At 68.2% G+C, this 47097-nt stretch carries 39 protein-coding genes and 2 pseudogenes; 25 read left to right on the top strand and 16 right to left on the bottom strand.

What is annotated here, in order from left to right:
* Positions 1-172 precede the first annotated feature (172 nt).
* Entirely contained in the window at positions 173-775 is a 603-nt protein-coding gene (locus JYK17_RS27330) for a flavodoxin family protein (RefSeq protein ID WP_181362565.1), read from the bottom strand.
* Between the two features lie 468 nt (positions 776-1243).
* On the opposite strand from JYK17_RS27330, the gene JYK17_RS27335 reads away from it, so the two are divergent.
* The 3 genes from JYK17_RS27335 to qcrB all read left to right on the top strand — a co-directional run bounded on the left by JYK17_RS27335 (position 1244) and on the right by qcrB (position 5205).
* Entirely contained in the window at positions 1244-2440 is a 1197-nt protein-coding gene (locus JYK17_RS27335; protein ID WP_222811377.1) for an ANTAR domain-containing protein, read from the top strand.
* 114 nt (positions 2441-2554) lie between these two features.
* Complete coding sequence (locus tag JYK17_RS27340) at positions 2555-3472, top strand: hypothetical protein (RefSeq protein WP_222811378.1); 918 nt, start codon at positions 2555-2557, stop codon at positions 3470-3472.
* A 194-nt stretch (positions 3473-3666) separates the two neighbouring features.
* Complete coding sequence (gene qcrB, locus JYK17_RS27345; protein WP_222811379.1) at positions 3667-5205, top strand: cytochrome bc1 complex cytochrome b subunit; 1539 nt, start codon at positions 3667-3669, stop codon at positions 5203-5205.
* On the opposite strand, the gene ctaF is transcribed toward qcrB, so the two are convergent.
* Together ctaF and ctaD are read right to left on the bottom strand one after the other, a co-directional pair.
* Complete coding sequence (gene ctaF, locus JYK17_RS27350) at positions 5135-5524, bottom strand: aa3-type cytochrome oxidase subunit IV (protein WP_108014155.1); 390 nt, start codon at positions 5522-5524, stop codon at positions 5135-5137. The two genes, qcrB and ctaF, sit on opposite strands and share 71 nt — an antisense overlap.
* The gene (gene ctaD / locus JYK17_RS27355) at positions 5521-7194 is read right to left on the bottom strand and encodes an aa3-type cytochrome oxidase subunit I (protein WP_108014154.1); all 1674 of its coding nucleotides are present in this window, start codon (positions 7192-7194) and stop codon (positions 5521-5523) included. Before ctaD ends, ctaF begins: the two co-directional genes overlap by 4 nt.
* A gap of 292 nt (positions 7195-7486) precedes the next feature.
* Between ctaD and JYK17_RS27360 the strand changes: the two genes are divergently transcribed.
* Positions 7487-7846, top strand: coding sequence for a DUF6479 family protein (locus tag JYK17_RS27360; protein ID WP_222811380.1), 360 nt, complete (start codon positions 7487-7489; stop codon positions 7844-7846).
* A gap of 151 nt (positions 7847-7997) precedes the next feature.
* Here the strand turns inward: JYK17_RS27360 and JYK17_RS27365 are convergent, their stop codons facing one another.
* A complete protein-coding gene (locus JYK17_RS27365) occupies positions 7998-9950 on the bottom strand; it encodes a LamG-like jellyroll fold domain-containing protein (RefSeq protein ID WP_222811381.1) in 1953 nt (650 codons plus the stop codon).
* A gap of 299 nt (positions 9951-10249) precedes the next feature.
* Here JYK17_RS27365 and JYK17_RS27370 point away from each other — a divergent pair, with 299 nt between their 5' ends.
* From JYK17_RS27370 to JYK17_RS27385, 4 genes are all read left to right on the top strand, one after another.
* Entirely contained in the window at positions 10250-10819 is a 570-nt protein-coding gene (locus tag JYK17_RS27370; RefSeq protein WP_222811382.1) for a dihydrofolate reductase family protein, read from the top strand.
* Positions 10820-10821: 2 nt separating this feature from the next.
* Positions 10822-11328 (top strand): GNAT family N-acetyltransferase, encoded by a 507-nt coding sequence (locus JYK17_RS27375; protein WP_222811383.1) that lies wholly within the window; start codon positions 10822-10824, stop codon positions 11326-11328.
* A gap of 102 nt (positions 11329-11430) precedes the next feature.
* Positions 11431-11883 (top strand): GNAT family N-acetyltransferase, encoded by a 453-nt coding sequence (locus tag JYK17_RS27380; protein ID WP_222811384.1) that lies wholly within the window; start codon positions 11431-11433, stop codon positions 11881-11883.
* Positions 11880-12578 (top strand): N-acyl homoserine lactonase family protein, encoded by a 699-nt coding sequence (locus tag JYK17_RS27385; protein ID WP_222811385.1) that lies wholly within the window; start codon positions 11880-11882, stop codon positions 12576-12578. Before JYK17_RS27380 ends, JYK17_RS27385 begins: the two co-directional genes overlap by 4 nt.
* Before the next feature lie 5 nt (positions 12579-12583).
* On the opposite strand, the gene JYK17_RS27390 is transcribed toward JYK17_RS27385, so the two are convergent.
* Entirely contained in the window at positions 12584-13120 is a 537-nt protein-coding gene (locus JYK17_RS27390) for a DEAD/DEAH box helicase family protein (protein WP_146191740.1), read from the bottom strand.
* Between the two features lie 88 nt (positions 13121-13208).
* A complete protein-coding gene (locus JYK17_RS27395; RefSeq protein ID WP_222811386.1) occupies positions 13209-14567 on the bottom strand; it encodes an FG-GAP-like repeat-containing protein in 1359 nt (452 codons plus the stop codon).
* A 253-nt stretch (positions 14568-14820) separates the two neighbouring features.
* Between JYK17_RS27395 and JYK17_RS27400 the strand changes: the two genes are divergently transcribed.
* The 4 genes from JYK17_RS27400 to JYK17_RS27415 all read left to right on the top strand — a co-directional run bounded on the left by JYK17_RS27400 (position 14821) and on the right by JYK17_RS27415 (position 20766).
* The gene (locus JYK17_RS27400; protein WP_222811387.1) at positions 14821-17802 is read left to right on the top strand and encodes an FG-GAP-like repeat-containing protein; all 2982 of its coding nucleotides are present in this window, start codon (positions 14821-14823) and stop codon (positions 17800-17802) included.
* 177 nt (positions 17803-17979) lie between these two features.
* A complete protein-coding gene (locus JYK17_RS27405) occupies positions 17980-18897 on the top strand; it encodes an oxygenase MpaB family protein (RefSeq protein ID WP_222811388.1) in 918 nt (305 codons plus the stop codon).
* 114 nt (positions 18898-19011) lie between these two features.
* Positions 19012-19929 (top strand): endo-beta-N-acetylglucosaminidase H, encoded by a 918-nt coding sequence (locus JYK17_RS27410; RefSeq protein WP_108014144.1) that lies wholly within the window; start codon positions 19012-19014, stop codon positions 19927-19929.
* A gap of 309 nt (positions 19930-20238) precedes the next feature.
* Positions 20239-20766 (top strand): hypothetical protein, encoded by a 528-nt coding sequence (locus tag JYK17_RS27415; protein ID WP_108014143.1) that lies wholly within the window; start codon positions 20239-20241, stop codon positions 20764-20766.
* Positions 20767-20873: 107 nt separating this feature from the next.
* On the opposite strand, the gene sigJ is transcribed toward JYK17_RS27415, so the two are convergent.
* The gene (gene sigJ / locus JYK17_RS27420) at positions 20874-21761 is read right to left on the bottom strand and encodes an RNA polymerase sigma factor SigJ (protein ID WP_222811389.1); all 888 of its coding nucleotides are present in this window, start codon (positions 21759-21761) and stop codon (positions 20874-20876) included.
* A gap of 191 nt (positions 21762-21952) precedes the next feature.
* Between sigJ and JYK17_RS27425 the strand changes: the two genes are divergently transcribed.
* The 4 genes from JYK17_RS27425 (at position 21953) to JYK17_RS27440 (ending at position 26855) form a co-directional block, all read left to right on the top strand.
* A complete protein-coding gene (locus JYK17_RS27425) occupies positions 21953-24727 on the top strand; it encodes a helix-turn-helix transcriptional regulator (protein ID WP_108014141.1) in 2775 nt (924 codons plus the stop codon).
* A 187-nt stretch (positions 24728-24914) separates the two neighbouring features.
* Entirely contained in the window at positions 24915-25385 is a 471-nt protein-coding gene (locus tag JYK17_RS27430; RefSeq protein WP_372465304.1) for a cupin domain-containing protein, read from the top strand.
* A gap of 18 nt (positions 25386-25403) precedes the next feature.
* Positions 25404-26036 carry a DUF5134 domain-containing protein gene (locus JYK17_RS27435; protein WP_108014139.1) on the top strand — a complete coding sequence of 211 codons (633 nt, stop codon included), beginning with the start codon at positions 25404-25406 and terminating at the stop codon, positions 26034-26036.
* Positions 26037-26063: 27 nt separating this feature from the next.
* Positions 26064-26855, top strand: coding sequence for a DUF427 domain-containing protein (locus JYK17_RS27440; protein ID WP_108014138.1), 792 nt, complete (start codon positions 26064-26066; stop codon positions 26853-26855).
* A gap of 487 nt (positions 26856-27342) precedes the next feature.
* On the opposite strand, the pseudogene JYK17_RS27445 reads toward JYK17_RS27440, so the two are convergent.
* Positions 27343-27558, bottom strand: a pseudogene (locus JYK17_RS27445) (cupin domain-containing protein); the annotation flags it as partial.
* Positions 27559-27658: 100 nt separating this feature from the next.
* On the opposite strand from JYK17_RS27445, the gene JYK17_RS27450 reads away from it, so the two are divergent.
* Complete coding sequence (locus JYK17_RS27450) at positions 27659-28609, top strand: alpha/beta hydrolase (RefSeq protein ID WP_108014137.1); 951 nt, start codon at positions 27659-27661, stop codon at positions 28607-28609.
* Between the two features lie 249 nt (positions 28610-28858).
* Here JYK17_RS27450 and JYK17_RS27455 read toward each other — a convergent pair whose 3' ends face one another.
* The 7 genes from JYK17_RS27455 to JYK17_RS27485 form a co-directional block, all read right to left on the bottom strand.
* Entirely contained in the window at positions 28859-29836 is a 978-nt protein-coding gene (locus tag JYK17_RS27455) for an MBL fold metallo-hydrolase (protein WP_222811390.1), read from the bottom strand.
* Positions 29837-29886: 50 nt separating this feature from the next.
* On the bottom strand, positions 29887-30759 hold the full coding sequence (locus tag JYK17_RS27460) for a cupin domain-containing protein (RefSeq protein ID WP_222811391.1): 873 nt from the start codon (positions 30757-30759) through the stop codon (positions 29887-29889).
* Between the two features lie 85 nt (positions 30760-30844).
* Entirely contained in the window at positions 30845-33835 is a 2991-nt protein-coding gene (locus tag JYK17_RS27465) for an AfsR/SARP family transcriptional regulator (protein ID WP_308011714.1), read from the bottom strand.
* Positions 33836-34039: 204 nt separating this feature from the next.
* Positions 34040-34546 carry a VOC family protein gene (locus JYK17_RS27470; RefSeq protein WP_108014133.1) on the bottom strand — a complete coding sequence of 169 codons (507 nt, stop codon included), beginning with the start codon at positions 34544-34546 and terminating at the stop codon, positions 34040-34042.
* A 98-nt stretch (positions 34547-34644) separates the two neighbouring features.
* Positions 34645-35502: a formyltetrahydrofolate deformylase gene (gene purU, locus JYK17_RS27475; protein ID WP_108014132.1), complete on the bottom strand. Its 858-nt coding sequence runs from the start codon at positions 35500-35502 to the stop codon at positions 34645-34647.
* Between the two features lie 59 nt (positions 35503-35561).
* The gene (locus JYK17_RS27480; protein ID WP_108014131.1) at positions 35562-36908 is read right to left on the bottom strand and encodes a glycine cleavage system protein T; all 1347 of its coding nucleotides are present in this window, start codon (positions 36906-36908) and stop codon (positions 35562-35564) included.
* A 3-nt stretch (positions 36909-36911) separates the two neighbouring features.
* On the bottom strand, positions 36912-37763 hold the full coding sequence (locus JYK17_RS27485; RefSeq protein ID WP_222811392.1) for a methylenetetrahydrofolate reductase: 852 nt from the start codon (positions 37761-37763) through the stop codon (positions 36912-36914).
* Between the two features lie 221 nt (positions 37764-37984).
* Between JYK17_RS27485 and JYK17_RS27490 the strand changes: the two genes are divergently transcribed.
* From JYK17_RS27490 to JYK17_RS27520, 8 genes and pseudogenes are all read left to right on the top strand, one after another.
* On the top strand, positions 37985-38791 hold the full coding sequence (locus JYK17_RS27490) for an SDR family NAD(P)-dependent oxidoreductase (protein WP_108014129.1): 807 nt from the start codon (positions 37985-37987) through the stop codon (positions 38789-38791).
* Positions 38792-38813: 22 nt separating this feature from the next.
* A complete protein-coding gene (locus JYK17_RS27495; protein ID WP_108014128.1) occupies positions 38814-39677 on the top strand; it encodes an NAD(P)-dependent oxidoreductase in 864 nt (287 codons plus the stop codon).
* 171 nt (positions 39678-39848) lie between these two features.
* A pseudogene (locus JYK17_RS40710) lies at positions 39849-40076 on the top strand (carboxymuconolactone decarboxylase family protein); the annotation flags it as partial.
* Between the two features lie 234 nt (positions 40077-40310).
* Entirely contained in the window at positions 40311-40769 is a 459-nt protein-coding gene (locus JYK17_RS40715; protein ID WP_234548535.1) for a VOC family protein, read from the top strand.
* Between the two features lie 12 nt (positions 40770-40781).
* The gene (locus tag JYK17_RS27505; RefSeq protein ID WP_222811394.1) at positions 40782-42968 is read left to right on the top strand and encodes an alpha-ketoacid dehydrogenase subunit alpha/beta; all 2187 of its coding nucleotides are present in this window, start codon (positions 40782-40784) and stop codon (positions 42966-42968) included.
* Positions 42961-44163, top strand: coding sequence for a dihydrolipoamide acetyltransferase family protein (locus JYK17_RS27510; protein ID WP_222811395.1), 1203 nt, complete (start codon positions 42961-42963; stop codon positions 44161-44163). Before JYK17_RS27505 ends, JYK17_RS27510 begins: the two co-directional genes overlap by 8 nt.
* A gap of 114 nt (positions 44164-44277) precedes the next feature.
* On the top strand, positions 44278-45654 hold the full coding sequence (locus tag JYK17_RS27515; RefSeq protein ID WP_108014124.1) for a M24 family metallopeptidase: 1377 nt from the start codon (positions 44278-44280) through the stop codon (positions 45652-45654).
* 174 nt (positions 45655-45828) lie between these two features.
* Positions 45829-46218 (top strand): DUF3099 domain-containing protein, encoded by a 390-nt coding sequence (locus JYK17_RS27520; protein WP_308011715.1) that lies wholly within the window; start codon positions 45829-45831, stop codon positions 46216-46218.
* Here the strand turns inward: JYK17_RS27520 and JYK17_RS27525 are convergent.
* Positions 46203-46886, bottom strand: coding sequence for a sigma factor (locus JYK17_RS27525; protein ID WP_222811396.1), 684 nt, complete (start codon positions 46884-46886; stop codon positions 46203-46205). The genes JYK17_RS27520 and JYK17_RS27525 overlap by 16 nt on opposite strands.
* Positions 46887-47097: the final 211 nt, after the last annotated feature.

The following is a 47097-nucleotide window of genomic DNA, read 5'->3' on the forward strand; positions in this document are numbered from 1 at the left end:
ACTACGTACAGACGGAACTCGGACTCATCTCCGCAGCCGGCCGGCCCGCCGTCCATTCCATCGGTACGCAGCTGACCGAGGTGGACGCGACACCGATGTCCGCCGTCTGAGCGGGCTCGCGTCCGCCATGTGAGACATCTGGGGCAGCGGCAGTGACGGCGCGGCGCCCGGGTCAGCCCGGTGCCTTCAGCGGCGTGGCTGCCAGGGCCTGGGCGACGTCGTAGAGGTTGTCGGCCATGGCGCGTGCCGTGCTGTGTGCCCAGTCGCGGCCGCGCTCCTCCTCCAGGTAGTCCGGACCCGGCCCGGGGCCGAGGTGCCAGTACGTCCAGGCCTGGCCGGGGATCGTGTAGCCGATGTCCGCCAGCGCCCCGGAGATCTCGCTGATGACGTGGTGGGCGCCGTCCTCGTTGCCGGTGACGACGACGCCGGCCACGCGGTTGTAGGCCACGGGACGGTCCTGGTCATCCGTTTCGGACAGCATCGCGTCCATGCGTTCCAGGACGCGCTGTGCCACTGAGGAGGGCCGGCCCAGCCAGGTGGGGGAGGCGACGATCAAGATCTCCGCTTCCAGGAGCTGCTCGTGGACACGGGGCCATTCGTCGCCGTCTCCCGCATCGGTCACGACGCCGGGCGCGATGTCGAGGTCGACGGCCCTGACGAACGCCGTCTCCACGGCATGTTCGGCCAGCCGGCTGGCGACGACCGCGGCCAGTGCCTCGGTGTTGGAGGGCTCGGGCGATTTCTTGAGCGTGCAGTTGACAATGAGCGCTTTCACGTGGGCTCCGATGTCCGGGGAAGCGCCAACCATCACGAGTCGGCAGCTGTCCACAAGTACCCCGTGGCAGCGGCCGTAACGACGTGTCGGCTCGTCGTCGAACATCCCGCTGACCAGGGCGGTAGCAGCCAAAGACGTAGCGCGGCTCCCCAGGCACACGGTCAGAACCCGGGGAACCTGGCCGGGCCGACCCCCTAGGGAAACATGGCCAACCCTGCTTGCACTCCGAGTCCCCCACCCTCGCGCCCCCATGCCCGCGTCCGGACCCTGCCCGTCTACGGCCGGAGCAGGGCCAAAACCGTGGGCGCCGCCCCGGACCGCTCGCGATCGGCGCCACCTTGCCCTCCAAGGCGCTCAGAGGGAAGCTGTTCAGGCGGTCAGGCGGCGGCCACGCCGGTTCGGCGTTTCCGCCACCGGCGCCCCTCTCGTACGACGCATGCGTGGGACCGGACCGTAGAGCGAGGCACGATGACGAGCTCATCCACCGTGTCGGTGCTGTCGACCACCGACCAGGTGATCGTGGGTTGCCTGTCAGGTGAGCTGGACGGAGACTCCTGCGGCCGTCTCGCGCAGGAGCTGAAGCCGCACCTGGACCAGGCCGTCCAACGCGGTCGGCGGCTGGTGCTCGATCTGAGCGGCGTCGAGAGGCTCAGTTCCGCGGCGTGTCGCACCCTCCAACAGGTCACCGGCCATCTCGCCCAGGAGCCGGTACCGGTGGTCGCGGCGACGCCCGCGGTGCGCCGAGCGCTCGACGAGGCGCAACTTGCGGGGATCCGGACGCACGACACCCTCGCCGACGCACTGGCCAGCTTGCCCGCGTCCGATACGACCCCGGACGAGGGCCTGCGGGGCGAGGTGTTCGGTCTGCGGTCCAAGGCACGCACCAGCGGCCTGATCGGCACGGCGCAGGGCATGCTCATGGCACGCTACGACCTGCGTACGCCCGCTGCCGCGTTCGCGCTGCTCCGCGAGGGTTCCCAGCACCTCAACGTGCCGCTGCGCGTGCTGTCCTCCGCGGTGGTCACGGCCCCACCGCCCACGACGGCCGCGGTGTGGTTTCCAGGACGCGGTACGCATCCCGCGCCGCCCATGACCGCGTTCCTGCATGCGTCCGACGGTGACGTCACGGACCGTAGGCAGGTCCTTGCCGCTGTCCTGGCCGAGGCGCTCGCGTTGTCTGACGCGGAGGCCGCCGAAGTACACCTCACCGATCCGGCGCAGGACGATGCGCTCTTCCTCGAGAAGCACCACGGCCTGAGCGCCGCGTACTGGGACCACATAGCCCTGGTCACGGAGCCGCCCGTCGTGTGCGCCCGAGCTCAGCTACGGCGCGAACCCGTCACCGTCCCCGACATCGCCGAGGACCTCGAACTCGGCGCCCACCCCGCCGGACAGGCCCTCCTGAGCGCGGGAAGCCATGCAGTCCACAGCCAACCGATGATCACAGCCGACGGACACTGCAACGGCACCCTGACCCTGCACTGGACCGAGCCGGGTTCCTGGCTGACGAGCGAGCAGCAGAAGGCGCTGAGTGTCTTGGCGGACGAGGTCGCGGCCTGGCGCTCCTGGTATCGGCGGACCGTACTCCTGGACGCGCTGGAATACCTCCATCAGCACCACGAGTCCCTTTCCCAGCAGCACCAGTCCCACTCCCGGCACGGTTAGTGCCCTCTCCCGGCATCACTCGTCCCTCCAGCCGCACCACCAGCCGTACAAACCCGGCGTAAGGGCGGAAATCCGCGAAACTGGGACTGGTGACGTTGAGCCTGGAGGGACGCGGTGGACCTGGACACTGTCGCGGACGAGCTGTACGGACTGCGGCCGGAGGACTTCACCCCCGCTCGTGACGCGCGGGTGGCCGAGGCCCGGGCGGCGGGCGATCGTACGCTGGCCGGGAAGATCGGCAAGCTGCGCAAGCCAAGTCTGTCGGCATGGGCGAGCAACCTGCTGGTCCGTGAGCAGCCCGAGGAGACCGCGTCGGTGCTGCGGCTCGGTGAGGGGCTGCGGCAGGCGCACCGTGATCTGGACGGGGCGCAGTTGCGCGAGCTCAGCCGGCAGCAGCACGTCGTGATCAACGAGCTGTCCAGACAGGCTCGCAGGTTGGCGGACCGGGCCGGGCATCCGATCAGCGACACCGCCCAGCACGAGGTGGAAACCATCCTGCACGCCGTCCTCGCCGACACCGGCGCCGCCGAGGAGTGGGCCACCGGGCGCCTCGTGAAGGCCTTCGACTCGGTCGCGGGGTTCCCGACGGCCGCCGAAGGGGCGCGTCCCCGGCCCGCCCGGACCACACCACGGAAAGAGAAGGCCCCACCCGCGAAACGCGAGGCGGCCACAACCAAAGCCGACCAGGAACACCACCGCCGACTCGAACAGGCCCGGCAGAAGGCCGAGGACGCCGAGCGCGAGCTGAAGGCGCGCCAGGACGAGGCCGCGCAGGCCGACCAGCAGGCGGCCGACGCACAGACCCAGGCGGCCACACTCCAGCAGCGCGTCACCGAGCTGACCGAGGAACTGAGGCGTCTGGAGAAGGAGCAGCAGCAAGCCGAAACTGCCGTACGCAAGGCCCGCGATCGGGCCGGATCCGCCGACCGCGCGGTGCGTGCGGCCCAACGGCGCTTCGAGACCGCCACCGAGCGGCTCACCCGCCTCACGGGCGAGAGCCGCCGTACAGGTACGAGGAGCAGAACCCCCTGACGTGCCCCTGCTTGCGCAGAGCCCGCCCTCGTCGGCCGATCGGGTGCGGGGTGCCTGCGGCAGGAGTGTTTCGCGGTCGTGGGGTACTCGCCGCGTGCTGTCCCGGCTAGGGATACCTGCAGTGCGTGGCGGAAGGAGCGGCTGATGCGGGTGCGGTGCGAGGCCGATGACGGCGGTCACGTCGTGGGTACGCGGTGACGGCGCCCGGGCCGGGCGGCCGGCCACGCAGGGGTGAGCGGCTGGCGGACGCGGTGGACGCGCGGCTGCCCGTGCACGACGGGGGCGGTCAGCTGCTGCGCAAGGCGTTTCCCGACCACTGGTCGTTCCTGCTCGGTGAGTTGGCCCTCTACAGCCTGGTCCTTCTGGTGCTGACCGGGGTGTGGCTGACCCTGTTCTTCCACCCCGAGATGCGAGAGGTCGTCTACGACGGACGCTATGTGCCCCTGCGTGGCGTGCGTATGTCGGAGGCCTTCGACTCGACGCTCCACATCAGCTTCGACATCCGCGGGGGCCTGCTCGTCCGGCAGATGCACCACTGGGCGGCCCTCGTCTTCATCGCCGCGATCGGTCTGCACCTGCTACGAGTCTTCTTCACCGGCGCCTTCCGCCGTCCCCGTGAGGTCAACTGGGTCATCGGCCTCACGCTGTTCGTGCTCGCGCTGGCCGAGGGCTTCGCGGGCTACTCGCTCCCCGACGACCTGCTGTCCGGTACCGGGCTGCGCATCGCGCAGGGCATCATGCTGTCGATCCCGGTCGTGGGCACGTACGTGAGCATGTTCGTCTTCGGGTCGCAGTTCCCCGGCCACGACATCGTCCCCCGGCTGTACGGCATGCACATCCTGCTGCTGCCCGGCGCGCTGATCGGCCTGCTCACCGCGCACCTGATTCTCGTGTTCTACCTGAAGCACACCCACTGGCGGGGTCCGGGCAGGACGAACCGGAAAGCTGTCGGCAAGCCGATGTTCCCGCAGTTCGCGGCCTCCTCCGGCGGCCTGTTCTTCATGGTCCTCGGCGTGCTCGCGCTCCTGTCCGGCATCGCCCAGATCAATCCGGTGTGGGTGTACGGCCCCTACCGCCCGGACCAGGCGTCGACGGGATCCCAGCCCGACTGGTACGTGGGCTTCCTCGAGGGAGCCCTCCGGCTCGTGCCGCCGTGGGAGACGAGCTTCGCCGGGCACACGCTCATGTGGAACGTGCTGCTTCCGGCGGTCGTCCTGCCCGCGCTGCTCTTCCTGGTCCTGTACCTGTACCCGTTCGTGGAGCAGCGGTTGACCGGCGAAGGGCGCCAGGAGCAGCACCTGTGCGACCGGCCCCGGGAGCGTCCCGTGCGCACCGGTCTCGGCGTCGCCGGAATCACCTTCTTCGGGGTGCTGCTGCTGGCCGGCGGCAACGACGTGATGGCGCAGACGTTCCGCATCTCGCTCAACGCGCTGACCTGGGTGCTGCGGATCTCCCTCGTCGTCGCCCCCGTCCTCGCCTTCGTGATCACTCGCCAGCTCTGCCGCGCCCTGCTGGAGGCGGAGCAGAAACAGCTGGTCGAGGGAGAGGAGACCGGCGAGGTACGGCAGAGCGTCCAGGGCGGCTACGAGAGCGGACACCGTCCCGTCGACACCTTCCGGCCCGGCGCGCCGCGGACCCCGATCGAACCCGACGACGAGAGCGTCAGTCCTGACGGCGGGCGTACTGGAACACCATCCCCACGACCCCCCGCGCCAGCACACCGAAACCGATGAGGAAGAGCCACAGGCCGTAGATCACCCCCGTCGCCGTGATCGCGAAGCCGAGAGCCGTGATGATCGGCCAGGGGCTCTTCGGGGGAAAGAACTCCACCGGCCCGCTCGCGTCGGCGACGTCCGCATCGCGCCGGTCCTGCGGACGTTGACCGTGTCGCCGGTAGTGCACGGCACAGAAGAAGGAGACCACGGCCGCCATCAGGAAGGCGACGATCAGGGCCGCCGTCCCGGCGGGATCACCGGACCACCAGCCGTACAGGGCGGCAGAGAACGCGAAGAACGCTGCCACGCCGCCGAAGAGAAGCGCCTCGACCTTCATCGCAGTCCTTCCTCCCTGGCCTGCTGGACGATCGCGGGATGGTGGAGGTCGAACGCGGGCGACTCGGACCGTACGCGGGGCAGCGCCACGAAGTTGTGGCGCGGCGGGGGACAGGACGTCGCCCACTCCAGGGCCCGCCCGTACCCCCAGGGATCGTCCTCGGTCACCCGGCGCCCGTACCGGGCGGTGCGCCAGACGTTGTACAGGAATGGCAGAGTGGACAGGCCCAGCAGGAAAGCGCCCGTGGAGGAGAGGGTGTTGAGGAGCGTGAACCCGTCGGACGGCAGGTAGTCGGCGTAGCGGCGGGGCATGCCCTCCTCGCCGAGCCAGTGCTGCACGAGGAAGGTCAGCTGGAAGGAGGGGAACAGCAGCCAGAAGTGCAGCTTGCCGAGGCGCTCGTCGAGCATCTTCCCGGTGAACTTGGGCCACCAGAAGTAGAACCCGGCGAACATGGCGAAGACCACCGTGCCGAACAGCACGTAGTGCAGATGGGCCACGATGAAGTACGAGTCGGTGAGGTGGAAGTCGAGCGGCGGGGAGGCGATCAGAACCCCGCTGAGGCCTCCGAGCAGGAAGGACATCAGGAAGCCGAGCGACCACAGCATCGGCGTCTCGAAGGACAGCGACCCCTTGATCATGGTGCCGATCCAGGCGAAGAACTTGATGCCGGTGGGCACCGCGATCAGGAACGACATCACCGAGAAGAACGGCAGCAGCACCGCGCCGGTGGCGAACATGTGGTGCGCCCACACCACGGCGGACAGCATGGTGATCGCGACGGTCGCACCGATCAACGGCAGATACCCGAACAGCGGCTTGCGCGAGAACACGGGCAGGATCTCCGAGATGATCCCGAAGAACGGCAGCGCGACGATGTAGACCTCAGGATGGCCGAAGAACCAGAACAGGTGCTGCCACAGAATGGCGCCCCCGTTCGCCGCGTCGAAGACGTGCGCACCGAACTTGCGGTCCGTCTCCAGGGCGAGCAGCGCGGCCGTGAGCACCGGGAAAGCGGGCAGCACCAGGATGGAAGTGAACAGCACGTTCCACGTGAAGATCGGCATCCGGAACATGGTCATCCCGGGGGCACGCAGGCACAGAATGGTCGTGATGAAGTTGACCGCGCCGAGCGTCGTCGACACACCGGTCACCACCAAGCCCATCACCCACAGATCGCCGCCCGCGCCCGGGGAGTGATAGGCGCTGTTCAGCGGCGCGTAGGCGAACCAGCCGAACGCCGCGGCGCCGCCCGGCACGAGAAAGCCCGAGACGACCATCAGGCCGCCGAAGAGATACATCCAGTACGACAGGGCGTTGAGCCGGGGGAACGCCACGTCCGGGGCACCGATCTGCAGCGGCATCAAGGCGTTCGTGAAACCCGCGAACATCGGGGTCGCGAAGAGCAGCATCATGATGGTGCCGTGGATCGTGAAGAGCTGGTTGTAGATGTGCTCGTTCATGAACTGCAGCCCCGGCCGGGCCAGTTCCGCCCGCATCGCCATGGCCAGCAGGCCCGCGAAAAGGAAGAAGCAGAAGGCCGTGACCATGTACAGGCGGCCGATCACCTTGTGATCAGTGGTGGTGGCCCAGTGCAGCAGGGTCCGCCCGAGCGACGGTGCCGGGGTGGTTCGGAGCTGATACTCGTCGACGCGTACTGACGGTTCGGTCATCGTCCTCCTCCACAGGCCCGCCTCCGGTCGGCAGCACGCGAAGCGCCGTGCTGAAGCGCAGGAAGCGTGTCGCGAGTGCCCCGGCCCCCGGGACGGAAACCACCGGTCGCGACCTCCGGAGCGCCACGGCGACGGTACTGCGGATATGGGTGGAAATCGGTCACGCCACACCCTGCGTCCGCCGCCGGACGCGCACGGACGCGCGGTGACGAGCACGGACGCGCCACGCGCGCGGAACCCGTGCGGCCGTAGGAGCATCCGACCGCCGACGGGGTACTCGGAGCACATGACCATGCTCCAGAACGAAATGGCCGCGACGAACGCGGGCGGTGTGATCGCCATCCTCGTCGTCGGACTCGTCCTGGTGGGCTTGCTCATCTGGGCCATCAGGTTCGGTGTGAAGGCACGGCGCCGCGAGCCGGGACCTCCGCGGCATGGTGAGCACCCCACGCTGCCGTCGAGCGGACCTGCTCACGAGACCCAGCAGGTGCGGGAGCCGAACGAGGTGCCCCGGGCGGCCGACGACAGCGAGCGCCTCACTCCGCACGACCTCGGCGCCTCCGGCAGCAGGCGAAGCCAGGACCAACGACGTCCGCGTTGGTCCCGCGGCAAGAGCGGTGGCTTCGGCAGCGGCGGTCCGGGCAACGGGTAGGGCGGTCGAGGCGGCGGACCCCCGGAGCCTGCGCCGGGCCGACCGGGGCACCGGCCACCCGACCGGTGCCCCGACGCCGCAGCTTTCGCGCTCGCGGCCCTGCACGCCGCGACTGCCGAGCCGTACTACCGGGACGTACTACCGGGCCGCACTACCGGGCCGTCAGAAACTCCTTCGTGGCCAGCGGACGGTTCACGATGCGGATGTCCCCGACGTTGCCGTGGAAGACGATGTCGATCTGGCCCGCGTACTCATGGCCGCCCACCAGCCAGGGCAGCCCGAGCGACGTGAGGCCGTGCGACTCCCGGTTCGGGTTGTCGACCACGGGGGCGCTCTCGACGTACAGCCGCGTGCGGTGGCTGTCGTTGACCACCGCGAGGTGCCACCACTTGAGTTCCACGAGGCCGTGGCCCCAGTTGGTCGTCGGGTAGGTGTTGTTCAGCGGATAGTGGTTGAACTGCGGCTCGCGTCCGTTGTTCGAGATGGCGAGCTGGACCAGGGGTTCGCCCGGATCGGTGTTCCTGCCGTGTTTGCCGGCCGCCTCGGCCGAGCCCCGGCGGCTGAGTATCGCCGCCCAGCCGTTCTTTCCGGCGTCCCAGTCCAGCGGCATCATCACGAACGTCTCGATGGTGTACCCGGACCTGAACGTCTCCTCGTTGAGAGGAGCGTGGGCTCCGGTGGTGAGGTAGGTGCCGTGGAGCGGGTTCCTGCCGCCGGCGAACTTCAGGCTCGCGTGGCCGGGTTGGTCGGGGTGATGGTCGGCGGACCAGGTCAGCGCGTCGGCGGCCGTGCCCGGCACGGTGGCCACCGTCAGGTCGTTGCCCCTGCCGGACAGGTCGCGGATCGTCTCGCCCGTGGTGAGCGGCGTGCCGGGCTTGCCCTGTCCGTCGAAACGCCAGTACGCCACCGTGCCCTTGACGAGTTCCCTTGCGGCGGGCCTGGAGGGCCGCACCGGAACCGGAATGAATCCGGAGAACCGCTTCTCGAAATCGATGGCGATGGAGAAGTCGTCAACGGGGCCGGTGATCCGGGCGTGTTCGGCCGCCAGTTCGGTGCGGGACTCCGGATCCTGCGCCAGGATCCAGGGATTGATCGTCTCGACGTCGATCGTGTCGCGGGCCAGGTCGAAGTGGTACAGCCGGATCATGCCGCCACCGCCGAAGTAGCGGTTCTGGTAGTTGGTGATGTGCATGTGTACGTCGTTGCCGGCGGCGTTCTTCTTGTTCGTACGGCCCGAGGGCCAGTAGTGGCCGTTGAGGGTGAGGAAGATCTGGTCGTTCTCGTTGATGAGCCGGTCCCAGATCGTCTTGCCGTAGTCGGAGAGCGCGGCGTTGTTCTCCGGATCGCCTGACTCGTACGGGAAAACGTTGTCATCGTAGTCTGAGTAGACGATGTCGTGCGCCGTGAGGATGACGGGCATCCTGGGGTGCGCCTTGATGACGTCGTTGGCCCACTCGAAGCCCTGGTCGGTCGTGCGCCAGTCCAGAGCCAGCACCAGCCACGAGCGCCCGGCCGCCTGGAAGACGTGGGCGGTGTTGTAGCCGGTCGCGTCCGCCCCCGCGAACGTCTTCGCGCGCTTGAACCGCTGAGGGCCCAGCGTCTGCAGGTAGGGGGTGTCACCACGGCTGTCGTCACCGGACACGTCGTGGTTGCCGGCCACCACGCTGTACGCGGCACCATGCGAGTCCAGCAGGGCGAACGCCTTGTCGACCTGCTGGAACGACGACGCGTCGGCGTCCTGGGTCAGGTCACCGAGGTGCGCCATGAAGACGATGTTGTGGGTGGAGTCCTTGCTGTTGTCGATGATGTAGCGGAACGACTCCTCCTGCGGCGTGCGGTTGACGCTGTCCTGGCTGCCCCAGTACAGGAACTGGGTGTCCGGCATGACCGCGAGCGTGAACTGGAGGGCGTCCGGGTCCGGTCTCCACGGGCCGACCTTGCCGCCCCTGCCGGCGTCCGCGGCGAAAGCGGGTGCGGCGCCGAGCGCGGACGTACCGGCGCCCAGGGCCGCCGTTCCGGCCCCGGCCAGTGCCGCGTTGCGCAGAAAGCCTCGCCGGCTGTGACCGGCCGAACCCTCTGACGGGGCGTCACCATGAGTACACATAAAGGCCTCTTCCGAGTGGGTCGTCGAACAGCGACGACGCTACTCAGCGGCGGCCCCGACCGGGCGGACGACAGATGACAAACGGAGATCAGCTGTTTCCCGGAAAGGGGAGCCGATGTCGGACGATGGCCAGGAACTGACCTCTCGGTGAGCGGAAGATGGCGAGAAGGTGCGGCATGGCCCGGTCACGTGCTGTGTTCGGAGCCGACGTAACAAGCCACGCCGTCGACTGTTCGGACGGGGTGGATTCGTCCAGTGTCGAGGGATACTGTCCGCCGTTTCCGGAGAGGAAGGTCACCGTGCGTAAGATCATCAATTCCACTTACGTCACCCTGGACGGCGTGATCCAGAACCCCCAGGACTGGCCGTCGACGGGCGGTTTCGGGGAGAAGGGGAACGACATCCAGCTGAAGCTGCTGGAGAACAGCGACGCGGTGCTGATGGGACGCCATACATACGACAGTTTCGCCGCCGTGTGGCCCGTCCTGGCCGGTATCCCCATCGGAGACCGGATGAACGCGCTGCCGAAGTACGTCGTGTCGACAACCCTCACCGACCCGGCGTGGAACAACACCACCGTCATCGACCGCGACCCGATCGACACCATCGCCGAACTGAAGCAGAAGCCCGGTGCGCACATCGTGCAGTACGGTTTCGGCCGGCTCGCGCACGAACTCATGGCGAACGGGCTCCTGGACGAACTGCACCTGTGGGTGCATCCGTTCATTCTCGGCACCGGCACGGGCACCAGCGATCTTCTTTTCCGGTCCGGAGCCACCGCCACGTTCGATCTGGTCGACACGGTCCGCGTGGACAGCGGGATCGTCCTGCTCACCTACCGAACTCGGCCTGCTGAAAGGGCAGTTTGACCGTGGACACCGACAGGCTCGTCAAGCGTCTGAGCGTGCCCGAGGGTTGGGACGCCCCGCGGGAGCTGACCTTCGAGGACATCCGGGCCGACGCGCTGACCCGTGACCACCTCGACGACGACGTCCGTGGCATCAACGCAAGCCTCGACATCATCCGCCGTACGCGTGGCGGCTCCTGGCCGGTCGAAGCGGTCACCGCCGACTTCAATTTCGTCGACCTCGTCTGGCACGAATGCGAATTCCGCGAGGGGGAGTCGTTCGCCTATGCCGTGTACGACTCCGGCGACCACTATCTCGGCTGCTGCTACCTGTACCCGATGGGCCGGCGGACCCCTCTCACCGAGGACAAGCTCGAGTACGACGTCGACGTGAGTTGGTGGGTGACCCCTGAGGCCTACGAACGCGGCCACTACGTCACGCTCTACCGGGCACTGCGCCATTGGATCGCCACCAACTTCCCCTTCGTCAAGCCGTACTACTCCAACAGGGAGGTTCCGGCCGACGGCTGAACAGGCCACCCACGTCGAGGCGTACGCCGCGACCCCGACCGGTAACTCGGCGCACGGCATTGCCGGTTGACGTGCCACGGCGGACCTCGGTTTGCTGGCACGATGAACGACCTTCGTGTCCGAGCGGTGGACGATGACGCCTCGATCCGCGACTGGCAGTACGTCCACAACCTGATCATCCCGGGCGACGTGCTGTCACTCGACGACGTTCGTGCCCGCACCGGCCGCAATCGTATGGAGGTGGCCCACCTCGGCGACGTCCTGATCGGCTGCACCACCGTGCGCCCGCCGACCGAGGACAATGGCGCCACCGCGACCGTCATCGCCCGGGTCCTGCCCGAACACCGCCGCCGCGGCCTCGGCACGCGACTCTACGAGCGCGCCCTGGGGCAGGCCCGTGCGCTGGACGCCGAGGTGATCGAGACCGTGGTACTGGCCTCGAACACGGACGGCCTGCGCTTCGCCGAGCGGCACGGCTTCGTCGAACTCGAGCGCTATCTGCTGCGCGAGGGCGACACCGTGCCCTGGATCGACCTCCGTCTGGCCCGGACATGATGGTGCGCCGGCTCGATCTGGGGTACTTCGTCCGGCCCGCGTCGGAGGCCGGTGGCCCGCATCCAAGGGTCGAACCCGTGCTTGCCTATCTGGTGCAGCACGAGCAGGGCCTGATCCTCTTCGACACCGGCATCGGCAACGCGGACCCGGAGACCGAAGCCCACTACCGCCCCCGGCGCCGAGACCTCCGGGATGCCTTGTCGGCGGCGGGAGTTGGCCTCGAGGACATCGCCCTCGTCGCCAACTGCCACCTTCACTTCGACCATTGCGGCGGCAATCCGCTCCTGGGTGGCAAACCCATCCTGGTCCAGAACGCCGAACTGACCACCGCACGCAACGGCGACTACACCTTCGATGAGCTGATTGATTTCCCCACCGCCACCTACGAGGAACTCACCGGCGAGACGGAGGTCTGGCCGGGCGTCTGGATCATTCCGACACCCGGACACACCCAGGGGCATCAGTCGCTCGTCCTACGCCGGACCGACGGCACCGTCGTCCTCGCCGGCCAGGCACACGACTTCGCCTCCCACTTCGCCTCCGACCAACTGGCCCGCCAGGCGGCACTGCACGGCGTGGAGCATCCGCTGCCCCCTTACCCGCACTGGCTGGAGCGACTCGCCGAATTCGACCCGCGCCGCGTCCTCTTCGCCCACGACTGCTCGGTCTGGGAACCGGCGCAGGGCGTTTTCTAGGCACGTCAACAGGACCCCGTCCGTTCCCGTACCGTGTCGAACAGGGCCTCCACCACTTCGGTCAGCGGCCTGGATGCGTCGATGACGGCCGCTCCCCGGCTTTCGTGAATCGCTCGCATCCGGGGGTTCCATTTCAACGCGGCTGCGAGTTCTTCGGGATGCCGGCCGAACGCGTTGTTGGTGCGCGTCGCGAGCCGGTGGCGGAGGGTGTCCTCGTCGATCACCAGGCACACGGTGAGGTCGAAGAGATCGCGGACATCAGCCTCGTTCTCCGCCGACCCGCACAGGAACGCGGTGCGGGTACGGGACTGTCCGGCGAGGGCCTCCACGCGCTCACGGACGATCACCCATCCGTAACGGTCCAGCCAGCCCCCGGGGACTGGGTCCGGCGGATTCGCGACGACCTCACCGCTGACCCGGTCGGCCCAGCGGTTGAAGCCGTCCTCGTCGGTGTCGAGCGCGAAGTACCCACGCGTACGCAGCAGTTCGCAGACCGTGGACTTGCCGGTTCCTGAATTGCCCGTCACCCACACCAACGCCATGCCGTCAGCGTAGACATGCCCCGTGCCCATCCGCTGCCTGCGCCCGTCCGGGACCGCCGCAGGCAGCGGGCGTACGCGCGTCGTACGGTCAGCGGTGGAAGGCGGAGCCCAGTTGCGCGCCGTTCGTGGGAGCGGCCAGCGTGCCCGGTCCGAAGCTCACCGATCCGTCGGCGGTGACTCCGGAGGTGCCGGCGGGAAGGACCCACACCGAGCCGGAGCCGGTGTTCTCACCCGGTGCGGAGACGACGACGTACCCGGGGACGACGGCCGTGGCCCCGCCGAAGCGGTCGTTCTCCTCGGCCGATCCCGGCAACCCGGCCGTGTTCTGTGTGAACGCCTGCGCCCCCGTGCCGGTAAGGCCGGCCTCGCTGCCCTTCAGGACGACGAACATGCCGGCGTCCTTCGTGGTGCCGACGTCCTCCCCGGGTACGCCGGTGACGATGTCGGCGTAGCCGTCCTGGTCGACGTCGGCGACCGAGACGTCACTGCCGAAGCGGTCGCCGCTCTCGTCGGTGCCCGGGACGTCGGGGGAGTCCTGGCCGAGCAGGGTGGCTCTGGGCGCCAGTCCGTCCGGGGTGCCCCGCACCACTCCCACCAGGCCGCCGGCGCCCGACGTGCTGCGCCCGAAGACGACGTCCTGGCGTCCGTCGCCGTCGATGTCGCCGAGACCGAGGCTGTCCACCGATCCGGTGTCGGGGGAGGCGATGCCCGGTCCGGCCACGAGACCGGATGCCGTGCCCCTGAACAGTCGCAGGCGGGGCGCTGACGAAGCCGACACGCCGCTGCTGACGACCAGATCGGTGATGCCGTCGCCGTCCAGGTCGCCTGCCGTCATCGCGTACAGGCGGGCGTCCGCGCCGGCGACAGCGCTGCCGCGGGCGGGCCCGGCGGCGCGGTCGAAGGGGCCGTAAAGCACGCGGTCGTCGGTGACCAGGTCCATGTGTCCGTCGCCGTCGAAGTCCCCGGCGCGGGTGGGTGACGTGCCCTGGACGGTGGTGGTGGCCGTGGCGAGTCCGCCGGCGCTTCCCCACAGGATGGTGTAGCGGCCGACGTTCTGCGCGTCGCCGATGTCCTCGCCGGGGGAGGAGACGACGAGGTCGGTGTAGCCGTCCGAGTCGAGGTCGGCCGCCGTGAGGCTGCTGCCGAAGCGGTCGTCCGGCTCCGCGGTGCCCGGTACTCCGTAGCGGTTCTGGCTGACCAGTTGGCGCTTGACGCCGTTGGGGCCTTCGGCCATTCCGTAGTCGACGGCGATGTACCCGGCGCCGGCCTCGCCGTTGACGGTGCCTCCGGGGGCACCGATGGCGACGTCGGCGTATCCGTCGCCGTCGAAGTCGGCACGAACGGATGCGGTGTTGCCGGACACGTGGGCGTCCGGCGCGCTGCCGTCGGTCCGGGGCGCGGCCAACGCCGGTCCCGTGATGGCGGCGAGGGCCATCGCTGCGATCACGGGCAGCGGGCATCTTCGAAGGTGCAAGGCGAACCCCTCACGGTCGGCGGGTGAACGGCAGGTGTCTGCGCATGGCAACAGACAAGACCTACCGGGGGTGTGCTTGGTTGTAGCGGTCGCCGGGTGCGTCCTTCTCGTCCGCCGAAAAAACCTCGCCGACCTGCACAACCCTTTGCGCCCTCCGTGAGTCTTGCGGGCGCTGTTCATGACAGCGCCATGCCAGGTCCTGTTTCACGCCTCTCTGGAGTAGCTCGTGCGCAAACGCACTCTGCTGATGTCCGCAACCCTGCTCGCCTCCGGCCTCACGCCCCTGGCCCTGGCGAGTGCCGAGGCCGCCGCCGGCACTTCGGGTGACATCAACAAGGACGGTTACCGCGACGTCGTCGTCTCCGCGCCGGACGCCGCGGTGGCGGGTCACGCGAAGGCCGGCGCCGTCGTCGTGTTCTACGGCACGGCGCACGGTGTCGATCCCTCCAGACGCACCGTCCTGACCCAGAACTCCGCCGGAGTACCGGGAACGGCCGAGGCCGGGGACCGCTTCGGCGCGGCCGTCGTCATGTCCGACCTCAACCGGGACGGCTACAGCGACCTCGTGGTGGGCTCACCCGGTGAGGACGTCGCCGGGGACGACGGCGGCGGCTCGGTCACCGTCGTCTACGGCACCTCTTCCGGCCTGACCAAGGCGAAGTCGGTCGAGGACCCGTGGCCGTCGTCCCACGACGCCTACGGACGGACGCTGGCCGTGGGCACGTACAACGGCCTGAACCCCGTCAACGACGGCAAGCTCTCCATCGCCGTCGGCGCCAACGACGCCGAAGTCACGTTCGTTCCGGCCGACTTGTCCCGGCAGACGGGCACTTCGGGAAATGGGTTCGACTTCAACCCCGCGTACGGCATCGTCGCGCTGACCGCGATCGACCTGCCCAACTCCGACGACGACCGGCTGATCGCGCACGGCCGGGGGGTCTCGGACGGCGGCTGGGGCTACGACGGCACCGGCGACGACCCGCACGCCCACCTCGCCGACCCGGCCGGATTCGAAGGCACCGACCTTCCCGCGGGCACCACGTCCGCGGTGGGGGACCTGGACGGCAACGGCTCCCCCGACCTCGTCATCGGCAACCCCGAGGACCCCTCGCAGAGTTCGGACACCGCGCTGGGCGGCCAGGTCACCATCTACTACAACGCCGGGTACTCGGGCACCCCGAGCCGGATCCAGACCATCACGCAGGACACTCCCGGGGTGCCCGGTTCCGGCGAGGCGAAGGACCGCTTCGGTGCCTCGGTCGCGATCGGTGACACCGACAAGGACGGCCGCGCCGACCTCGTGATCGGCACCCCGGGCGAGAACGGCGCAAGCGGCGCAGTCACCGTCGTACGCGGCACCACGGGAGAGCTGGACGTCGCCCACGCCCGCACCTGGACGCAGAACACCGCCGGTGTGCCGGGCGGTTCGGAGACCGGCGACACCTTCGGGTCGGCCGTGCGGATCGTCGACACCAACAAGGACGGTTACGCGGACCTCGTCGTCGGCGCCTCGGGAGAACGGCGGCGCGGGAGCCCTGTGGTCCCTGCGCGGCTCCGCCACGTCCGTCACCGCGACCGGCTCGGTCAGCGTCAGCACCGGCGGAGCGGGCCTCGGCTCGGCGGGCGCCGCCCACCTCGCAAGCGTGGTGACCGGTCCGTGACGCACACCCGCCCCGCCCCCTCCACCCCTGATTCCGGAGCCGTCATGCCGAGCCACCCGCACCTGAGCACTCCCCGTACGTTCTCCTCGCGTTTCCTGGCCGCCGCGATCGCCGTCAGCGCGACCGCCACGCTGACCGCGGTCGCCCTTCCGGCGTCCCCCGCGGTGGCGGCCGCACCCTATCGAGGCGCCAACACCGCAGCCGTACAGGACGACTTCAACGGCGACGGCTACCGTGACGTGGCCGTCGGCGCGCCGGGAGCCGCCAACGGCTCGGTGGACGGCGCGGGCGCGGTCGTCGTGCTGTACGGCTCCGCGAGCGGAGTGTCGGCCTCCCACCGCACGGTCATCACGCAGGCCACCTCCGGCATTCCCGGTACGCCGGAGGAGTTCGACGCGTTCGGCACGGCTGTCACCTCCGCGGACCTCGACCGCGACGGCTACGCCGACCTGCTGATCGGCACACCGTCCGAGTCCGCGGGCACCATGTGGGGTGTCGGCTCGCTTACCGTGGTGTGGGGTGGCTCGTCCGGGCTCAAGGGCGGCGCCTCCATCTCCCCGCCGACCGGACTGGACGAGGGCTGCGGCTTCGCGGCCGGCCTGGCCGTGGGCGACGTCACCGGGGACGGGGCTGCCGACATCGGAGTCACCGGGTACTGCGGCGCCACCACCTACACCGGGCCGTTCACCCGCACCGGCGCCGCAGCGGAAAGACACTTCGTGAACGACCTGGGCACCAACCGCGGTGTCGTCATGGGCGACGTCGACGGCGACGGCCGGGCCGAGCGCTTCTGGCTGCCCGGCCCCACCGACGGAGACATCAGCGGACCCGTCTTCGCCGAAGGGCACGACGGCCGCTTCACCGAACTCCCGCTCGCCGACGGCCTGTCGGGCCAGATCGGCGACATCAACGGCGACGGGTACGGCGACCTGGTCACCGGGGTGCCCTACGACGCCTCCCTGACATCCGGTGACACGCCCGCCCACCGCGGCGGCGAGATCCAGGTGCTCTACGGAAGCGCCGAGGGCATCAGCCCCCAGCAGAAGCCGCAGATCATCCACCAGGACACCGCGGGTGTGCCCGGAACCGGCGAGGACGGCGACGAGTTCGGCATGTCGCTCGGCGTCGGTGACACCAACGGCGACAAGTACGCCGATGTCCTGGTCGGCGCGCCGGGGGAGTCCGTGGGCTCCACCAAGTACGCGGGCGGGGCGACGTTGCTGCGCGGCTCCGCCGCCGGTCTCAGCACCACCGGAGCCGTCGGCTATACGCAGAACACCAGCGGGATTCCCGGAACCGCCGAGAGCGGGGACTCGTTCTCCGCGTCCACGTACCTCGTCGATCTCACGAAGGACGGCAAGGCCGAGACGGTGGTCGGCGCCCCCGGCGAGAACTCCGACGGCCTGCTGTGGACCGCCCGCGGCTCGGCCTCCGGTCCGGTGCCGAGCGGATCCACGTCGATCAGCGGCACCGCTGCCGGTCTCACCCGCAAGTACACCGAGATCGACTTCGGCGCGGCACTGCCCGGTGCCCGCTCGACGATCTGATCCGGGAGCCAGTCCCCAGCATCGAACCCTGCATCCCGGGGCGGCGCGCCAACTGCGCGGCCCCGGGCCGCCGTTGGCTCAGCTGTGCGGCAGGTCACACGGGCGGTCGCATCGCAGTGCGATGAACGCGCGTCCTCTCCTCACGGGGAACAGGCACCGTGGCAGAGGGAACCGATCGTGCGCCGTGGATACAAGTGGGTGGACCGCGAACTGGCCGCCATGGACCCGGAGTCGGACTGGGAGCGAATGATCTCGCTCTATGCCGGCCACCGGATACCGGAGTTCGGCCTCGCGATGATGATCTATCCCGGCACCATGCGCATGATGCAGTCGAGCATGACGGCCGCCACCCTGGCCCACACCTCGAAACTGGAGACCAAGCCGCACCGGCGCTTCCAGGACGGCAACGACTTCCTGACGGCCTGGATGGTGGACGGCCTGTCCAGCGAGGCGGGCCGCAAGGCCGCCGCCCGGCTCAACCGGATCCACCGCGCCGTCGACCACAGGACCCCGCACCTGCCCGGCAACCTCGACGACGTCGACGAGTTCGTCTACCCCCTCGTGCTGCTGGCCACGTCCGGCGACCGCCTGCAGACCTCCCTCGGCCTGCCCGGCACGAGCGAGGCCATGAAGATCGCTTGGCATCGCTGGGCGCAGACACTCTTCCGTCTCCTGGACCGCGGGTCCGGCTCACTGTCCGACGAGGCGTTCCCCGAGGACTGGAACGCCATGACCGAGTTCGCCGCGAAGTTCGACGCCCGGCCGTACGAGCCGACACAGGCCGGTCACCGCGTAGCCACCGCGATGATGGACTTCTTCGCGGAGCGCTGGTTTCCCGCGCCCTTACGGGCGTTCGGCCGGGACATCACCCGCTACCTCGCGGGCGAGCCCGTCTGCCGGCTCCACCGGATCGGCTGGATGAGCCCGCGCCGCGAGCGTGTCGTCCGGATCTTCCTGAAGTCGGCCTTCCGCGCCCAGCGGCTGCTGCCCGACCATCGCACGCCACTTCCCGAACGACTCCGGCGAAACCGGCTAACTCCTGTACAGCTCACGCAAGTTGAGCGGTTCACGACGCGCCGCGAGCGGGAGTTGTGAAGAGTTCGCGCACGCATCAAGAGATTCGGTCACCGTCGGGGAAAACTCGGAGGACCTGCTCGGCGCCCTCGAACAGGCCGGGCGCCGACCCCTGCGATGGGAGACCGATCAACCATGTTCAGTCTGGTACGGAGCAGAGCGCGGACGGCCGCGCTGGCGCTCTCGGCCGTCGCGGCGCTCATCACGGGCGCCACCGCGACGACCGGCGCCGCAGCGGCCACCGCCCCCGCAAAACAGGGGCCGACCTCGGTGGCGTACGTCGAGGTGAACAACAACAGCATGCTGAACGTCGGGAAGTACACCCTCGCCAGTGACGGCGACAACGTCTTCGACGTCGCGGTGATCTTCGCGGCGAACATCAACTACGACACGGCGACGAAGTCGGCGTATCTCTACTTCAACGACAACGTGCAGCGTGTTCTCGACAACGCCGCCACACAGATACGGCCGCTGCAGCAGAAGGGCATCAAGGTCGTCCTGTCCGTGCTCGGCAACCACCAGGGCGCGGGCTTCGCCAACTTCCCGTCCCAGCAGGCGGCTTCGGCGTTCGCCGGGCAACTGTCGGACGCCGTGGCCAAGTACGGACTCGACGGCATCGACTTCGACGACGAGTACGCCGAGTACGGCAACAACGGCACCGGCCAGCCCAACGACAGTTCGTTCGTGCAGCTCGTGACGGCGCTGCGCGCGAACATGCCCGACAAGATCATCAGCCTCTACAACATCGGCCCGTCCGCCTCACGCCTCTCCTACGGCGGCGTCGACATCTCGTCCAAGTTCGACTACGCCTGGAACCCGTACTACGGCACCTGGCAGGTCCCCGGCATCGCCCTGCCCAAGTCGAAGCTGTCGCCGGCCGCCGTCGAGATCGGCGGAACCTCGCAGAGCACGGTCGCCGACCTCGCCCGCCGCACGGTCAGCGAAGGGTACGGCGTCTACCTCACCTACAACCTCGACGGCGCCGACCGCAGCGCCGATGTCTCCGCGTTCACCAAGGAGTTGTACGGCAGTGCCGCCGTCTACACCCCCTAGGGCATGACCATGCAGGCCGCGCCTTCGACAACGATGTCGAAGGCGCGGCCTGCATGTGACGGCCGAGCGGCAGCGTCCAGGCCGACCAAACGCGCACGTCGAACCGGTCCAGCGAACTCCCCCTCAATAATTGTGTGTTGCACCACAACCATCCGGCGGTCACGGTGGTCAGACTTGATGACCGAAACGCGCGGACAGTGTTCTTCGTAGCGTTCTCCATCCCTTCAGGCACTTCGTCCTGAGATGACCCCTGCCCGCGTACGGCTTCTCCACCCGAGAGTTCACACACCAAGAAGTGGGGGATCTTCCATGCGTGCTCGATCCGTCCTGGTCGTGGCGGCGGCTTCCGCCTGCGTCCTGCTGCCGGCGTCGTCCGCCTTCGCCGGCACAGGTCCTGCTCCGGCGCCCGGCAAGCACAGTCTGACCACCCGTTCGACCGCCCCGTCCGAGTCCGGCAACCCCATGAGCGTCAAGGCGCAGGCGGCAGGCGTCTGTTCGGACGCCTACCAGATCGGAGCGACCGCCTACATCAACCGAGGTGGCGTGCACGCCGCCTCGGTCAAGCAGTTCTACTCGCCCAAGTGCAAGGCGAACTACGGCTACGTCTGGGTGTGGCAGAGCTTCCGCGACAAGATCAAGGACTACGACGTCAGCACCGGCGTCTACAGCTACTCCCGTGACGAGGTCGTGGGCCAGGACTGGTGGAACGCCACCAACAGCCAGGAATTCTGGTCGCTGCCCGCCGACACGGTGAAGGAGTGCACCGCGGCGATCGGCACGCTCCGCGCTCCCGGCGACCCCGTACCCGGCCAGGCCACCACGGCCAAGCGCTGCTGATCCCTCTCCGGCCCCTGGGGCCTCGGCCGACGCGCGACGGCCGAGGCCCCAGGGACGAGGCAGCCTCGGCGGGTCGGGCTGAGCCGGGCCGTGCCGGCTTGGGCGGCTCAGACGCGCGCGAGCTTGTCGGGATTGATGACCCTGCGGTACGCGGAGATCAGACCTCCGGTGATCTGGACCGTGTCCACGGAGTACACCCGGCCCTCGCGGTGGAAGACCAGGGCCAACTCGCCGCCGACCTCGGCGAGGTCGATGCGGTCCGGACGCCACTGACGCCCCACACGCACCATGACCTCGGCGACACGCTCGCCGCCGCACACGGGCCTGCGTGCCGCGAAGGCCTTGCCGCCGCCGTCGGTGACGTAGACGGCGTCCGGGTGCAGGAGCCTGACCAGGCCGGCCAGATCCCCGGCCTCGTACGCGGCACGGAACACCGTCAGGACGCGCTCGCGCTCCGCCTTCGACGCCTGCGGCATGGACTCCTTCGCCTTGGCCACCCGTCGCCGCGCTCGCGAGGCGAGCTGCCGGGCGGCCGGTGCGGAGACGTCCAGCAGTTCGGCGATGTCGCCGAACCCAAGACCGAAGACATCGTGCAGGACGAACGACACCCGTTCCGGCGGGGACAGCTCCTCCATGATCAGCAGCATGGCCGAACCGACGGACTCGTCGACGAGCACCGGCTGCGACGCGTCCGGCCCCGTCAGCAGCGGCTCCGGCAGCCACGGCCCGACATAGGTCTCCCGGCGGACGCGGGCACTCTTGAGAATGTCGTAAGCCCGCCGAGCGGCCACCGTGACCAGCCAGGCCCGCAGATCGTCGACGTCCCGCAGGTCCGCCTTGGCCGCCCGCAGCCACACATCCTGGGTCACGTCCTCGGCATCGGCCACACTCCCCAGCAGCCGGTAGGCCACACCAAAAACCGCAGGCCGGTGCTCCTGCCATCCGGCGAGGAGCGAATCCTCCTCGGAGCGCCCGGGCCCGTTCCCACCACTCATACCGATCGCAACCTCCTCCGGCCTGCGCACACAGCCTAGCCAGGCAGAACATCCGAGACCGCCCTCGCCTCGTCGGCCCGCGGGAGCGCCGGCCGGGACCGCGCCAGAAACTCGATGACCTCTGTGACCAGGCACGTAGTCGCGTTGTGCGATCTGAGAGCGCTGTCATACGCTCGCCGCCGGGGGTGTCTATGACAGCCAAGGAGCCGGGATCGTACCTGCGAGGGCGGCAGGCCGAATGTGAGGCGCTGGACCGGCACGTAGCGTCGGTGCGGGCGGGATACAGCGCGGTCCTGGTGCTGCGCGGCGAGGCAGGCATCGGCAAGACCGCCTTGCTGGAGTACGTGACGGGCTGTGCGAAGGACTGCCGGATCGTCCGGGTCGTGGGTGTCGAATCCGAGATGGAGCTGGCCTTCGGCGGCCTCCACCAGCTGTGTGCCCCGTTCATCAACCAGCTCGACAGGCTGCCGGAGCCGCAACGAGCCGCGATCGAGACGGCGTTCGGAATGAGCGCCGGAACGCCGCCGGACCGCTTTCTCGTCGGGCTCGCGGTGCTCAGTCTGCTGTCCGATGTGGCTCAGACCGAGCCGCTGATCTGTCTGGTCGACGACGCACAGTGGCTCGACCTCGTCTCGGCCCAGATCCTCGGTTTCGTCGCGCGACGGCTCATGGCCGAACAGGTCGGGCTCGTTTTCGCCGTGCGCGAGCCGGAGGGGGAGCGTGCTCTTGAAGGGTTGCCCGAGCTTGCGCTCAGAGGTCTGAACGAATCCGACGCACGCGCACTCCTGGATTCGGTCATTCCTGGCAAGTTCGACGAGCCCATCCGCAGCCGTATTCTCACCGAGGCCCGCGGCAACCCGCTCGCGTTGCTGGAGCTGCCCCGCGCGACGTCGGCCGCGGAGCTCGCGGGTGGGTTCGCCTCACCCGGGCCGAGACCGGTGACCCGTCGGCTCCAGCAGAGCTTCGTCAGGCGCGTCGAGGAGCTACCGGCAAAGACAAGGCGTTTCCTGCTGCTGGCGGCAGCCGAACCTGTTGGTGATGTCTCTCTGCTACGACGCGCGGCCGAGGCACTCGGTATCTCGACGAACGCGGCAGCCCCGGCCCTGGCAGCAGGTCTGCTCGAACTGGGCACCAGGGCGCGGTTTCGGCATCCCCTGGTCCGCTCGGCCGTCTACCATGCCGCAGACCTGCCTGAACGCCGCCAAGTGCATCAGGCCCTGGCCGAGGCGACGGACATACACGTCGATCCCGATCGGCGAGCGTGGCACCTCGCGCGTGCCGTGGCAGGGCCTGACGAAACCGTGGCCGCCGAACTGGTGCGCTGCGCCGGCCGGGCACAGGGGCGGGGCGGCATCGCCGCAGCGGCGGCTTTCCTGGAGCGAGCGGCCGAGCTGACCCCTGACCTGCCACGCCGTAGTGTCAGGGCCCTGGCGGCGGCGCGTGCCAAGTACCTGGTGGGCGCGTTCGACTCTGCGCTCGCATTGCTGCATGTGGCTGAGCTCAGCGACCTCGACGACCTGCAGCGTGCTCAAGCAAGTCTGCTGCGTGGGCAGATCACCTTCGCATCGAGGAGCGCGGGCGCCACTGTTCCGCTGCTGCTCAAGGCGGCCGGGCAACTCGGGCCGCTCGATGCGGGAGCCGCCCGTGAGGTGTATCGCGACGCGTTCTACGCGGCACTGACCGCCGGCAGGCTGTCGGGTGCGCCCGGCGTCGAGGACATTGCCCGGGCAGTGCGTTCTGCACCGCGACCGCCGCGGGGTGGACCCACCGATCTGCTGCTGGATGGTCTGGCCCTGGCAACTGCGGACGGTTACGTCATGGGTGCGCCGATGCTTCGGCAGGCGCTGACCGCCATGCGAGGCGAGGGAATCGGCCGCGACGAGGGACTCGACTGGCTTCCCCTCGCTTGCCGTATGGCACACGACGTATGGGATTTCGACAGCTGGAGCGAGCTGTCCGCGAACCTGGTCGATCTGGCGCGTACGTCCGGCACGCTGTCGGTGCTGCCCTCGGCACTGCTGCTGCGCTTGTCGAACCGGGTCTTCGCCGGTGACCTGTCCGGCGCGGACTCGCTGGCCGTGGAAGCGACGACGATCGGCGAAGCGACCGGCAGCCGTTTCCTGGCGCACTATGGAGCCCTGGTGATCGAGCCGTGGAAGGGCCACGAAGCCGTGACCCGGCAGGCGATCGAGAGCATCACCTCTGACAGGGCGCTGCGCGGCGAGGGCAAGGTACTGACGTCCACTCAGTGGGCGCTGGCGGTCCTCTACAACGGCCTCGGCCGCTTTGAGGACGCTTATGTGGCTGCCGAGCAGGGCTGCGAGCACCCGCAGGAGCTGGGACTGGCCATCTCGTCCCTGGTCGAGCTGGTGGAGGCCGCGGCGCGTGGCGGAAAGCGGCAGGCGGCGGCCGAGGCCGCCGACCGACTCGTGGAGATGGCCGAGGCCAGTGGCACGCAATGGGCGCTGGGAACCGCGGCGGGCGCGCGCGCCCTGGTGAGTGAGGGGGAGGCCGCCGAGGAGCAGTACCGGGCGGCGATCGAGCGACTGAAGGGCACCCAGGTGCAGATGATGCTCGCACGCGCCCGGCTCCTGTACGGGGAGTGGCTGCGCCGCGAGAACCGGCGCGTCGACGCACGCGGTCAGTTGGCCGTTGCCCACGAGATGCTCAGCCGGATGGGAGCCGAGGCGTTTGCGGAACGCGCCCGCCGCGAACTCGAGGCCACTGGGGAAACCGTGCGCAGACGTACGACCGGCACCCGCGAGACGCTGACTCCTCAGGAGGGGCAGATCGCAGGCCTTGCCGCCGAGGGGCTGACGAATCCGGAGATCGGCGCGCAGCTCTTCCTCAGTCCGCACACCGTCGAATGGCACCTGCGCAAGGTGTTCGCGAAGCTCGGCGTCACTTCCCGCAGGCAGTTGAGTACCAGCCTCGCTGGAGGCACGTCCACGGCCACGTCGACGTAGCCCACAGGCCGCGGTGATCATCCGGCCGTCGCGGATCTGTCCGACTGTCAAAGATCCGTCCCGCTGTCACAGATCCGTCGCGTGCTCGGTCAATGGTGTGCAGGTGGTCCACGAGACCGGCCACATCCAGGTGACCGGTGGACGGTGTGCCGCCTCGACACGGTCGATCTACGGAAGGTGCGTCATGGTGTCGGAGACTGCACAGCACGGTCATGGTCACGACCACGGAGGCCATGGTCACGGGGGTGGCGACGAGGACGGTCCGGGCTGGACCAGGGCGGCGAAGCTGCTCCAGGACGCGGCGCCGATCACGATCCCCGAAGGTGCCTCGGCGATGACCATTCACGTGGAGTGGGAGCCCGGCGACCCCGGGACTCCGCCGCATCGTCACTCCGGACCGGCGTTCGGCTACGTGATCAAGGGTGCGGTCCGTTTCGAACTCGAAGGTGAACCCGAGCGCGTGATCGAGGCCGGCGGCACGTTCTGGGAGCCGGGTGGGGACGCGATCCACTACCAGGACGGCAACGCCCTGGACGATGCCAGGACCGAGTTCGTGGTCACCATGATGTGCGCGCCGGGCAAGCCCATGCTCGAGCTCGTCGACGACGAGGAGCTCAAGCAACGCGCGCACCTGCGGGCGCCGCGGCCTGCCGCCTGATCCTTGTCGGTCGGCCACATGAGCCCCTCCGACCTCGTGGACTCGATGCTGACCGTGCTGTTCGCGGTCGCGGCCGCGTACGGGCTGTACCGGAGCGTGACGTCCCGCGGGGCGGGGTGGCGCGCATGTGGGGACCAACTGCTGCACACCGCCATGGCGTTGACCATGGCGGTGATGCCGTGGAGCCCAGTCTCGCTGGTCCACCAACCCGCTCAGGCGACATTCTTCGCCGCCGCGGCAGTGTGGTTCCCACTCACTGCCGTCCCCCGGCCGGACGAGCGCCGAGTCACCGCCGTGGCCAGGAGACTGCCCTCAACGGTCGGCATGGCCGCGATGGCATGGATGGCGTGGGCGGCGCACCCCGTGGCAGGTCCTCAGTACGAGTACCTCGCACGTCCACTGAACGCCGCACACCACATCGACATGCCCGGCCACAGCGCTCACCCGTCGACCGTCGCCCAGGCGACGACCGCCGCATTGGCGCTCTGCCTCGCGGCATACGCCCTGTGGTCGCTGCTCCGCATCATGCCTCCCCTGCACGCCCTTACCGACCCCCCGCCCGACCCCACCGATCGGCACGACCCATACACACGTTTCTGGGACGGATCAGTGGCACTCGGCACAACCCTCATGCTGCTCATGCCCCACTGACCGACCACAACCCGACAGGCAACCACCATGACAAGTGAAAGCGTCCTGCATCCGAGCCTGATCGTCCCGGTCGGGCACGTCGAGCCCGTACCGCGCCGCATCCGCGGCCTCGTCGGAGGACAGGTCGTCTTCGACAGCCGGCGCGCGTTGTACGTGTGGGAATGGCGCGCCTACCCGCAATTCAGCATCCCGCTGGCGGACTTGATCGATGGCACGCTCATCGACGACGATCACATCGAGCATCACGGCGCCGGTCCCGCGCGCCGTCACACCCTGCAGGTCGGCTCCGAAGTCCGTGTCGGCGCGGCATGGGTGTGGGACGAGGACGCTCCCAAGTCCCTTCAGGACACCGTGCGGTTCGAGTGGGACGCGCTGGACTCGTGGTTCGAGGAGGACGAACCGGTCTTCGTGCACCCCAGAAGTCCCTACTCCCGGGTGGACACGCTGCGTTCGTCGAGCACTGTGCGCGTGGAGGTGGACGGCGTCCTGCTGGCGGACGCCCCCAACTGCGTGAAGCTCTTCGAGACCGGCCTGCCGACCCGTTACTACATCGAGCGCATGTACGTCGACTGGACCCGGCTGCGGCACTCGGACACGGTGACGCACTGTCCGTACAAGGGGACGACGAGCGACTACTGGTCCTTCGACGGCGAGACCGGCCCCCACGAGGACATTGCCTGGGCCTACGACTTCCCGACCATCCACGCCAATCGCATCGCAGGTCTGGTCGCGTTCTACAACGAGCACGTCGATCTGTCCATCGACGGAGTCCTGTTGCCGAGGCCGGGCGATCTCTCCAGCGGCGCTGTCCCCGAGTAACGCACCTCGCCGGTCGGGCGTGGTCGCTCAGGAACGCCTCGCGCGGTACAGGCCCCGGCCCGTCCGGCGAATGCGGGAAGTGCCGACCAGTCGGTCGAGGGTGCTCCTGACCGCGTCGATGCTCGCGCTGTCCGCGTCGCGGCCCAGAGCCGCCGTCAGGCCGGCCAGGCGCATTGGGCGGCCTTCTCCAAGAGGTGAGACGCATGGCGATGGGGCTGCACTCGGGTATCGGAGCCCGACACGTCACCGTGGCTCGACACCACCCGCCCCGGGCACCGAGTGGCGTAGCCGGCGAAGGGTCTCCGACACCGACTCGATGCGTGGGTCCACCGCATCGATGGCCTCACGGAGTATGTGCAGCCGCCCGTCGAGCAGGGCGGTATCGGCCGCCAGCAACGCCGTGGCGGCGGACGGGTCGGCGGGCCGGTCAGTGCCCCGCCAACGGGCGTCTTGCTCACCGTGACCGCCCGCGGGCGTGGGCGCCGTGCTACTCCACGAAATACGAGTCGTGCTTGTCGAAGAACGCGGCACGCTCCTCCTCCGAGGCGTGCGCCAGCTGCGACACCTGCTCGAAGTACTCCTCACGCGGCGCGCCCGGGGTGAGCAGCAGCAGCATGTCGGCAGGGGCATCGGAGTCGTTGCGGAAGGCGTGCAGACCGCCCTGGGGCACATGCAGGAAGTCACCCTTGCGGGTGTCGACCCACACCGTGTCGTTTTTTCCGGCGGAGTGTCACACATCGTTCCTTGGCCCGGTCTCATGGTGTGGAAGTTCCGTGAAACTCCGTTTCTTCGAAGGAGCCACCATGAGTGACATCGTTCTCGAACCCGCCGCGCAGGCGTTCGCCGACGCGACCGCCAAACCGCCGCTGCTCCACGAACTCGGTGTCGAGGGCGCGCGCAAGCTGCTCGACGACGTGCAGGCACAGCCCGTCGAAAAGCTCGAAGTGGACGAGAAGTGGATCACCGTCCCCGCCCGGGTCGGTGATGTGAGGGTGCGCATCATCAGGCCGGTCGGCACCAGCGGCGCCCTGCCCGTGATCCTTTATGTGCACGGTGGTGGCTGGATCCTGGGCAACAGCGGCACGCACGACCGTCTGGTGCGCGAGTTGGCCGTGGGAGCGAAGTCGGCACTGGCCTTCGTCGAGTACGACCGTTCCCCGGAGGCCAAATACCCTGTCGCCATCGAGCAGGCCTACGCCACCGCCCAGTGGATCACCGGCAAGGGGGGCGAGGAAGGTCTTGACGGGTCTCGCCTCGTCGTGGCCGGTGACTCGGTCGGGGGCAACATGAGCGCGGCCCTGGCCCACATGGCCAAGCAACGGGGAGACGTGACCTTCCTGCACCAGTCGTTGTACTACCCCGTCACCGATGCGGCCCAGGACACCGAGAGCTACAAGACCTTCGCTCACGGCCCGCATCTGACGGCGAAGGCCATGGAGTGGTTCTGGGACGCCTACACCACCGACCCGGCCGAGCGCGCCGAGATCACCGCATCCCCTCTGCGCGCCTCTCTGGAGGACCTCCGGGGCCTGCCGCCGGCGCTCGTCATCGTCGACGAGAACGACGTACTGCGCGACGAAGGTGAGGCGTACGCCCGCAAGCTCGTCCAGGCCGGTGTGCCGACCACGAGCATCCGCTACAACGCCACCCTGCACGACTTCATGATGCTGAACCCGGTCCGCGGAACGCAGGCGTCGAGCGAGGCCATCGACCAGGCCGTCCACGTTCTGCGCAAGGCCCTTGGAACCGACTGACATCTGCCGAAACGAAAGCTGCCGTCGTCGGCCAGTCCGCGCAGCGGGTTGCCACCTCTGCATCGAACAGGACAAGTTCCACCGGCAGTTCGCCGCCGACGTTCCGGCCGAGGGCGCCTTTGCCGCCGCGTGGAAGTGCCACGGTCGTCAGCGTCTCCGCCTCCCATGCCGTGAGCGTCTCGCGTCCCGGTGATGTCGCACGGCTGATCCACGAGGCGGCGCAGGCCTCGGCCTGAACGGTTGGCGCAGTCACCGCACAGTCATGCCGTCGGCGGGCGGGAAGAACACCACTTGTGGCTGGGCGTTCTCGTCCAGGCGAAGACTGTGGTACATCGTGAGCGTGTGGTTGACGCCGAGCGTCTCGACTCCGCCCAGCCGCCCGGACCACTTCTCGATGACCGGCTGGGCGGCCTCGGCCGCCGCCGCCTCGTACATGGTCTTGAAGTAGACGTAGACATGGTCCGTTCCGACCGCGGAACGGGCCAATTCACGTTTCTGCGGGGTGATTTCCAATGCGTGCTGGGCCGCGCTGCGGATGTCGTGCATGTATTCGCGCTGAACCTCGACGTCCTGGCGGGTGCCGAGGCGGGTGAGATGTCCGGTGATCATGGTGTCGAAGTCGAAGGACAGCGCATGATCGTGATGCGCCATGAAGCCGGGAATACTCTTGGACTGGGCGATATTGGTGAACGGCACCCACCCCGGATAGATCACGTCGACCAGCATGAGGATCTTCTGCCGTGGCAGGTGGACGAAGCTGTTGCCGGGCGCGTGATTGCTGCCCCTGTAATGCAATTCGAGTACCTGGCCGCCCACCTCCATCCGGTAGAAGTCCTTGAAGGTCACATCAGGAACGCGTCGCAACGGGTCGTTGCACTCCTGCAGTATCGCGTGCGTCTCCTGCTGAGCCACGCGTACGGCCTCGTCCGGGAACTGATGCACCGTTCCGATGTGATCACCGTGGGAATGGGTGTACACCACGTGCGTGACGGGCTTACTCGTCACGTCACGTATGGCCCGTGTGACCAGCGTGCCGAGCGAGGGTGGCGCATCGATGGCGACAACTTCGTTGTCGCACACCACGAATGCGCACTGATAACCCCCGTCGGTCACCCAGTGAACGCCATCGGCGATCTCCTCGACCAGGTACCCGCGAGGGGGCACCTTGGGACCGATCGCATTCTGCGGAACCGTGGGAATCTCGACTCCCGGGACTTTCTGCGTCATCGCTGCGTGCCTTTCGGGCTTCCGAGTGATCCGGTCGTGCGACGGATGCGTCACCGGGTCCCGTCCTCCTGCGGGAGGGCACGCCAGTCGTCCGGGAAGAAGAAGGCGTCGGAGGTGGGCGGGACGGGCGACTGGACCTCGATCCAACGGGCCGGTTCCTCCCGCTCGTTGACGAACCCGTGCGTGCCGTCGGTGCTGACCCAGACGAGGTCGCCCGTCTCGGTGACCTCCTCGTTGCCGTCGATCCAGCCGCGCATACCGCCGCCGATGAAGTAGTAGATCTCCTCGAAGGGGTGGTAGTGCACCTTCGCGGCCCTGCCGGGACCCGAGCGTCCGGCGATGCTGGCGATGAACGTGGTGTGATGCTGAGCGCCGAGCAGCTGGTCGACCATCATCCGTATGCCGATGTTCTTGATGTTGGGCCCGTGGTACCCCGGCATCGAGAGATCACCGAAGGGCACCACGTCGTCCGACTCGCTGTAGTGGCCGGCGAAGCGGTGTCGGGGGTCGGTCTCCGAGGGCCGGCCCAGGTACTCGCCGGACAGCGGCTGCGCAGAGATGCGGCTTCGCGCACCGTCGAAGGCCGGCGGCTTCGGCGCCCGCACCGAGAACCAGCTCAGGCCCTGGTCGCCCGCCGACAGTGAGTGCGCAAGCCCGACGGGGGCGACTCCGTAGTCCCCGGAACCGAGGTCGTACTCCAGGCCCGCGAGGGCGGCGCGACCGTTGCCCGCCGTAATGAACCACGACTCCTCGAAGGGACACCGGTTCCAGCCGAGGGTGGCGCCGGGCGCGAGCTCGTACAGGGAGATCTCCATATGGTGCGACCCGTGCCTCTCGCCGACCATCAGGGCCTGGCGAAGCCCCGGCACCTCCTTGACGTCGACCCACTCGCGTTCGGCGGCACGTGAAATGTGGTAGGCCATGAAGTTCCCTCCGAATGTGGCATGTTGTGGCGGGAACGAGTGTGGAGGGAAGGCTGTTAATCACCTCGAAATCCGGGGCCCCGGCTCAGCGCCGCAGTTGAGTGACGAGTCGGCGCATCTCCGCGGACGGTGCGACCCCGAACTCACGCATGGCCACCCTGTAGCGCTGGTACAGGGTCAGCACGGAGTCGTCGTCGCCACTGGCGTGCGCCAGTGAGATCGCCAGCTGCCACGCCTGTTCACGGTACGGACTCGTCGTCAGCACCTCGTCCACGAGCCGCCGTGCCTCGCGGTACCTGCTGAGGCGGAACGCCAGTTTGGCCGCTTCGATACGGCCGCTGGTGACCCGTTCACCGATCTCGGCACGGCGCTGTTCCACCCACAGACCGGACATGGGAGCCAGATACGGACCGCGGTCGGCACGGGCCAGCGCGTCGTGCATGGTGCGCATCCGAACCTCCCCGTCCTGGTGATCGGCCTCGACCAGTGCGTCGAGCACCATCTGTGTCGTGCCGCGGACCAGATCGGGGCAGGCGAGGGAGAACCGGTCACCGTCCTGCCGGGGCACGAGTGCCGCGGGAAGCACCTCGCGCAGCCGGTGCAGAGCCTGGCGCAGATAGCTGCGGCCGGCGGCGTCGTTACGGCTCTCGAACAGCGCGTCCAGGAGTTCCTGCCGGGGCACCTCGCGCCGGGCACCGATGAGATAGCTGAGCAGCTCCACGCTCTTGCTGAGCCGGACCTGGACCTGGTTCCCGTCGACGGTCAGTACGGGTTCTCCGAACTCCTCCAGCAGCAGACGCGGAGCCCTTGAGACCACCCGCAGCGCCTCCTGGCCGGACAGCGCGGCGGTGATCTCGTGCCAGCGCGACATCCGGGTGGGGGAGGCGTCCGCCTCCCGCACCGCCACGGCGGGGACATCGGTCAGCGCAGTGAGCAGCAGATGTTGTGATCCCTGAGCGGCGGACTCGGCCAGAGCCAGCTCGGCCGCGGCGTCCGACGCGTCCTCTTCGCCGAGCCGCCAGTAGGCCTCCGCCAGATAGGCTGCGGCCGTGGCCAGTTCCAGCCGCCGGTCGCCGCGCTGCATGCCCGCGACACAGGCCTCCAGTTCCGTACGTGCCTCGGCGTTGCGGTCGCGCAGAAGCAGGGAGAGTCCTCGCCACAGCTGGTACAGCTCCCGACTGAACGCATAGTCCGCGGCGCCGCCTGCCAGTGCGTCCGCGAGTGCACGGTCGGCCGCATCGGTGTCATGCCCCAGCCGTAGACACAGTTTCGCCTCGTTGAGCAGCCCGAAGACGTGATAGAGCCGGGAGCCCGTGTCAGCGATCAGCCTGCGGCCACGCTCCAGTGCGGCCCGTGCATCGTCGTTGCGGCCGAGGTCGATCATCAGGTCGACCGCGTCGAACGCGTGCAGCCAAGGGGGCTGCCACGACTCCCGACGTACCTCATACATCTCCATGGCCTCGTTGAGACGGCCTGTCGCACGAAGTCCGGCGATGATCCACGGCGCGCCGAGGACACTGCGCCACGGTTCGCATGTGGCCGGTCGGTCCATCCCCTTGAGGCGGCCGCGGAAGTACCCGATCCGCATCAGCAGCCCGTCGCCCGTGCCGGACGGTGCCGGCGCATAGGCGGGGAACGGCGGCGAGCCGCCGTCGGCCAGTGCCAGCATGTTTTCGGCGACCTCGCGGGCGCGGCCGGCGGGCAGGCGTTCGGTGAGCGCGCGGGCTTCACCGAGGCGGCCGGAGTGCCACTGGCACCACGCGGCCAGCAGCAACGCCTCCTCGAAATACGGTGAGTCGGGACCGGGCAGCCAGTCATAGCCATGCCGGTCCAGCAGTTCGTTGCCGCGCCCACATTGTTCGAGTGCGAACGACACACGCAACACCACGGTGCCGACCTCCGGGGTCGGCGCTCGGGTGGAGACGTCCAGTGCGTCCAGCCAGCGAGCCGCGGAAGCGAAGTCCATCCGGGCCACCAGGTCCGGGAGTGCGACCGCGGCCTGCTGCCACGCGCCCTCCGTGTCACCCAGGCGCAGAAGCGCGTCCACGGCCTCCTCCAGCGCCCCCTGCTGTACAAGAAGCTGCGCATGTAGCCGGCGCAGTCGACGTACGCGTTCCGGATCCTCGGTCCGGACCAGTTCGTCGACCAGGAACTCCCGGAACTGAGGGTGCGGGGTCAGGCGGGTCCCGTCCTTCGACCAGCGCGCAGGCAGTCGCTTCGACCGCAGGCGGGCCATCGTGCGGGTCGCGTCCGTGAGGCCCAGCGCCTGTGCGTCGGCGGCCGAGATCTCCGCCAGTGGGCTGGTGTGCAGCAGGAACGTCCGCTCGGTGGCGGAGAGGGTGCGGAAGATGTTGGCCGACAGGTAGTCGCGCAGGGCGTCGGCCCTGTGATCGGCCACCTCGGCCGTGCGCCAGCCCTCGAACAGCACTCCTGCCACCCAGCCGCCGGTGATGTCGACGACGTGCTGGACATCGACGTCGCCGTGGCCGATCAGGCGCAGGGCTGCCGCAGCCTCGTCGGGGTCGAACGCGAGATCCTCCTCGCCCAACTCGCCCACGCGGAACCGGCCGCTGATCGAGCCAGACTCCAGCGGCACCCCGGTGCGAGAGATCAGCACCAGGTTGACATCGGCGGGCAGGTACAGGGCGAGTGCCGACAGGACGTCGACCGAACCTTCGTCCACCGTGATCCGCTCGACGTTGTCGCACACGAGAACCAGCCCGCTTCCTTGCAGGCTCTCTGCCAGCAGCCCTGCGGCCTCGCCGAACTCGATGCCGTCGCGCAGGGCGTCGGACGCGATCCGGCCTGCCGTGGGGACATGAGGTTCTACGGCCGCCTCGAGGTAGACCAGCAGCCGGCCGGGGGCCCGCTCCGTGCCGTCGAGCGACAGCCACGCCACCGGGCGATCGAGGTCGTGCAGGGCCTGGGCGACAGCGGTGGTCTTGCCGCCACCGGCGCTCGCGCACACCGTGACCACCTGATGGTGCTCGATGAGAGACCGGATGCGCTCCGTCAGCCGGTCCCGCCGCACGGTGTCGACCTCAGGGTCGGGGGCCGCGAGCTTGCGCCGGATCACCAACCGCCGGCTGCCGGAACCAGAACCGTGAGCATCGTCCACCGTGGCCCGCCTAACTCGAAGTCCGCACAGTGCGCAGCCGGACCTACAGCAGCCGTGCGATCCCACAACGTCGAGGGTCTACGTGACCGTGCCACCGGTCAAGCGCGGTTTCGCCGTGATTAACAAGGTGACATCGGCACGGCGCCGCCGGTGTGTTCCTGGTCAGTCGAACGCGGCGGGATTGCGGAGGTAGGCCTTGCCATGGGGATAGGAGACCAACTCGCACTGCAGCCCCCACGGCGACAGGAAGTAGACCCAGCGCTGGCCCTCGTGCGGGCCCTTGCTGGCCGTCGGGTCCCCCAGCACCCTCAACCCGCGTTCGCGCAGGTCGGCAGCGGCTTCGTCGATGTCGTCGACGTACAGCGCGAGATGGTGTCCGCCGATGTCGCTGTTGCGCGGGGGTTCCAGCCGCTGGTCGGGGGACTCGTACTCGAAGACCTCGAGAATCGCCTGCCCGCCGATGCGGAAGAAGTAGATGCGCGGTGACGTGGCCCGGTCGTGCACATTGAGGTGTTCGCTCATCCAGTGTCCCGTGTCGTCCCTCAGCGGGCCGAGCCGGTACAGGTACTCGAAGCCGAGCACGTCCTCGAAGAACTCGCGTGCCTGGTCCAGATCGGGCACCGTGATCCCGAAGTGGTCGACGCGGGTGAGTCCGGGAACAGGGGGCATGGGGAAGTCCTCCGGTTGATGCTGTCGACGTGCATGCCGATGCTGTCGACGTGTGTGCTGTCGATGTGTGTGCCGTTGACGTGCATGCCGTTGCGGGGTCAGGGAAAGACCACGGTCCGCTTCCCGTCCAGCAGCACACGGTTCTCGGTGTGCCAGCGGACGGCGCGGGACAGTGCCAGACACTCGACGTCCCGGCCGAGAGTGGTCGCCTCGGCCGCCGTCATGGAGTGGTCGATGCGGGCCACCTCCTGCTCGATGATCGGGCCCTCGTCGAGGTCCGGGGTCACGTAGTGGGCGGTGGCGCCCACGATCTTCACGCCCCTGGCATGGGCCTGGTAGTAGGGCCGGGCGCCCTTGAAACTGGGCAGCATCGAATGGTGGATGTTGATGGCCCGACCCTCCAGCTTCTTGCACAGGTCCGGAGAGAGGATCTGCATATAGCGGGCAAGCACCACGAGGTCCACCTCGAGGTTCTCGACCAGGTCGAACAGCTCCTTCTCGGCGGCCGGCTTGGTCTCCGGGGAGACCGGGACGTGGTGGTAGGGCACGCCGTAGGTCTCGGCCAGGTAGTGCAAGTCGGTGTGGTTGGACACCACTGCCGCGATGTCGGCATTCAGCCCGCCGTTGTGGGCACGGAACAGCAGGTCGTTGAGGCAGTGCCCGTACCGGCTCACCATGATCAGGATGCGCTGTTTTCTGGTGTCGTCCAACAGCCGCCATTCCATGGAGAATCGCTCCGGCACGCCGGTGAAGCCGGCGCGAAGGGTGTCGATCGTGGTCCGCGGGTCGAGCGACTCGAACTCGATCCGCATGAAGAATCTGCCGGCCTCGCGCTCGACGAACTGCTGACTCTCCACGATGGTGCAGCCGTTCCCCAGGAGGAAGGTCGACACAGCGTGCACGATGCCCGGCCGGTCGGGACAGGTCAGGGTGAGGACATAGTGTGTCCCGCTCATGTGTGATCACGTCCTTCGCTGTGGGTGGGAGAGTCCGGACGCCTTGCGGCTTGCCGCGGTCACACCAGTGGGCGGACGCGGAGTGTGGCGCGGATGTGGCGCTGGACATGCCGCTCGACGGTGGGCTTGGCAGAACCGCCGTTCTCCTCGCCGACGACGATCGTCACCTCACGGCCGTCGATCGCCTCGCGCTCGTCCACCATGCCGAGGGAGGACCAGCCTCCTACGTTGACGGTGTAGCCGTTGTTGGCGGAGATGCCCACCAGGCGTCCGTCCACGAGGACCTTGTCGTAGGTTCCGGTGGCGTAGTTGGACACCGGCATCTCCAGGTACTTCGCGTGCGGTCCGGCACCGAACAGGCTGTCGGCGATCAGCTCCGCGGTGTCCCGGTCGTGCCAGCGCAACCACACCTTCTTGCGGTGCGGTCGGTCCGCCATCCGCTGCAGGGCGGCCTTTCCGATGAAGTCGTGGTCGAACCTGATGACGTGTCCGTAACCGAGGTCCCACGGAGTGACGTAGTAGTCCTCGATGTCGTCCGACACGAAGCTGCCGCCGATGGAGGCGTTCGCCTCGAAGCCCTCACCCGACAGCCACTCCCGGAACGGCCTCATCGACTCCCGGGTGTAGAGGGCGGGCACCGGCGCGGGGATCCAGCCCGACTCGATGGCGGTGGACGGATAGGCTCGTGCGCCGCCCTGGCGCAGTCCGAACTCCTCACCCGCGGCGAGCAGCGCCGCACGGACGGTCTCGCCGTGTTCCGAGGGTCCGACCAGTTCCAGGCCGGTGAACTCCTGCCCGGGGATGCCGACCATGGTGTGGTTGAGAGCCCGGATGGGAACGCCTGCGATCTGTATCTCGCCCATGGCGAAGAACGGGATACGCGGAAGCGGGGATCCGGCCGCCTTCTCGACGATTCGGTGTGTGGCCGGGCCGTTGAGCTGGAAGCGGAAGGTGAGCCGCCTGCCGTCGTTGGCGACGGACCGCTCGTCGCGGGTGACCGTGACGCGGTAGTTGCCCGTCTCGGCGTGAAAGGCAGCCCAGTTGGGCGCAACCGGCCGGCCCACCAGGCTGAACTCGTCGTCCTCGAAGGCGAACAGGATCGCGTCACCGACGAAATACCCGTCATGGTTGCACGCGATGAACTGCTTCGCCTTGTTCCGGCCGAAGTTCTTGAACCCGTTCACCCCGAGGTCCGACATCAGGCGCAGCGCGTCCGGCCCCTTGAAATAGATGTCCGTCATGTGGTGGGACTGGTCGAAGAGTACCGCCGTCTCCTGCCATGCCCGCTGTTCGTCCCGCCAGTTGGTGTACTCTGCACGCATCGGATAGATATACGGTCCTTGAGGCGCATCGCGCAGCATGGCCACAACATCTCCGGCCTTTTGGATCTTCTCTTCCAGGTTCATGGTTCAACCGGCCTTTTCTGCGCCATCGGCGCGGGACAACCATTCGAGCGTGGTCTGCACCTGATTGAAGGAGAACAGATGCAGACCTTCGACTGTGAATTCCGTGAGGGACATTTCCTGCTGGAGGGCGAGCAGAAAGTCCAGGGGCTCGTAGGAGCGACCGAGCAGCAGGTTCCCGACCAGACCGTGTTGCTTGGACAGAAATCGCACGGACCGACCCACGCCGATCTTGATCGAGAGCTCGATCAGTTTCCTGATCTGCAACGGTGCCGCGACGCCGATGCGCAGCGGCAGAGTCACCCCGCGGGCGCGGACGGAACGCAGCCACCCGGCCAGGGCGTGTGCATCGAAGCACAGTTGACTGACCATGTAGTGGGCGTACTGCTGCTTGCGCCGGAGGGCGTCGAGCAGCGCCTCGTCCGAGATCTTCGGGTGACCCTCCGGATAGCAACCGACGCCGATCCGGGACAACTCGTGGTCGAACTCGCCGAGTTCCCGCAGTATGTCCGCGGTTTCGGTGAAGGCGCCGACGGGCTCCTCCCCGTCGCCGCCGATCACGAACAACTCGTCGACTCCGAGGTCGTTCACCTTGCGCACGAAATCCCGCAAGTGCCGGCGGTCCTCGACCATGCGTGCCGCCAGATGCGGCACCACGCGGTGTCCCGACCGGCGGGCTGCCGCGACGTGATCCAGCGTGCGCGACAGTCCGAATCTCGGTGAGCAGGTGATGCTGACGGTCGTGCCGGCCGGCACGAGGGCCACCTTCTCCTCCGCCCCTTTCAGGGGAATAACCTCGATGCTGGATTCACGTACGACAGAGTCGACGGATTCATCCGGGTCGGCAGATCGCGTCATTGTGTTGTTCCGCCTTCTTCAGCTGGAGCACATCAGATCCGGCACACGTGCTGCGGTTGACCGAGACGATAAAGCGGTGATCGTTAGCTGCCTGTGAATTGCACTTCCTGTGGAGTTATCCACTCGTTAGCCGGCCTTGCCGCTGAGCCGCCCGCCAGTCACGCTCGACAAACGGCGCGGCTTGCGTCGCGCGGTTGCATTCACGGACGGAGAAAACGGCAATGACGCTTGGGATTCGACTGGACGGCCGGACGGCTCTCATCACTGGAGGTGGCAGCGGCCTCGGCCTCGCGGTGGCCGAAGCCCTGCACGCCCAGGGCGCCGCCGTGGCGATCCTGGGCCGTACCAAGGCGAAGCTGGAGTCGGCGGCGGTAAAGATTGCCGCAGGCGGCGACAGTCCGGTGCTGACCGTGGTCGCGGATGTCAACGAGGACGACGCGGTGACCGACGCAGTGCGTCAGGTGCACGCATGGCAGGGCCGGCTGGACATCGTCGTCAACTCCGCCGCCCCGTTGCTGGCTGTCAGCGCCCTGGCCGAGGCGGATGAGGCGGTGGTGAGCGACGCCCTGGACGCCAAGACGGTCGGCTATCTGCGCGTCGCCCGTGCCGCTCTTCCGCTGATCGAGAAGGAGGGCACCGGCCGCATCATCAACATCGCCGGCATGGCCGCGCACGTCCTGGTCCCGAACATCGGGGTGGCCGCCGCGGTGAACGCCGCTGTCGTCGCCCTGACCAGCTACCTGGCTGCCGAAGCCGCACCGCAGGGAGTGCTGGTGAACGCCGTCTCTCCCGGCATGACCCTGACGCAGGTCTGGAAAGACCGTCACGCGGCCACTGCCGAGGCGAAGGGCATCACTCCCGAGCAGGTGCGGGACGGGATGGTCGAGAATCTCGGAATCCGCCTCGGCCGATGGGCGCGCCCCGAGGAGATCGCGGCCGCCGCGCTCTATCTGGCCTCGGACCTCGCCACCTATGTGACCGGCCAGACCCTTCAGGTCGACGGTGGGCTCGGCAAGTCGGTCATCTGAGGCTCTGAGAGGGGACTTTCACATGGCACAGGTGTCGGTTGCCGGTCTTGGCAACATGGGACGTGGCATGGCCCGCCGCCTGCTCGCCGAGGGACACCGTGTGATGGTGTGGAACCGGTCGCCGGCGGCAATCGACGAACTCGTGGCCCTGGGTGCCGAACCGGCCGATTCCGTGGTCGAACTCTTCGCCGCCGGCCCGGTGTTGTCGTCGCTCGCAGATGACGCCGCCGTCGCCGCTGTGTTCGACGACTCGGTGCTCGCCGAAGTGGGGCCCCGTGCCGTCCACGTGGGTACGTCGACGATCTCGGTCGCGGCCGGACGTGCTCTGGCCCAGCGGCATGCGGCGGCCGGAGTCCGCTATCTGGCGGTCCCCGTGCTGGGGCGTCCGTCGGTGGCCGAGGTAGGGCAGCTCAATCTGCTCGCGGCCGGGGACAGCGAGTTGATCGACGACCTGGAAGCCGTGTTCGCGGCAATCGGCCGGCGGACCTGGCGGGTCGGCGACCAGCCGTGGCAGGCCAACGCGGTGAAGATCACCATGAACCTGCTGATCATTCACGCGCTGGAGGCGATGGCGGAGGGCTTCACGCTTGCCGAGCGGTACGGGATCGACGCCCATGATCTGCGAGAGCTGATCGCGGGCACCCTGTTCCCGGGCCCGGTGTACCAGGGCTACGGCAATTCCATGGCGGACCGCGACTACCTCCCGGCCGGCTTCCGCACCGCACTGGGCAGCAAGGACCTGGTTCTGGCCGCTGACGCCGCCGATGCGGTGGGACTGCACCTGCCCTCGGTGTCCGCGCTGCGGGGAGTCTTCCAGGCCGCGATCGATCAGGGCCTGACCGATCATGACTGGGCGTCGATCGCAGAAGTGGTGCGAAAAGACTGACCTGCGGACCCGTCCCACACCATCCGACCCGAGGAGGGTTTCACCATGGCGCTCGTGCCCTTGGTGTCCGAGGAAAACATTGACGCGACCGATCGTCCGCTGCTCGAAGCGGGCGAGAAGACGTTCGGCACCCTGCTGAACACCTGGCTGGCCATCGCCAACTGCCCGGGCATGTTCTCGACCTACCTGCCGTTCATCCGCTCGGTCACCGGCCCCGGTGAGCTGGACACCCGCATCAAGGAACTCACCGCGGTCCACGTCTCGCTGCTGAACCACTGCCGATACTCGGTGAGCCACCGTTGTTACTCGGCATTGAACAAAGGTCTCAGCGAGGCCGACCTGGAACGACTCGCCACCGGTGACTTCGCGTCGTTCACCGACAGGGAGCGGCTGGCTCTGCGATTCACCCGCGCCCTGACACTCGACCTACCGGAAACCACCCGTGAGCAGAGCGTGACCGGTGTCGATGCGGAGCTGCTGACAGAGGTACGGGACGCCTTCAACCCGCGGGAACTCGTCGAGCTCGTCATGTCCGTGGGCCTGTGGAACGCCCTGAGTCGATTCCATCGGGTCATGGACTTCGATCTCGACCTCGGGGAGCCGCCGGCCGCGGTGGACGCAGCCGTGGTCGGTGTGTCACACAGCCGGGGCGCAAAGGATCTCCCCGCACCAGAACACGGCCTACTCCTCACTCATTTTCTGACGGTGAGCGATGTCGCTGTCTCGCGGCGGTTCTACGCCGATGTCTTCGGCGGCGAGGTGGTGATGGAAGAGAACCCGGCGATCGTGAAGGTCGCCAACAGCTGGATCATCATGAACCCCGGCGGTGGACCCACCCCCGACAAGCCGGACGTCACACTGCAAGTGCCCCGCAGCGGCGATCCGGTGTCGGGCTTTCTCAACGTACGCGTCGCCGACATGGCCGCGTTCCACGCACACGCCGTCGCCAAAGGCGCCAACTTCCTCACCGAGCCCATCGACCGCGCCTCTGAGCTGCGCTGCTATCTGCGCGACCCGGACGGCCATCTGATCGAGGTGGGTCAGTCCACCGGTCTGATCCAAGGTATCCAGGCCGACGCGGCCTCGAACTGAAGTGGGGCCCCCATGCCTGCGGAACACTCACTCGAAGCGAACGCCGTGTGGTCGGAGTTCGTCGTCACCAAGGACGACTGGGACGCCGCGGACCCGGACCTGTTGACGGGCATGTTCAGCCAGCTCGTCCTCATCCGCACCTTCGAGGAGTACGTCCTTGAGCTGGCCGCGGACGGACTCATCCACGGCCCCGCGCACTCCAGCATCGGTCAGGAAGGCGGGGCCGTCGGTGCCTGCTATTCCCTGACGTCCGAGGACACCGTCAACGGTTCACATCGAGGCCATCACCAGTTCCTCGCCAAGGTGCTCGCCCATCTTCATCCGAAGGGCATCGACCCCAGAAAGCCGTTCCCCGAGGATGTACGGACCGCACTCCTGCGCAGCCTGCGCGAGATCTGCGGACTGGACCAGGGCTTCAGCCATGGGCGAGGAGGCAGCATGCACCTCCAGTGGCACGAGGCCGGCGCCATCGGCACCAACGCCATCGTCGGCGGTGGCGTACCGCTCGCGGCCGGATCCGCATGGGCCCACAAGGCGGCCGGCACCCGGGCGGCGACCTTCACGTTCTTCGGCGACGGTGCGATCAACATCGGATCCACGCTGGAGACCCTCAATCTCGCGGCGGCCTGGTCGCTGCCCCTGTGCTTCTTCGTCGAGAACAACCTGTACGCCGTCTCCACCCACGTGTCCGAAGTCACCGCCGAACCACGGTTGTCGGGCCGGGGCCCGGGCTTCGGCATCCGGAGCTGGAAGGTCGACGGCATGGATCCGCTGGCCGTCTACATGGTGACGCAGGAAGCACTCGCCCACATGCGGAGCGGCAAGGGCCCGACCATGATCGAGGCCGATGTGTACCGCTACTTCCACCAGAACGGCCCCTTCCCCGGCTCGGCGTTTCGCTATCGCACCAAGGAAGAAGAAGCGCAATGGCGCTCTCGCGACCCGATCGACACCGTCGCGGGCCATCTGACACGCCGTCGAATCCTCAGTGAGAAGGCGGTCTCGGAGACGCTCGCGCGAGCCAAGGCCCTGATGGCCGACCTCGGCGACGTTCTCCTGGAGCCACGGCCGGGCGGCAAGCAGGGAGAACGGCGCATCGTCCCCTCCGAGTGGCCCGATCCGGCCTTCGTCGACGAAGGCATCCGGGGCGACCTGTCGGAACTCGCCGCGATCGAGTTCACCGACGCGGAGGACTTCGCCGACGAACTGACCGAGGTCAAGTTCATCGGCGCCGTCGCCGACGTGATGAAGCGCCGCCTGGAGACCGATCCCCGTGTCCTGGTGATGGGCGAGGACGTGCACCGGCTCAACGGCGGTACCAACGGTGCCACCCGCGGTCTGAGCGATGCGTTCCCCGACCGTGTGCTCGGTACGCCGATCTCGGAGAACGCGTTCGCAGGCCTGGGCGGGGGACTGGCCATGGACGGCCGGTTCCGGCCGATCGTCGAGTTCATGTACGCGGACTTCATGTGGGTGGCGGCGGACCAGCTCTTCAACCAGATCGGCAAGGCGCGCCACATGTTCGGCGGCGAGGGCAAGGTGCCGTTCGTCCTGCGCAGCAAGGTCGCCACCGGCACCGGTTACGGATCGCAGCACTCGATGGACCCCGCCGGCATCTTCGCGACGGCACCCGGCTGGCGGATCGTGGCCCCGTCCACGCCGTTCGACTACGTCGGCCTGATGAACACGGCACTGGCGTGTGACGACCCGGTCGTCGTTCTGGAGCACGTGGACCTGTACAACTCCACAGGTCCGGGTCTGCCGGAGAACTACGACCACTGTCTCCCGGTGGGCAAGGCCGCCGTACGTCGTGAGGGAGCGGCCCTGACCATCATCACCTACCTGGCGATGACACCGGCCGTCCTCGACGCTGTCGAGCAGACGGGTGTGGACGCCGAGGTCATCGATCTGCGCTGGCTCGACCGGGCCAGCCTGGACTGGGAAACAGTCACCCGGTCGGTGATGAAGACCAACAATGTGCTGATCGCCGAGCAGGGCGCCATCGGCACCTCCTACGGCGGCTGGCTCGCCGATGAGATCCAGCGCCGGCTGTTCGACTGGCTCGACGCCCCGATCGAGCGCGTGACCGGCGGTGAAGCGTCGCCGAGCATCAGCAAAATCCTCGAACGTGCCGCGTACGCCTCCACGGAGGAAGTCGTGGCCAAACTCCGTGACATGCAGGAGCAGAGCAATGGCTGAGATTCTGCGCATGCCCGAGGTCGCCGCCAACACCACCGAGGCGATCCTGGAGTCCTGGAACGTCCCTGTGAACACCCCTTACGCGGCCGGAGATGCCCTCGTCACAGTGGAGACGGAGAAGGCCGCGGTCGATGTGGAAGCCGAGAGCGAGGGTGTACTGCTCCGCATCCTCGTGGACGCGGGCACGACCGTGAAGGTGGGCACGCCGATCGCCGTGTGGGGGACATCGGACGAACCCGTTGCCCAAGTGGATGCCCTGGTCGCTTCGTTGGGCGGTGAACAGACGACCACCGAAGTCGTACGGGACGGCAGGGAACGTACCTTCGCCAGTCCTCTGGCACGGCGGCTCGCCCGCGAGCTCGACATCGACCTGACTGCGGTGGTGGGGACCGGCCCGAACGGACGGATCCGGCGACGTGACATCGAGGCAGCTGCTGCGTCGGCGAGCACCGGGAACGTGGTGCCGGCGATCGTGAGGGCGAAGGCCAAGGAGGCCGAACCTCCGGCGTCCGGGGCGGGTTTCGTGGACGTACCCAACACGCGGATGCGCAATGCCATCGCCCGACGGCTGACGGAGAGCAAGCGGAACACACCCCACTTCTACCTGCGCGCCGGTGCGCGCGTGGACGCCCTGCTCCAGCTGCGACAGCAGATCAACACCGGCCAGGACGTGAAGGTGTCGATCAACGACCTGCTGGTCAAGGCGATCGCGTCCGCGCACGCACGCGTTCCCGAGATGAACGTCCAGTGGAACGACACTTCGATCCGCCATTTCTCGGGCGTGGACATCGCGGTGGCCGTCGCCACCGACGCCGGCCTGGTCACCCCAGTGGTCCGCGCAGTCGACTCCCTGTCCATGACGGGCGTCGCCACGGCGACGAAGGACATGATCAACCGCGCGAAGGAACGCCGCCTCCGCCAGGACGAGCTGGAGGGCGGCACGATCACGATCACCAACCTCGGCATGTACGACACCGAGGACTTCGCGGCGATCATCAACCCGCCCCAGGCGGCGATACTCGCCGTCGGCGCGGCACGACAGGAAGCGGTCGTGGAGGAAGGCGCGGTCACGGTCGCGACCGTGCTGCGTCTGACCCTGGCCGTCGATCACCGAGGCGTGGACGGGGCCATTGCCGCCCAGTGGTTGAAGGTTTTTGTCGACGTGCTCGAAAACCCGCTCCGCATCCTGCTGTGAGCACTGGAGAACGCCTCCCTTAAGTGTCACCGCACGCAGGGTCGTTGTGTGCAGCCAGGCGACGCCTGCTCAGACTGATCATCCGCGGCTGTCCGATCAACAGAAGGACTTGTGATGGCGATTCCGACGTTTGGTCCCAACGCGGTCGACTGGGAGACCAGGGTCGACCTCGACCGACTGCGCGAAGAGCGACTGGCCCGTCTTCGCGCATCCCTGGAGCAGTCGGACCTCGGCGCCGTCCTGGCCTTCGACTTCGCCAACATCCGCTATATGACCTCGACCCACATCGGCACCTGGGCCGTCGACAAGATGATCCGTTTCTCGCTGCTCGTCAGGGGAGGCGAGCCCATTGTCTGGGACTTCGGTTCAGCCGCCAAGCACCATCAGCTGTACAACCCGTGGCTGGACTACTCCCGGGCCCACCCGGACGGTGATCCGCACGCAGCCCACCACGGAGCCGACGCCCGCAACCCGAGCGGCGCCCGCGCCGGCATCTCGACCCTGCGCGGTGCCATCAACCCCCTGGTCGGGATGGGCGACCTGGTCGCCGACAAGATCAGGCGCGAGCTCGAACCGTACGGACTCCTCGACGAGCCGCTGGGCGTCGATGTCATCGAGCTGCCGGTCCTGGCGGCCCTGCAGAACGCGGGCATCACGGTGGTCGACGGCCAGCAGGTGTTCCTGGAGGCCCGGCGCATCAAGACGCGCGACGAGATCCTGCTGCTCACCCAGGCGTGCTCGATGGTCGACGCGGCGTACGAGAACCTCTATGAGTTCCTGCGGCCCGGCGTACGCGAGAACGAGTGCGTGGGTGTGGTGGCCAAGACGCTCTACGACCTCGGGTCGGAGTTCGTCGAAGGCGTCAACGCGATCTCCGGAGAGCGGTGCGCACCGCACCCTCACGTGTTCTCGGACCGCATCGTGCGTCCAGGGGATCCGGCGTTCTTCGACATCCTGCACAGCTACAACGGCTATCGGACGTGCTACTACCGCACGTTCGCCGTGGGCAGCGCCTCCTCCGCCCAACGCGACGCCTACACGCGGTGCCGTGAGTACATGGACGAGGCGATCAGTCTCGTACGACCCGGAGCGACGACCGCCGACATCGTGTCGGTGTGGCCGACGGCACAGGAGTTCGGGTTCGCCGACGAGGAAGCCGCTTTCGCCCTTCAGTACGGCCACGGTGTCGGACTGTCGATCTGGGAGAAGCCGGTGTTCTCCCGACTGGTCTCCCTCGAGCACCCGGAGGTCATCGAGGAAGGCATGGTGTTCGCGCTGGAGACCTACTGGCCGTCCAAGGACGGCTGGGGAGCGGCCCGGATCGAGGAGGAACTCGTGGTCACCGCCGATGGATGCGAGGTGATCACCAAGTTTCCCGCAGAGGACCTTCTGGTCGCCGGGCAGCGCTATTTCACCGTCTCGGGACCGTTGCCGACCGAGCGTGACTCGCAGTCCCACCTGAACACGTCACCCCTGCGGTCGGCGACCTGACGAGCCTGCCGAACCCGGAATGAACCTGGCCCGGACGGGCGGCCATGTCACATCTGACTCTCCTGACGTGTCTATCTAATGAGGACTCGGCAGCGGACTCCGGATCGGCGTGAAGGCGTCGGCTTCCGTCACGGGTGCGGGATCAGGAGTCCCATGGACGGAGAGTGGACTGTGATGCACCGACACGACGGTGGCAAAGCTCAGGTGTTCCGGATCACCGGCGCCCGGACCGCGCTCGCCGAGGATGTACGAGGACGGCAGCGGCGGTATGTGATGGCGATGGTCGTCCGCACCCTCGCGGTGGTCCTCGCCATCGTGCTGTGGGACGTGGAGCGGTACGTGGCCGTGGCGGCGCTGGGGCTGGGCCTGTTGCTCCCGTACGTCGCTGTGGTGATCGCGAACGCAGGGCGGGAGCAGCCGCCCTCCCTGCCCGCGACGATCGTTGTCACACCGTGGGATGCGGTGGTACCGGCCGCCCTGCCGGCGGGCACTTCTGCAGGACCGGCAAGTCGAGACGCATCGGCTTTCCGTGAGGGCCGCGATCCGGGTCACGCCCCGCAGTAGGCCGTATGCGAGGCGAGCAGTCGGGTGAGGACTTCGAGGTCGCCGGTGCCGGCCGCGGTCCGAAAGGCGAGGACGAGGCGGCGGTGCGATTCGAGGGGAACCGGTCGTACGCGGGCGCTCGTGAGGCGGCCCTGCGCGCGGGAGACCAGTACCCGTGCGTTTGGCCCGCTGACCCGAAGCAGCCGCGCAAGTTCTGCGTAGGCGTAGCCGAAGGCCTTGCGCAGCACGTAGGCCGCCAACCCGTCCGGCGTCAGCCTCGACATGAGCAGGGCCAGGGCGTCCTCGATCGCACCGGTCTGCTCGGCGCACAGCGAGGGATCCTGGGCGGCCCGGTCGTCGGGCTTGATCAAGTGCGGCTCGGTCGGTGTCTCGTGGCGGTGTCGTGCGGACTGGACGACGTTGAGCGCGAGATTTGTGGTGGTCGTGGTCAGGTAGGCGGCCGGACACTCGACCTTCGGGCGGTACGTGAGCTGCCAGCGCAGCCACACCTCCTGAAGCACGTCCTCGGCTCCCGCGACGTCTCCGAGAATCTGGTAGGCGATGCGGAACAGCCTTTTCCGCTCGGACAGGTAGATGTCGAGGGCATGGTCCAGGTCGTCGGCGGTTGAGGCCGAGCAGGCGACCGGGTGTTCGGTCGGTGTCGTGGCCTCCAGGGTTGACACGGACATCGGGCACTCCTTGTCGGTGGGCGGCGCCCCTCGAGGGCGCTGGCTCCACCTTCGGATCGCGGCATTGCGTACCGCGCCCTTGTTGCCCGTGGTTGAGTCCGTGGGGGCCCCGGGGGGTCCACGGGGTTTCCCGGGGCCCCCGGGGGAGGGGTACCCCCGGACCCCCGGAGCGCGGGCCCGGGAGAGGGGCCGCAGGCGTCGATCCTCAGCC

The sequence above is a fragment of the Streptomyces plumbidurans genome (assembly GCF_019857225.1).
Taxonomy (GTDB): Bacteria; Actinomycetota; Actinomycetes; order Streptomycetales; family Streptomycetaceae; genus Streptomyces; species Streptomyces plumbidurans.

What these genes read in the sequence shown, in the direction of transcription:
- JYK17_RS27335 (WP_222811377.1), top strand. Translation starts at nt 1,244, where the DNA reads ATGACGAGCTCATCCACCGTGTCGGTGCTGTCGACCACCGACCAGGTG.
- ctaF (WP_108014155.1), bottom strand. Translation starts at nt 5,524, where the DNA reads ATGAAGGTCGAGGCGCTTCTCTTCGGCGGCGTGGCAGCGTTCTTCGCG.
- ctaD (WP_108014154.1), bottom strand. Translation starts at nt 7,194, where the DNA reads ATGACCGAACCGTCAGTACGCGTCGACGAGTATCAGCTCCGAACCACC.
- JYK17_RS27360 (WP_222811380.1), top strand. Translation starts at nt 7,487, where the DNA reads ATGCTCCAGAACGAAATGGCCGCGACGAACGCGGGCGGTGTGATCGCC.
- JYK17_RS27365 (WP_222811381.1), bottom strand. Translation starts at nt 9,950, where the DNA reads ATGTGTACTCATGGTGACGCCCCGTCAGAGGGTTCGGCCGGTCACAGC.
- JYK17_RS27380 (WP_222811384.1), top strand. Translation starts at nt 11,431, where the DNA reads ATGAACGACCTTCGTGTCCGAGCGGTGGACGATGACGCCTCGATCCGC.
- JYK17_RS27385 (WP_222811385.1), top strand. Translation starts at nt 11,880, where the DNA reads ATGATGGTGCGCCGGCTCGATCTGGGGTACTTCGTCCGGCCCGCGTCG.
- JYK17_RS27390 (WP_146191740.1), bottom strand. Translation starts at nt 13,120, where the DNA reads ATGGCGTTGGTGTGGGTGACGGGCAATTCAGGAACCGGCAAGTCCACG.
- JYK17_RS27410 (WP_108014144.1), top strand. Translation starts at nt 19,012, where the DNA reads ATGTTCAGTCTGGTACGGAGCAGAGCGCGGACGGCCGCGCTGGCGCTC.
- JYK17_RS27415 (WP_108014143.1), top strand. Translation starts at nt 20,239, where the DNA reads ATGCGTGCTCGATCCGTCCTGGTCGTGGCGGCGGCTTCCGCCTGCGTC.
- sigJ (WP_222811389.1), bottom strand. Translation starts at nt 21,761, where the DNA reads ATGAGTGGTGGGAACGGGCCCGGGCGCTCCGAGGAGGATTCGCTCCTC.
- JYK17_RS27425 (WP_108014141.1), top strand. Translation starts at nt 21,953, where the DNA reads ATGACAGCCAAGGAGCCGGGATCGTACCTGCGAGGGCGGCAGGCCGAA.
- JYK17_RS27435 (WP_108014139.1), top strand. Translation starts at nt 25,404, where the DNA reads ATGAGCCCCTCCGACCTCGTGGACTCGATGCTGACCGTGCTGTTCGCG.
- JYK17_RS27440 (WP_108014138.1), top strand. Translation starts at nt 26,064, where the DNA reads ATGACAAGTGAAAGCGTCCTGCATCCGAGCCTGATCGTCCCGGTCGGG.
- JYK17_RS27450 (WP_108014137.1), top strand. Translation starts at nt 27,659, where the DNA reads ATGAGTGACATCGTTCTCGAACCCGCCGCGCAGGCGTTCGCCGACGCG.
- JYK17_RS27455 (WP_222811390.1), bottom strand. Translation starts at nt 29,836, where the DNA reads ATGACGCAGAAAGTCCCGGGAGTCGAGATTCCCACGGTTCCGCAGAAT.
- JYK17_RS27460 (WP_222811391.1), bottom strand. Translation starts at nt 30,759, where the DNA reads ATGGCCTACCACATTTCACGTGCCGCCGAACGCGAGTGGGTCGACGTC.
- JYK17_RS27470 (WP_108014133.1), bottom strand. Translation starts at nt 34,546, where the DNA reads ATGCCCCCTGTTCCCGGACTCACCCGCGTCGACCACTTCGGGATCACG.
- purU (WP_108014132.1), bottom strand. Translation starts at nt 35,502, where the DNA reads ATGAGCGGGACACACTATGTCCTCACCCTGACCTGTCCCGACCGGCCG.
- JYK17_RS27480 (WP_108014131.1), bottom strand. Translation starts at nt 36,908, where the DNA reads ATGAACCTGGAAGAGAAGATCCAAAAGGCCGGAGATGTTGTGGCCATG.
- JYK17_RS27485 (WP_222811392.1), bottom strand. Translation starts at nt 37,763, where the DNA reads ATGACGCGATCTGCCGACCCGGATGAATCCGTCGACTCTGTCGTACGT.
- JYK17_RS27490 (WP_108014129.1), top strand. Translation starts at nt 37,985, where the DNA reads ATGACGCTTGGGATTCGACTGGACGGCCGGACGGCTCTCATCACTGGA.
- JYK17_RS27495 (WP_108014128.1), top strand. Translation starts at nt 38,814, where the DNA reads ATGGCACAGGTGTCGGTTGCCGGTCTTGGCAACATGGGACGTGGCATG.
- JYK17_RS27505 (WP_222811394.1), top strand. Translation starts at nt 40,782, where the DNA reads ATGCCTGCGGAACACTCACTCGAAGCGAACGCCGTGTGGTCGGAGTTC.
- JYK17_RS27510 (WP_222811395.1), top strand. Translation starts at nt 42,961, where the DNA reads ATGGCTGAGATTCTGCGCATGCCCGAGGTCGCCGCCAACACCACCGAG.
- JYK17_RS27515 (WP_108014124.1), top strand. Translation starts at nt 44,278, where the DNA reads ATGGCGATTCCGACGTTTGGTCCCAACGCGGTCGACTGGGAGACCAGG.
- JYK17_RS27520 (WP_308011715.1), top strand. Translation starts at nt 45,829, where the DNA reads ATGCACCGACACGACGGTGGCAAAGCTCAGGTGTTCCGGATCACCGGC.
- JYK17_RS27525 (WP_222811396.1), bottom strand. Translation starts at nt 46,886, where the DNA reads ATGTCCGTGTCAACCCTGGAGGCCACGACACCGACCGAACACCCGGTC.